At 73.6% G+C, this 57,671-nt stretch carries 40 protein-coding genes and 1 pseudogene (1 of these 41 only partly in view); 18 read left to right on the forward strand and 23 right to left on the reverse strand.

Annotated elements, in window-relative coordinates; translation table 11 throughout:
• The first annotated feature begins 81 nt into the window (after positions 1-81).
• Genes ACYVLT_RS07355 through ACYVLT_RS07370 form a run of 4 tightly spaced genes read left to right on the forward strand, consistent with a single transcriptional unit; the run spans position 82 to position 9,530 of the window.
• On the forward strand, positions 82-2,055 hold the full coding sequence (locus tag ACYVLT_RS07355) for a CHAT domain-containing protein (protein ID WP_461119358.1): 1,974 nt from the start codon (positions 82-84) through the stop codon (positions 2,053-2,055).
• A complete protein-coding gene (locus ACYVLT_RS07360; RefSeq protein ID WP_461119359.1) occupies positions 2,052-7,217 on the forward strand; it encodes an AAA family ATPase in 5,166 nt (1,721 codons plus the stop codon). The genes ACYVLT_RS07355 and ACYVLT_RS07360 overlap by 4 nt, the downstream gene beginning before the upstream one ends.
• A complete protein-coding gene (locus ACYVLT_RS07365) occupies positions 7,214-8,569 on the forward strand; it encodes a M48 family metalloprotease (protein WP_461119360.1) in 1,356 nt (451 codons plus the stop codon). The genes ACYVLT_RS07360 and ACYVLT_RS07365 overlap by 4 nt, the downstream gene beginning before the upstream one ends.
• Entirely contained in the window at positions 8,553-9,530 is a 978-nt protein-coding gene (locus ACYVLT_RS07370; protein ID WP_461119361.1) for a S1 family peptidase, read from the forward strand. Before ACYVLT_RS07365 ends, ACYVLT_RS07370 begins: the two co-directional genes overlap by 17 nt.
• Positions 9,531-9,542: 12 nt before the next feature.
• Here the strand turns inward: ACYVLT_RS07370 and ACYVLT_RS07375 are convergent, their stop codons facing one another.
• The 4 genes from ACYVLT_RS07375 to ACYVLT_RS07390 all read right to left on the reverse strand — a co-directional run bounded on the left by ACYVLT_RS07375 (position 9,543) and on the right by ACYVLT_RS07390 (position 14,311).
• Complete coding sequence (locus ACYVLT_RS07375; RefSeq protein ID WP_461119362.1) at positions 9,543-10,703, reverse strand: hypothetical protein; 1,161 nt, start codon at positions 10,701-10,703, stop codon at positions 9,543-9,545.
• Between the two features lie 99 nt (positions 10,704-10,802).
• The gene (locus ACYVLT_RS07380; protein ID WP_461119363.1) at positions 10,803-11,555 is read right to left on the reverse strand and encodes an SGNH/GDSL hydrolase family protein; all 753 of its coding nucleotides are present in this window, start codon (positions 11,553-11,555) and stop codon (positions 10,803-10,805) included.
• A gap of 66 nt (positions 11,556-11,621) precedes the next feature.
• Complete coding sequence (locus ACYVLT_RS07385; protein ID WP_461119364.1) at positions 11,622-12,839, reverse strand: glycoside hydrolase family 3 N-terminal domain-containing protein; 1,218 nt, start codon at positions 12,837-12,839, stop codon at positions 11,622-11,624.
• Between the two features lie 269 nt (positions 12,840-13,108).
• Positions 13,109-14,311 carry a hypothetical protein gene (locus ACYVLT_RS07390; protein ID WP_461119365.1) on the reverse strand — a complete coding sequence of 401 codons (1,203 nt, stop codon included), beginning with the start codon at positions 14,309-14,311 and terminating at the stop codon, positions 13,109-13,111.
• Positions 14,312-14,428: 117 nt separating this feature from the next.
• Here ACYVLT_RS07390 and ACYVLT_RS07395 point away from each other — a divergent pair, with 117 nt between their 5' ends.
• Complete coding sequence (locus tag ACYVLT_RS07395) at positions 14,429-15,019, forward strand: TetR/AcrR family transcriptional regulator (RefSeq protein ID WP_461119366.1); 591 nt, start codon at positions 14,429-14,431, stop codon at positions 15,017-15,019.
• Between the two features lie 64 nt (positions 15,020-15,083).
• Positions 15,084-15,533, forward strand: coding sequence for an LIC_13387 family protein (locus tag ACYVLT_RS07400; RefSeq protein WP_461119367.1), 450 nt, complete (start codon positions 15,084-15,086; stop codon positions 15,531-15,533).
• Positions 15,534-15,566: 33 nt separating this feature from the next.
• Here ACYVLT_RS07400 and ACYVLT_RS07405 read toward each other — a convergent pair whose 3' ends face one another.
• The 7 genes from ACYVLT_RS07405 to ACYVLT_RS07435 form a co-directional block, all read right to left on the reverse strand.
• Positions 15,567-16,484, reverse strand: a complete 918-nt coding sequence (locus ACYVLT_RS07405) for a tetratricopeptide repeat protein (RefSeq protein WP_461119368.1) — start codon at positions 16,482-16,484, stop codon at positions 15,567-15,569.
• Positions 16,481-18,979 carry an Hsp70 family protein gene (locus ACYVLT_RS07410; RefSeq protein ID WP_461119369.1) on the reverse strand — a complete coding sequence of 833 codons (2,499 nt, stop codon included), beginning with the start codon at positions 18,977-18,979 and terminating at the stop codon, positions 16,481-16,483. The genes ACYVLT_RS07405 and ACYVLT_RS07410 overlap by 4 nt, the downstream gene beginning before the upstream one ends.
• Positions 18,972-19,526 (reverse strand): hypothetical protein, encoded by a 555-nt coding sequence (locus ACYVLT_RS07415; protein WP_461119370.1) that lies wholly within the window; start codon positions 19,524-19,526, stop codon positions 18,972-18,974. Before ACYVLT_RS07415 ends, ACYVLT_RS07410 begins: the two co-directional genes overlap by 8 nt.
• Positions 19,523-20,593 carry a serine/threonine-protein kinase gene (locus ACYVLT_RS07420; RefSeq protein ID WP_461119371.1) on the reverse strand — a complete coding sequence of 357 codons (1,071 nt, stop codon included), beginning with the start codon at positions 20,591-20,593 and terminating at the stop codon, positions 19,523-19,525. Before ACYVLT_RS07420 ends, ACYVLT_RS07415 begins: the two co-directional genes overlap by 4 nt.
• Positions 20,590-21,264 (reverse strand): PP2C family protein-serine/threonine phosphatase, encoded by a 675-nt coding sequence (locus tag ACYVLT_RS07425; RefSeq protein ID WP_461119372.1) that lies wholly within the window; start codon positions 21,262-21,264, stop codon positions 20,590-20,592. The genes ACYVLT_RS07420 and ACYVLT_RS07425 overlap by 4 nt, the downstream gene beginning before the upstream one ends.
• Positions 21,261-22,007, reverse strand: a complete 747-nt coding sequence (locus ACYVLT_RS07430; protein ID WP_461119373.1) for an FHA domain-containing protein — start codon at positions 22,005-22,007, stop codon at positions 21,261-21,263. Before ACYVLT_RS07430 ends, ACYVLT_RS07425 begins: the two co-directional genes overlap by 4 nt.
• Before the next feature lie 94 nt (positions 22,008-22,101).
• Positions 22,102-24,255 (reverse strand): hypothetical protein, encoded by a 2,154-nt coding sequence (locus tag ACYVLT_RS07435; RefSeq protein WP_461119374.1) that lies wholly within the window; start codon positions 24,253-24,255, stop codon positions 22,102-22,104.
• 372 nt (positions 24,256-24,627) lie between these two features.
• Between ACYVLT_RS07435 and ACYVLT_RS07440 the strand changes: the two genes are divergently transcribed.
• Together ACYVLT_RS07440 and ACYVLT_RS07445 are read left to right on the forward strand one after the other, a co-directional pair.
• Positions 24,628-25,749: an NAD(P)/FAD-dependent oxidoreductase gene (locus tag ACYVLT_RS07440; protein WP_461119375.1), complete on the forward strand. Its 1,122-nt coding sequence runs from the start codon at positions 24,628-24,630 to the stop codon at positions 25,747-25,749.
• A 59-nt stretch (positions 25,750-25,808) separates the two neighbouring features.
• On the forward strand, positions 25,809-27,314 hold the full coding sequence (locus ACYVLT_RS07445) for an amino acid permease (protein ID WP_461119376.1): 1,506 nt from the start codon (positions 25,809-25,811) through the stop codon (positions 27,312-27,314).
• Here ACYVLT_RS07445 and ACYVLT_RS07450 read toward each other — a convergent pair.
• The 5 genes from ACYVLT_RS07450 to ACYVLT_RS07470 all read right to left on the reverse strand — a co-directional run bounded on the left by ACYVLT_RS07450 (position 27,296) and on the right by ACYVLT_RS07470 (position 31,746).
• A complete protein-coding gene (locus tag ACYVLT_RS07450; protein WP_461119377.1) occupies positions 27,296-27,844 on the reverse strand; it encodes a carboxymuconolactone decarboxylase family protein in 549 nt (182 codons plus the stop codon). The genes ACYVLT_RS07445 and ACYVLT_RS07450 overlap by 19 nt on opposite strands.
• 122 nt (positions 27,845-27,966) lie before the next feature.
• On the reverse strand, positions 27,967-28,431 hold the full coding sequence (locus tag ACYVLT_RS07455; protein ID WP_461119378.1) for a hypothetical protein: 465 nt from the start codon (positions 28,429-28,431) through the stop codon (positions 27,967-27,969).
• A gap of 13 nt (positions 28,432-28,444) precedes the next feature.
• The gene (locus tag ACYVLT_RS07460) at positions 28,445-29,287 is read right to left on the reverse strand and encodes a hypothetical protein (protein ID WP_461119379.1); all 843 of its coding nucleotides are present in this window, start codon (positions 29,285-29,287) and stop codon (positions 28,445-28,447) included.
• Positions 29,288-29,468: 181 nt separating this feature from the next.
• The gene (locus ACYVLT_RS07465; RefSeq protein WP_461119380.1) at positions 29,469-30,512 is read right to left on the reverse strand and encodes an endo-1,4-beta-xylanase; all 1,044 of its coding nucleotides are present in this window, start codon (positions 30,510-30,512) and stop codon (positions 29,469-29,471) included.
• A 64-nt stretch (positions 30,513-30,576) separates the two neighbouring features.
• The gene (locus tag ACYVLT_RS07470) at positions 30,577-31,746 is read right to left on the reverse strand and encodes a DUF418 domain-containing protein (protein WP_461119381.1); all 1,170 of its coding nucleotides are present in this window, start codon (positions 31,744-31,746) and stop codon (positions 30,577-30,579) included.
• A gap of 79 nt (positions 31,747-31,825) precedes the next feature.
• Here ACYVLT_RS07470 and ACYVLT_RS07475 point away from each other — a divergent pair, with 79 nt between their 5' ends.
• Positions 31,826-32,428, forward strand: a complete 603-nt coding sequence (locus tag ACYVLT_RS07475; RefSeq protein WP_461119382.1) for a TetR/AcrR family transcriptional regulator — start codon at positions 31,826-31,828, stop codon at positions 32,426-32,428.
• A 75-nt stretch (positions 32,429-32,503) separates the two neighbouring features.
• Here the strand turns inward: ACYVLT_RS07475 and ACYVLT_RS07480 are convergent, their stop codons facing one another.
• Entirely contained in the window at positions 32,504-33,685 is a 1,182-nt protein-coding gene (locus ACYVLT_RS07480) for a M20 metallopeptidase family protein (protein ID WP_461119383.1), read from the reverse strand.
• A gap of 100 nt (positions 33,686-33,785) precedes the next feature.
• Here ACYVLT_RS07480 and ACYVLT_RS07485 point away from each other — a divergent pair, with 100 nt between their 5' ends.
• The 6 genes and pseudogenes from ACYVLT_RS07485 to ACYVLT_RS07510 all read left to right on the forward strand — a co-directional run bounded on the left by ACYVLT_RS07485 (position 33,786) and on the right by ACYVLT_RS07510 (position 43,266).
• Positions 33,786-34,802, forward strand: a complete 1,017-nt coding sequence (locus ACYVLT_RS07485; protein ID WP_461119384.1) for an Lrp/AsnC family transcriptional regulator — start codon at positions 33,786-33,788, stop codon at positions 34,800-34,802.
• Positions 34,803-34,847: 45 nt separating this feature from the next.
• Positions 34,848-35,845, forward strand: a pseudogene (locus tag ACYVLT_RS07490) (glycosyltransferase).
• 146 nt (positions 35,846-35,991) lie between these two features.
• A complete protein-coding gene (locus tag ACYVLT_RS07495) occupies positions 35,992-38,205 on the forward strand; it encodes a glycoside hydrolase domain-containing protein (protein WP_461119565.1) in 2,214 nt (737 codons plus the stop codon).
• Positions 38,202-39,470, forward strand: coding sequence for a glycosyltransferase (locus ACYVLT_RS07500; protein ID WP_461119385.1), 1,269 nt, complete (start codon positions 38,202-38,204; stop codon positions 39,468-39,470). Before ACYVLT_RS07495 ends, ACYVLT_RS07500 begins: the two co-directional genes overlap by 4 nt.
• Before the next feature lie 102 nt (positions 39,471-39,572).
• Complete coding sequence (locus tag ACYVLT_RS07505) at positions 39,573-40,082, forward strand: DUF1360 domain-containing protein (protein WP_461119386.1); 510 nt, start codon at positions 39,573-39,575, stop codon at positions 40,080-40,082.
• A gap of 151 nt (positions 40,083-40,233) precedes the next feature.
• Positions 40,234-43,266 (forward strand): ATP-binding protein, encoded by a 3,033-nt coding sequence (locus ACYVLT_RS07510; RefSeq protein ID WP_461119387.1) that lies wholly within the window; start codon positions 40,234-40,236, stop codon positions 43,264-43,266.
• Here the strand turns inward: ACYVLT_RS07510 and ACYVLT_RS07515 are convergent.
• The 5 genes from ACYVLT_RS07515 to ACYVLT_RS07535 all read right to left on the reverse strand — a co-directional run bounded on the left by ACYVLT_RS07515 (position 43,242) and on the right by ACYVLT_RS07535 (position 52,430).
• Positions 43,242-48,347 (reverse strand): CHAT domain-containing protein, encoded by a 5,106-nt coding sequence (locus tag ACYVLT_RS07515; RefSeq protein ID WP_461119388.1) that lies wholly within the window; start codon positions 48,345-48,347, stop codon positions 43,242-43,244. The genes ACYVLT_RS07510 and ACYVLT_RS07515 overlap by 25 nt on opposite strands.
• Before the next feature lie 89 nt (positions 48,348-48,436).
• Entirely contained in the window at positions 48,437-49,834 is a 1,398-nt protein-coding gene (locus ACYVLT_RS07520) for an FAD-dependent oxidoreductase (RefSeq protein WP_461119389.1), read from the reverse strand.
• Between the two features lie 17 nt (positions 49,835-49,851).
• The gene (locus ACYVLT_RS07525; RefSeq protein ID WP_461119390.1) at positions 49,852-51,090 is read right to left on the reverse strand and encodes an MAB_1171c family putative transporter; all 1,239 of its coding nucleotides are present in this window, start codon (positions 51,088-51,090) and stop codon (positions 49,852-49,854) included.
• Entirely contained in the window at positions 51,083-51,637 is a 555-nt protein-coding gene (locus ACYVLT_RS07530) for a hypothetical protein (RefSeq protein ID WP_461119391.1), read from the reverse strand. The genes ACYVLT_RS07525 and ACYVLT_RS07530 overlap by 8 nt, the downstream gene beginning before the upstream one ends.
• 58 nt (positions 51,638-51,695) lie before the next feature.
• Positions 51,696-52,430, reverse strand: coding sequence for a hypothetical protein (locus ACYVLT_RS07535; RefSeq protein ID WP_461119392.1), 735 nt, complete (start codon positions 52,428-52,430; stop codon positions 51,696-51,698).
• Positions 52,431-52,953: 523 nt separating this feature from the next.
• Here ACYVLT_RS07535 and ACYVLT_RS07540 point away from each other — a divergent pair.
• Together ACYVLT_RS07540 and ACYVLT_RS07545 are read left to right on the forward strand one after the other, a co-directional pair.
• The gene (locus tag ACYVLT_RS07540; RefSeq protein WP_461119393.1) at positions 52,954-53,910 is read left to right on the forward strand and encodes a universal stress protein; all 957 of its coding nucleotides are present in this window, start codon (positions 52,954-52,956) and stop codon (positions 53,908-53,910) included.
• Between the two features lie 114 nt (positions 53,911-54,024).
• Positions 54,025-55,347: a M20/M25/M40 family metallo-hydrolase gene (locus tag ACYVLT_RS07545; protein ID WP_461119566.1), complete on the forward strand. Its 1,323-nt coding sequence runs from the start codon at positions 54,025-54,027 to the stop codon at positions 55,345-55,347.
• 45 nt (positions 55,348-55,392) lie between these two features.
• Here the strand turns inward: ACYVLT_RS07545 and ACYVLT_RS07550 are convergent, their stop codons facing one another.
• Complete coding sequence (locus ACYVLT_RS07550; protein ID WP_461119394.1) at positions 55,393-56,424, reverse strand: hypothetical protein; 1,032 nt, start codon at positions 56,422-56,424, stop codon at positions 55,393-55,395.
• Between the two features lie 252 nt (positions 56,425-56,676).
• Between ACYVLT_RS07550 and ACYVLT_RS07555 the strand changes: the two genes are divergently transcribed.
• Positions 56,677-57,671 carry the 5' portion of a S1 family peptidase gene (locus tag ACYVLT_RS07555; RefSeq protein ID WP_461119395.1) on the forward strand. 139 nt of this gene lie beyond the right edge of the window, so only the first 995 of its 1,134 coding nucleotides appear in the window; it begins with the start codon at positions 56,677-56,679; its stop codon lies beyond the right edge, outside the window.

Raw genomic sequence — 57,671 nt, forward strand, 5'->3', positions numbered from 1 at the left:
ACCCCACCTGGCGGGCAGGCGACTTCAGGGATAGACGGCCGGCCGGGAGGTGCCGTGTCCGGAACGAGTGGGTGAACCCATGTGGACGCGTTGATCGAAATCACGCGGAGCGGCCAGGGGGCCGACTACCGGGTCGACCTCTACGTCGGTGACGACGGGGTGTGGCCGCCCGAGCCGACGGCCTCCGACACCGTCGCGGCCGACCTGGGGGCCGGGGCGCTGCCCGCGGCGTTGGCCGGGGCCGCGGTCCCGGAGGCGGTCGTCGGTTTCCTGCACCAGAACCCGGAGTCGCAGACCTTTGCCCAGGTCGGGCTGCACCTCGGCGGGCTGCTGCTGCCGCCGAACGTGCGGGAGCACTGGTCGCGTGCCGGGGTGAAGCGGACGTTCCTGAGCGTGGAACCCGGGTTGCGCCGCCTGCCGTGGGAGGCGGCCAGGGCCGCGCACGCGTTGTTCCTCGACTCCGAGCACCCGTTCACCAGGGTGCACGAGCGCGCGGTGCGCGACGACCCGGTCGCCGACTCGCTGCCGATCCGGGTGCTGGTCGTGCGCGGCGACGACGATGACGACATCGGCGCCCGCGACGAGATCCGGGAGATCAAGAGGGTGGTCGGCGGCGCGCCGGGCCGGATCGAGGCGGAGTTCCTGTCCCGGCCGACCGAAGCGGACCTCAAAGCGGCCTACAAGCGGGTCATGCCGCACGTGCTCCACTTCATCGGGCACGGCACGCGCAAGGCGAGCACCAAGGAACCGGCGCTGCGGATCGTCCCGCCCGGTCGTGAGGCCTGGTTGCTCACCGCGACCTACATCGCGGACCTGCTCAGCCGTCCCGCGCCGCGCCTGGCCATCCTCAACGCCTGCCGCTCCGGTGAGACCGCGGACGCGGTCGCGCTGACCGACGTGTTCCTGCAGAGCGGCGCCGGTGCGGTCGTCGGCATGCAGAGCGACATCCGCGGCACGGCGGCGGCCCTGTTCGGCGGCTCGCTGTACCGGAGCCTGCTGGACAACGAGCCGGTCGACCGCGCCGTCGCGACGGCCCGCGAGGCCGTGTACACGGCCGGCGTGAACGACGGCGCCCGGGACTGGATCCTGCCGAGCCTGACGTTGCGGGTCCGTCCCGACGACGTGCTCCCGGACCTGTCCGCGACCGGTGCGCGGGCGGCCCGCATCGAGCAGCAGTTCGAGAAGGAGGTCGGCGCGTTCGTCAACCGCGTGCACGAGCGCCACACGCTCCTCAAGGGCGTCGACCCGGGCGCGGGCGAGCCGCTCGAACCGCTGCTGCTCGTGGTCGGCGAGTCGCAGGTGGGCAAGACGCGGCTGCTGAACTGGCTGCGGCGGCGGTGCGCGGTGCGCGGGCGGCGGGTGAAGTACGTCAGCTTCGACCGCCCCAACCCGCTGGACGTGCGTGGTCCGGGCGACCGCCCGACCCGGTTCGACTTCCTGGAGGTGCTGTACGCGATCCGGGACGTGGCGGAGGACCTGCCGAACCCGCCGGAGGGCGTGGCCGGCGCGTTCGACCGGTTCAACCACGACGTCGTGCACCTGGCCGAGGGCAGGCTCCCGCCGGACCCGCCCGTGCCGACGCCGGAACCGACGAGGTGGCCGCGGCTGACCGGCGGCACGTCGCACCACGTCGCGGCGACGTTCGAGTCCTTCCGGGCGTGCCTGGGCCGTGCCGCGCAACCCGAGCCGCTGCTGCTGGTCTTCGACCACGTCGGGAACGTGCTGGACTCGGCGTTCCGGCAACAGCTCTACGACCACCTCATCCGGCACGTCGCCGACGGCGAGCTGCCCAACCTGAGCCTCGTGGTCGTGATGACGAACGAGCAGGTCGCCACGCACTGGCCCGAACGCGGCGGCGGCAAGCGCGTCGACCTGGACTGCATCGAGGCCGAGGAGTTCCCCGCGCTGGCCGAGGACGTGGTGCTGGCGGTGGGCCGCGCGATCGGGCAGCGGCACGTGCAGCTGATCGAGGCCATCGGCGAGGGCGTCGCCACCGGCAAGTGGAGCCCGGCCGTCCTCGGCGACCTGGAGAACCTCGTGAGGCGGATGCGATGACCCACCTCGACGCCGAGCTGTTGCGCCGGCTGGCCAAGGGCGACTCGCTGGAGGACGTCCTCGCCGCCCTGCAACCCGCGCCGCAGGCCGACGTGCTGCGGCGGTGCGCCACCGTCCGCGCGTTCGACCGGGAGCTGTACGAGAAGGTGCTCGTCTCCGACGTCGAGGGCGCGCCGTCGTTCGACGAGGTCGTCACCGCGCCGGAGGTCGAGCCGATCCCGGGCGCGCCGGGCGGGTACCGGCTGCGGCCCGGCGCGAAGTCCCGCTACTGGAACGGCTGGTGGCCCGACGGGACCGACCCGCGCGCCGTGCCCGACGACCTGCGTGCGGTGACCACCCGCCTGGCGCGGCACTACCGCGCCGCGCACAAGCACGTGGACCTGCTCGAACAGCTGGTGCTCATCGACCACCGCGCCGCCGCCGAGCTGTTCGTCCGGCTGTACGCGAAGGCCGACCACCGGCACGACCTGTCGCTGTGCCAGGAACTGCTCGACGTGCTCAGCGCCGAGGACCGGGCGCGGCTGATCGGACCCGAGCTGATCGCGTTGCGCCACGACCGGGCCGCCTACCTGCGCACCAGGGGCCTGTGGTCCACCGAGTACCTCCAGTCCGCCACGTTCCTGGAGACGGCCGGCACGAAGGCCACCTACCAGCGGCTGGTCCGGGGCGACGGGCCGCGGATCGTGGTGCTGCACGGCCCGTCGGGGCGCGGCAAGACCACGGAGCTGCGCTGGCTGGTGTCACGGGTGCTGGTGCCGGGCCGCGTCCCGTGCGCGCTGGGCGACTTCGACGTGCTCGACCCGGTCAACGTCGCGCGTTACCCGTGGCTGCTGCTGGTGGAGGCGGCGGCGCAGCTGGACCAGCAGCTGGCCGCCGCGCCGTTCACCGAGTTCCTGGAGCGGTACGCGTGGACCGGCCTGCTGTCGCGCCGCGAGGTCGCCGACCCGAGCCGGGTGGCCGCCGCCAGCAGGCGCCTGGGCGACCGGCACGAGCAACTCGGCGCGAGCGTGACCCGCGACTTCGTGCGGACCCTCGACGAGGCGACCGCGGGCGGCCCCGCCGTGATGGTGCTCGACGCGCTGGACAAGGTGCACGCGAACCGGCCGCGGGAGGAGCTCGACGGCCTGCTGCGGCAGCTGCTCCGGCTGCACCACGACTGCGCGGCGGTGCGGTTCGTGCTGGCCGGGCGCTACCCGGTCGAGATCGGGGCCGGACCGGCCGTGGTGGAACGGCGCCTGGCCCCGTTCAAGCACGCCGACGCCCTCCGCTACCTGGGCGCCCTGCGCGGCATCAAGCGGCTCGACCTGCGACAGGCGATCGTGGACAAGGCGGGCGGTGAGCCGGTGGTGCTGGCCCGCCTGGCCGACCTCGTGCAGCAGCGGCCCGACATCACCCCGGCGGAGATCAGGGAGCACCAGGCCGACCTGACCGCCCTCGTCCTCCAGGTGCTGCGGCCGATCGCCGACCCGGGGCTGCGGTGGCTGCTGCGCTACGGGATGGTGCCGCGGACGCTGAGCCTGGACTTCGTCCACGCCGTGCTCGAACCGCACCTGCGCGCGGCCACGTCCGGTGACGTCGACCTGGACGACCCGAGCGAGGACATGCTGCCCGGCGACGCGTCCGAGCCCCTGTTCCCGACCTGCGTGGACATCGACGTCGACGCGCTGTGGGCGCGGCTGAAGGGGTACGCGGGCACCACGTCGTGGGTCGTGCCGGTGGCGGGCGAACCGGACTCGCTGCGGTTCGGTGGCACGGTGGTCGAGCCGATGCGCCGGCTGATCCGCCGCCACCGCGTGCACGACCTGCTGCACGCGGACGCGGTGGCCTTCTTCGAGCGCAAGGCGGACGCCGACCCCGACCGGTGGGACCGGTGGACGCGGGAGGCGGTCTACCACCGGTTCCGGCTGGTCGGGCCCGCGGCGGTGGACTACTGGCGCGCCGCCCTGGACGAGGTCGAGCTCGGCGAGGCGCACCGGCGTGCGGCGCTGGCCGAGGAGGTGCTGGGGCCGGACTACGTCGACGCCGACGGCGAACCGCGCCGGTGGCACGGGCACACGCCGATCGTCACCCGGGAAACGGTGGTGGAGGCGCGCTACGAGCTGGCCGCAGCGCTCACGCAGATGGCCAGGGTGGGCGACGTCGAGGCGGCGGACCAGCTGTGGAGCCGGGCGGAGGAGAACTTCGCCGCCGTCGTGCAGGACCGGGACGGCCCCGGTGCGGAGGTCGTGCCCGACTGGCGCCTGGCGTACGTGCGCGCCGCGCTCGCGGTGAAGTCCGGTGACACGTCCACCGCCGAGCAGGAGCTGAAGCGGGCGTTGCCGCAGGCCGCGGGCACCAAGGACGACGTCCGGCTGCGCATCCTGCTCGGCGACGTGCTGATGCTCGTGGGCGACCGGCAGGCCCCCGACGAGTACCGCCGTGCGGCGGAGGCGGCCGTGCGGGTGGGCGCGCGCCGGTGGGAGCCGCCGATCCGGCTGCGGATCGTGCGGGCGTACCGGCACTTCGGTCGCCTGCGCGAAGCGGTGCGCGAGTTGACCGCCGCCCGGCGCGGCGCGCCGCTGAACGCCGAGCAGCAGCGCCGGTCCGGTCTGCTCGCGGTCGAGCTGGGCCTGGGCGTCAACCGGCTGGCGTGGGCCGCCTACCACGCACGACGGGTGGCCGCGCACGACGGCGACTGGGAGGGGCAAGCCGCCGGGGCGAGGGTCGCGCTGGCCGCGCGCGAACCGCTGCTCGCGCTCGACCTGGCGCACCGCGCCGAGCGCGCCGCCCGGGGCACGACCGACCCGGCCGCCGCGCCCGGGACCGCGCTGACGCGTGAGCTGGCCGGGCTCGCCGAGGGCATGGTCGCGCACCACGGCAAAGCCCTGCACGCGCTGGAAACCGCGCGGTCCCGGTGGCACCGCGAAGGCGACCGCTCGGCCGTCGCGCGCTGCCACGCGCACTCCGCGCTGCTGCTCATGCGCGAGATCGGCAACCTCACCCTGGCCGAGCACCACCTGGCCGCGGCCGCCGACCTGACCACACCGGGCAGCGACGCGTGGTGCCGGGTCGAGCTGGCCCGCGTGGAGCTGCTCGGCCTGGCCGCACGGCCGCACGAGGCGTGGGACGCGGTCTCCGCCGTGATCGGCGAGCTGCACGGGCGGTCGCGCCCGCCGCACCTGGTGGCGCGGGCCGCGGTGGAGGGGCTCGCGATCGGCCTGCCGGACGGTTTCCGTTGGTTGACAGGCGAACTGGTGGGCCGGCTGGGCGAGATCACCCCGGCGTCCGCGCGGGTGGTGGTGCTGGCCGAGCTCGGCCGGGTGCCCGATCCGCACGACGACGCCGCACGCGACACCTGGCGGCAGGTCCTGCCGCTGGTGGACACGTCGGCGGAACGGATGCGCGCGGCGGACCGGGCCCTGCTTGACCTGACGCTCGCGGAGCTCGACCGGCTGACCGGCAACCCGGTGGCGGCGCGGCGCAAGCTGGCCGCGGCGCACCCCGGCGGCACGTTCCTCTTGAGGGAGTGGGCGCGGGCCGCGGACCGGCTGGGCGTCGGTCACCGTCCCGCCCGGGACGACGTCGAAGCGTTCCTGTCCCGGTTCACGGCGCACCCGATGCTGTGCGCGGCCTTCCTGGTGGAACGCGCGGAGGCGTTCATCGGGCTGGACGACCTGACCGAGGCGGACGCGTCGCTGCGCCGGGCGGCTCCGCTGCTCGACGCCGCGGGGGAGCGGGAGACCCAGTGGCACGCCCGGCTGCACTACGCCGACAGCGTGGTCGCCGAGCGGTCGAGCCGGGAACCGGAACCGGAGCTGGTCCGCGCGGGCGCGGCCTTCGCGGCGCTGGGCGACACCCGGCGCGCGGCCGTCGCCGCCCGGTTCACCAGGGGTCGGACCGGCACCACGTTGAAGCGGTCGCGCGGGCGCATCCGGCTGACCGCCGCGGGCCGTGACCTGGTCGTGCAGACCTCCATCCCACCCGACGGGGAGACGACCGCCCACCACGACGGCGCCCTGGCCGACGCACGGCCCGGCCCCCTCGCCGAGCGGCTGCGGGCCGACTGGCGGGCGACGTGCGCGTGGCTCGGGTCGCTGGTGCTGCCGGCCGACGCGCTCCGGGCGCTGGACTCGCCGCACGCGAGCGCGTTCGACCTCCGGTGCGACGTCGAGGACCGCGCGCTCGGCGCGGTGCCGTGGGAGCTGGCGCTGCGGCCGGACGTGCGGCGACCGGTCGTGCTCGACCCGGCGGTCGCCACGTTCTACCGGGCCGTCTCGCGGGAGGCCGCGTACCGCGACGAGATCAGGTTCGCCCAGGTCGGCCTCAACCGGGTGCTCGGCGCGGACCTGGCGGCCGACGGCGACCTCGGCCCGCACACGCGGGACGCGGTGCTGCGGTACCAGGACGCCCGCGGGCTCACCCGGGACGCCGACCTCGACGTCGACCTGCTGGACCGGTTGCAGCGCGAGCTCGCCGAACCCGCCGCGCCGTTGGTGGTCCTGGCCCAGCCGAGCGGGTCGTTGCAGATCAACTCGACCCGGGGGCACCTCGGCTCGGGGGTCGACCTGGCGCGGATGTACCGCAGGCACGGCTTCGCCGTGGAGTCGGTCGACAACCCGACGCTGGACCGGCTGGCCGGCGCGGTCGACCGTGCGGTCCACAGCGGACGGACACCGGCGGTGGTGCACCTGGCGGGCGGGCTGCGCGAGTCCGGTGGCGGCGTCGCGCTCACCTTCCTCGCCGGTGGCTGGGCGAAGGAGGCCTTCAGCGCCACCCCCACCGCCGAGGAGATCCCGGTGACGGCGCTCAACCGGGTCCTCGCGGCCGTGCCGCGCGAGGAGTTCCGGCCGCTCGTGGTGCTCGACGTGAACCGCCCGTGGGGCGCGGGGGACGCGATCTCCTACCTGCTGCTGCGCAACGCGTTCGCGGGCGACCTGTTCGCCCTGGGCCGCTGCGCCGGCGTGCTGGGCACGGGCCTGGCCGGCGACGACGGGTACGAGCTGTGCGACGCCATGATCGGGTCGATCGCGGCCGGCCGCACGCTCGGCGAGGTGGCCACCGGCCTGCGCTCGCCCGCGCACGGTGCGACCGGACTGGACCGGGTGTTGCCGTCCGCCGGTGTCGCCCTGCACACGCACCTGCCGTGGCTGCGGCTGGTGCCCGGATCGGGAGGACGGCCATGACCAGCGTCGACCGCAAGGTCGCCGAGCTGCGGCACAAGCTCGCGGGCATCGACGCGGACTTCGCCCGCTGGCGCGACGAGACCGAACCGGGCCGGACCCTGCGCAAGCACCGGACGCAGGTCGTCCGGCTCACCGACCGGCTGGGCGGGGTGGTCGAGCGGATCGGCGCGGAGCTGGACGCCGTCGCGAGCGGCGGCGACGACGTGCTGCGGGAGTGCCGCCGGCTCCAGCTGCGGATGCTCGAAGTGCACCGGCTGTGGGACTTCTACCGCTCGAAGCTGAACCTGCGGTACGTGGACTGGTACCGGCCGTTCCTCACCGCCGTGGACGAGTTCGCCTGGCTCTGCTACGCGCCCGCGGCGGCCGGCAGCGACCGGGAGGCGCCGCTGGTGCACCTGAGCGGGGAGTTCAGCCCGTTCACGCACCTGCGGGAGACGCCGTTCGCGGTCGAGGACGTCCCGGACGCCCTGGACACCACCGACTTCCTCGGCGTGGTCACCAGGCTGCCTATCCCGATCATCGGCCTGCCCTGGTACCAGCTCGTGCACCTGCCCGACGCGGCGGTGATCGCGCACGAGGTCGGCCACGCGGTGGAGCGCGACTTCGGGTTGCTCGGGACGGTGCGCGCGCTGACCCGGCCGGCGTTCACCACCATGCCCGAAGCCAGGCGCGACGCCTGGGACACGTGGCTGCCCGAGGTCTTCGCCGACCTGTACGCGGTGCTCGCCGCCGGTCCGGCGTTCGTGTCGGCGCTGGCCGACCTGCTCGTCGTGGAACCGGCGCGGATGGTGGCGGAGGTCGCCGCCGGGGCGCCGGTGCTGGTCCACCCGCCTGCTCCGGTCCGGCTCGCGCTGACCGCGACGGCCCTGGCGGCGACGGGGTTCACCGCGGCGGCGGACGAGGTGCGGCGATCGTGGCCGACGGCCTGCGGGCCGTACGAGGCCGACATCGCACCCATGACGACCGCGCTGCTCGACGGCCGTTACCCGGGTCTTGGGGACCGCCCGCTGCGCGCGGTGATCTCCTTCACCGCCGACCAGCAGGCCAACGCCGTCACCGCCGCCGACGGGCTGGTGGACCACCAGCGGCCGGAGACCAGCGACGTCCGGTCCCTGGTCGCGGCCGCGCGCCTGGCGTTCGACCGGCAACCGGCCCTGTTCGCCCCGCCGCCGCCCGGCGAGGTCAACGCCCAGGACCTGATCCTCGACAAGGTCGCGAAGGCCGTCGGGGACGGCTCACGCGCCGACGAGGGCGGGCGGGCGCCCGCGGTGGACGACCGGGCCGCCGGCGCGGAGCTCTACGACCTGATGGACAAGATGATTTCGGAGGCGCACCATGACCACCACGACTGACCGACCGCAAGACCCCATGGCCGCCGTGGAGAACCTCGCCCGGATGATCGCGGGCGACGACGAACAGCGGTTCGTGCTGGTGTACCACGCTTTCGCCAACCAGGTGGACGGCTTCCTCACCGGTGACGGCGCCGAGAGCTACCGGCTGGCCCGCTCGCTGCTGCGCCGCGGCGTGTCGCCCCTGACGAGGTCGGCCGTCGGCGCGGGCGCGCAGGCGCCGACCGACAGCATCTACACCGACCCGGTGTACCTGGCCAACATGCGCGCCGTGGTCGCCGACCGCGCACGCATCATCGGCGGCGTGCCGACGTCGGACTTCCCGGACTGTGTCGCGGTCGGCAGCTCCGACGGGTGGTGCTGCTCGGGCACGCTCGTCTCGCCGAACGTCGTGGTCACCGCCGGGCACTGCGTGGACGGCGGTTGCGCGTCGCGCGTGTTCACCGGCAAGGACGTGAACTTCCCCCAGGACGGCGAGGTGATCGGCGTGCGGACCGCGTTCGCGCACCCCGACTACCGCCCGCCCCGGCCGACCGGCGACATCGCGGTCCTGGTGCTGGAACGCCCGGTTTCGGTGCCGCCGCGGCCGCTCGCCACCCGGGACCAGCTCGCGGACGCCGCGTTCGTGCGGCTCGCGGGCTACGGCAACACCGACGTGCACGGCACCAGCGGCTACGGGCGCAGGCGCATGGTCGACGTGCCGATCGCGAGCGACGACCCCCGCTACGGCGCGGACGCGGACACCGAGTTCGTGGCCGGTGCGCCGTTCCTCGACCGGGACAGCTGCAACGGCGACAGCGGCGGGCCCGCGTACGTGGGGTCGGGGCAGCAGTGGTTCCTCGCCGGTGCGACGTCCCGGGCCACGGCCTCCTCCCTGCGCCCGTGCGGCGACGGCGGGATCTACACCCGGGTGGCGTCCTACGAGGAGTGGCTGTGGTCCGTGCCCGGAGCCATGCGCCCCTGACCCTCGCCGACGTCAGTACGCGGCGGCGCGCACGGCGAACACCGAACGGCTGCCCGCGTACTCGGTCAGCGACCAGAGCTGCCCCTTGGCGGGCCAGTACGAGAGATCCTCCGGCCCGATCGGCAGCACGTCGTGGTGCATCACCACGGACCCGCCCGGCTTGAACGTGGCCAGGTCCCCGGTGTTGCCGCTGCCGTCGCTGGTGGACAGGTAGAACTTGCCGCCGACCGCGGTGGCGCCCTGCATGCTCTGCACGGACACCTCGTAGGCCTCGCTCGCGCGGGCGTAGCCGTCCGACGACGTGGTGAGCATCCGGGTGGTGTGGTCGATGGGGAAGCGGAACAACCGGCTGCCCGCGCCGGGGTTGGCGTACTCGCCCACGATGACGCTGTCCGGGGTGCTCGTGCGGTCCAGCGACGCGAACGAGAACCGGATGGGCGCGTGCCCGTTGGTGGTCGACTGGTTGTAGGCGAACACCTGCGGTGCCACGTACTTGTAGCCGTAGGCCTGGTAGCTGCCGTCGGACTGGCGGCCGATCGCAGAGCCGTCCGCGGTGCTGGTCTGCCATAGGTGCCGCAGGTCGAAGACCCGGAAGCCACTGCTCGTGGCGGCCACGTACAGCAGGTGGCCGTACCAGAACATGCCGCCCGCGTGCAGGTTGACCGGCCGGAACGACGCGTGGCCCGCGGTCGTGGTGTACGGCTCGACCAGCAGCACGTGGCGGTAGGTGGGGGCGGACGGGGTGGCGTAGTCGACGAACGAGACCCGGATGCCCCGGTCGATCCCGTCGGTGCCGTTGTCGTACCAGCTGACCAGGATCGCGGTCGAACCCTCGTAGGTCGCCTCGCCGTACGCGTCCGCGGTCGTCGTGATCCCCTGCGGCATCCAGTACATGACGTCGTCGTCCCCGCTGTTCCAGCAGAACGCGGCGAGCCGGTTGGCCGCGGCCGGCGAGCAGGAGGTGGCGGCCCGGTTGCCGTCGCCGACGACGTTCGGCACGCTCACGTTCGGCAGCGCCGCGTCCAGGTCGTCGATCAGACCGGAGTAGGCGGTGGCCTTGAGGCGGAAGTTCGACGCCGGCAACGTCGTCGCCGCCTGTGCGGGCAGCGCGGGGGCCACGGCCGCGACGAGCGCCGCGGCGATCCCGACGAGCACCATTCGGTACTTCTTCACCAGACCACCACCATTGTTGGTCGAGTACTGACGAACCGCCATCATGGCGGCACTCGTCGGTCGGGGCAACGGTCGGTGTCCGGTCGGCTACGGTCCGGGTCAGACGCGCGGGTTGGCGGCCACCGGGATCCAGTCGGGGTGCTTGCCGGTCGCGTCGTCACCGGACGAGATGCCGCGCAGGCGGCGGTTCACCCAGGGCAGCACGTGCTCGCGGTAGTAGCGGGCCTCGGCCAGCACGCTGCGGCGGGCGGCGGGGGTCGGGTCGACCGCGTGCGCCTCGGTGGTGTGGCCCAGCGCGTTGAGGACCAGGGACGCGACCCGCTGGTGGCCCGCGGCGTTGAGGTGCAGCCGGTCCGGTGACCAGTACTCGGCCCGGCGGACCTCCACGTCGTTGAACGCGTCGACGAACAGGATGTCGTGCCGCGCGGCCAGCTCGGCGATCGCCGCCGTCAGCACCTCGCCCCGGCGGTGGATCATGCGGCCGAACGGCAGCCGCTGCGCCGGGTTCGCCCCGCTGAGCAGCACCAACCGCACCCCGGCCGCCACGCACCGGCGAACCGCCCGTTCGGTCAGCTCGACCAGCCGCGCCAGGTCGACACCGGGGCGCATCATGTCGTTGCCGCCGCCGTTGAGCGTCACCATGGTGGGCGCGGGCGTCAGGGCGAGCGCCGTGTCGAGCTGGCCGGTCGCGATCGGTTCGAGCAGCCGTCCCCGGACCGCGAGGTTGGCGTAGTGCACGGTCTCACCGAGCCCGACGGCGAGTCCCGCCGCCACCAGGTCGGCCCACCCCCTGGGCGAGCCGTCGGGGAGCTCGTCGCCCACCCCTTCGGTGAAGCTGTCGCCGATGGCCACGTATCGCACTGCAGATGCCTCCCCAGCCGGAACCTCGACCCAGCATATGAGGCGCCGCGACGTGACTCAGCACACCTGCTTCGCGGCCAGCACGCGGTGGGCCGCCTCGTCGACGCGGGCCGCCGGCAGCGCGCCCGAGGCCACCGCGCCTTCGAGGTGGTCGAGCACCTCGCGGACCCGGCCGCCCGAGGACCACAACGCGATGTCGGCGCCCGCGGCCAAGGCCTGCGTGACCGCGTCGGGCAGGCCGACCCGGTCGGTCACCGCGCGCATCGCGCCCAGGTCGTCGGTCATCGCCGGACCGGTGAAGCCGAACTCGCCGCGCAGCAGCGCGTAGGCCGCCGGGCTCAGGGTCGCGGGCACGCCGCCGGTCAGGCCGGGCACGTCGATGTGCCCCAGCATCACCACGACGTCGCCGAACCGGGCCAGGTGCCGGTACGGGACCAGGTCGGCACCCCGCAGCGCGTCGAGCGGGGGAGAGGTCACCGCGCCCAGGTGGGAGTCGCCGGTGGTGTTGCCGTGCCCCGGGAAGTGCTTGACCACCGGCGTGACGCCCGCGTCGTGCAGCCCTTCGGCGAACGCGAGCGCGTAGCCGAGGGCGGTGGCCGGGTCGGCGCTGAACGACCGGTCGCCGATGACCGTGCGGTCGGGCTGGCCGCTGGTGTCGAGCACCGGGGCCAGGTCGGTGGTGACGCCGCGGTCGCGCAGCGCGAGCCCCCGGTCCTGGGCCACGGCGCGGACCTCGTCCGGTGACATGGCGGCCGCCATCTGGCGGGCGCTGGGCAGTGAGCCGGCGAGCGCTTCGAGCCGCTGCACCCGGCCGCCTTCGTCGTCCACGGCGACGGTGAGGGGCAACGCGGCCGCGGCGTGCACGGGCGCCAGCGCGCCGGCGCTGAGCAGGCCGACGTCGTCGCCGCCGATGAAGATGCCGCCCACCTGCTCGCCCTGGACCGCGGTGAGGGCGTCGGCGGGCCCGCGCGGGTCGACGCCCACGACCAGCAGCTGGGCGAGCCTGGCCCGTAGCGGCAGGGCGGCGACGTCGTCCGCGCACGGGTCCGCGGCCGGTGCGGGTGGCTCGGCCGAGGCGGACGAGGGCGGTGCCGACGAGGTCTGCGCGGACGAGGACGGCGCCGGTGACGAGGACCGCAGCGCAGCGGGTTGGGTCGACCGGTCTCCGCCCGGCACCGACGTCACCACGGCGAACGAGGCGGCGACGAGGGCGCCGAGCGCGACGAAGAGCAGCAGCGTCGACGTGCCGGCTCTCCGGCGACCGGTGCGCTTCACTTCCGCCCGGTTCCGTCGTCCGACGCGTGCGCCAGGTGCACTGTGCTCACTCCCACGTCTTCACCCGATCGGCGACGAGTCGCCGTGAGCGGCGGTCACCGCCATCGTGCGGGTGTTCTCCGGCCACCGCAACCGCGGCGCAACCGAGGTCACGTTCACATTTCGCGTCCAGGGCATCGGGGACAGGATATCCGTTCCACGGAACGTGCGTGGACGACCACGTTTTGCGCAGCGTGATTGTCGATCACATTTCCATGATTTCCGCGATTTCACCGGTCGGGGCGCCACCACCGGCGTTTCCGGCGCGCGGTGCCGGTTCGGTGTGCGACGTCACCGGCCACCGGCGCGGCCAGTGCGTCCAGGGTGTCCGGGTGGTCCGCGCCCAGGCGCGCGGTGCGCTCGGACACCACCCGCCGGTGCAGGGCGGCCGCTGCGTCGTCGTGCCCGGTCAGGGCCAGTGCGCGGGCGAAGTTCAGCGCCAGCTCGTCCTCGCGGATGGCCGGCGGGTCGGTCGCGCGGGGCCGGTCGCGGTCGCCCGCCGCCCGCGCCCGGCCGGTCGCTTCGCCGCGTTCCACCAGGTCGAACACCCGTTGGCCGGCGGGCCTGCGGCACAGGTAGCCCGCCCGGAACGCGAGCCACCGGGCGCGGTCCATCGTCGGCAGCAGCGGCCGGATGTCGGCGGCGCATTGCGCGTCCGTCGGTTCGGTGAGCAGGACGATCCTGTTCTCGTGGTCGATCGGCGTGGCGTCGTCCAACATCGTGCCGACGAAGTTCGCCGGTGTCGCGCCGCCGGTCAGGATCGCTTTCGCGTGCGATGAGCCGAGCGTTTTTCCGATTCCGCACGCCAGGAAGAGGTCGGGCCACTTCTCCGGCGTGGCCAGCAGCCTTTCGACGCTGAAGTACTCCGCCGCCGGCGGGCCGTGCCAGAGGTGGTGGAACGCGGCGTGGTCCACGGGGGTGTCCGGTGCCCGGTGGACCGCGGGCGGCGGTTCGCCGGGCGCGGCGGCGGCCAGGCGGCCGACGGTCTCGGCCGAACCGATGAGCACTGGCGAGTTCTCGGGGAAGCGGATGAGCAGCGGGCGCTGCTGAGGTAATCGCAGGAGGCGTTGGGCACGGGGGACGACCGCGCCGTGCTGGTCCACCGTGACGAAGTCCTCGTGTCCCTCGCGGACCAGGTCGTCCAGGCGGACGCAGGCGAACCGCGGTCCGAGCGAGTGGGCCAGGTCCGCGGGCCGGCACCGCTGCCGCAGTCGCGTCGCGTCCGCGTCGGCCGGTCGTCCGGGTGGCTCGCGCCAGTCGACCCGGCCGGCCAGGAGCACCGCGCCGTCGCGGCCGACGAACAGCTCCACCAGCTCGCGGAACATCTCGAACGGGTGAGTGGCGCCGCTGCGCGCGGTGATCTCGACGAGCGAGGCGGGTCCGCCGGACAAGGCCGTTTCGCGCCGGCGCAAGGCGAAACCGGAATCGCTCATCGGGGCATGCTAGCCGGCCGGGCCGACCCGGCCGCGCCGGCTCGACGGTTCGGCTCGACGGTCGGGCGGTCGCCGCGCGAGCCGGTCGGACGTGGCCCGGACACTACTGTTCGGACCATGACGAGAGGACGGGTCACCCGCGAGGACTGGACGATGGCGGCGTTGCGGGCACTGGCCCGCGGCGGCGTGGCGGCCGTGTCCGTGGACGGGCTCGCCGGTGAGCTCGACATCACCCGTGGCAGCTTCTACTGGCACTTCAAGGATCGCGAGGCGTTGCTCGTGGCCGCGGTGGAGTTCTGGGAACAACGCGCCACCGCCGACCTCATCACCCGGCTCACCGCCATCGACGACCCGGTGGACAAGCTGGGCGAGGGGTTCCGGGCGGCGCTCGGCACGGAGGTCGTCGCCGGCCTGGAACCGGCTCTCGTCGCGCACGCCGACTACCCCGCGATCGCCCCGGTGCTGACCCGGGTGATCGAACGGCGCATCGCCTACCTCGCCGAGGTCTACGCCGAACTGGGCCTCACCCCGGCGGTGGCGCGGCGGCAGGCGGTCGTCGCCTACGCCGCCTACCTCGGTTGGGCGGACCTGCGGCGGGTGGCCGCCGGCGTGGTGCCCGAGGTCGCGGCGGACGGCCCGCGCGGGCGGGCGGCGTTGAAGCACCTCATCGAGCAGATGACCGTGGTGCGACAGGCCGCTCGGCATTGACATACACAAGTGTATGGATTGAACATGCGCGTGTGTATGGTCAACTGGGAGGGCGGTCGGAGCCATGTCGCGTCGAGCGTTGACGGCGTTCCGGATCGGCGCGTGGGCGTGGGTCGTCACCGGGGTGGGCCACCTGGCGATCTCGGTGGCGCTCGCGCTGCGGCCGCAGGAACCCGCGGCGGCCCGTGCGCTCGCGGCCATGCGGGAGTACCACACCGAGATCGCGGGCGTCCGGCGCAGCCTGCGCGACCTCGACCAGGGCATGTCGCTGGTCATGGCCGCGGCGCTGATCTTCGGCGGGGCGGTGTGCCTGCTCGTGGCGCGGTCCGCACCCGACCTGGTCACCCGGTCGCGGTCGCTCAGCGGCCTGTGCCTGGCCGCGTCGCTGGTCGTGCTCGGCCTGTCGTCGTTGCTCCTGCCGGCACCGCCCATCGCCCTCTTCGCGGTTGCCGGGGTCACGTTCGGGTGGGCGCTTTGGAACGCTCGCACGGCCCCGGCCGCGCTGTCCGCGTGAGCACCCGACCGGCGACCCACGTCGTGGGTCGGGTCAGCCGGTGGGACGCAGGACCACCGTGACGGTGCGGTTGCGCGGCGCGTCGGCGAACGGGCCGTCCGACTGGTCGGCGGTCGTCAGGGTGAACGCCGTCAGCGGCAGACCGCCGCCTTCGGCGAGCACCTCTGCGGCGACCTGGGCGCGCCACCACGCCACGGTGGAGCCACCGCTGGTGGGCCCGCCCGCGACGGCGACCACGTGCCCCACCACGGTGGTGGCCGCACGGGTGCCCGCGAGCCTGCGGCCCACCTCCGCCAGCAACGGCCACGACCCCGGCGCCAGCTCCGCGTCCGACCGGAAGACCCCCTCCTCGAACACCAGCCGGACGTCCTCGGTCCGGCGCTCCACCAGCACCCCCGGCATCGCGAACGCGGCGGCGATGGCGTCGAGGTCGCGGGACCGCTGGTCGACGGCCTGCTGCCGCGCGCCCGTCGCGGCCGCCAGCTCCTGCTCCAGCCGGCGCACCTCGGCCCCCTGATCGCCGGCCGGCGCGGGCGCGGCCGCGACCGGTGGCGCGGAGGGGCCGTCGCCCGAAGTGGCCCAGACGGCGCCGCCGACCAGGGCCACACCCAGCACCACCGCCACGGCGGCCGTCGCCGCACCCGCGTGGACCAGCGGCCGGGCGCGGTGACCGGCGCGCACGCGGGCGATGGTGTCGCGGCCCGCCGTGGCGCCCTCGTCGTCCGGGACCAGCAGCAGCACCCTGGCCCAGCACCGGTCCGCCTCGGCCAGCTCGCCCCGTTGGGCGTGCACGCGGGCGCGCAGGTCCAGCGAGGTGGGCGTGGCCGCGCCGGCGGCGTCCAGCTCGTCCAGCAGGCGTGCCGCCAGGTCGAGGTCGCCCGCGTGGGCGGCGGTGTGGGCGCGGTCGAGCGTCAGGTGGTGGCTCAGCGCGGAGCGCAGCGATGCCGTCATGCCTTCCTCAATCCGATGACCTTGTCCTGCTCGGCCTGCGGGAGCAGCCTGATCAGCCGCTGGTTCACCGCGTCCAACGTCCGCGAGTCGCGCGCGGCCAGCGCCCGGCTGCCCTCCCGCACCAGCGCGGTGGCCTGGCCGGACGGCGGCACCATGTCCTGGAGGGCGTAGAACAGCTTCACGGGCCAGTCCGGACCGCGCCGTTCCAGCTCGACCAGGAACGTGCCGACCCGTTCGATCTGCGCCCGGACCGCGGCCAGGTCGCGCGAGTCGATCGCGTCGCGCGCCCGGCGGCGCAGCTCCACGACCTCCTGGCGGTCGGCGGGCGTCCCGCTCTGGTCGGCCAGCGCCGACGCCTCTTCGAGCATGGCCTGCAACTGGTGGCTCAGCGTGGGCAGCTCCAACGCGTCCTCGACGTCGTCCAACTCCGCTTGCAGGTGGCGCAGGCGCTCCTCGGCCGCGGCCGCCGCACCGGCGTCCACCTTGGCCGCGTCGACCTGGTCGCGCGCGGTCATGACGGCGCTCTCGTCGTCCAGCCGGTCCAGCTGCTGCTGGGCCTCCGCGGACGACGAGGTCGTCGCCTTCTCGCGCAACGAGTCGAGCCTGCTCTCCATCCCGTCCAGCTGCTCCCGCAGCACCTCCGGCGCCACCGGTCGCAGGTCGCTGAGGTTGATCTCCGCGTCGAACTGCGCCTGCACCAGCGGCACGTCCGCCACCACGGTCACCACGCTGGAGGCGTCCACGTCGAAGGTGACCTCGACGTCGGTGCCGGCGGGCAGGTCGATCCGCACGTCGCGCGGCCGGATCTCCAGCACCCCGACCGCGCGGTTGCGGTCGGCGCGGTTGCGCTCGCCCTGCACGATCGGGATGCGCACGACCGCCTCGGAGTCGCCGCGGTGCAACGCGGCGGTCGTCTGGAACACCTCGCGCACCCGCGTGGGCAGGGTCGCGCCCTTGCGCAGCATCGGCGCGAACGCCCGGTCGGCGAGCTGGATGCCCAGCGAGTGGGCCAGCCGCACGCCGCCGAACTCGACGTCCCGGTGCGTGATCGACAACGTGTCCGGGGTCAGCCTGCGCCGGGTGCCCGTGCCGTCGGTCAGCTCCACGGTGAACCGGGAGGTCTTGTGCGGGTCGATGTCCACGTCGGTGGTGAAGGCGCCGTTGGCGTTCAGCTTGATCTGGGCGGACCGGAACGGCGGGTGCGCGTCCGGGTTGCTCAGCGTCACCGAGTGCTCGGTCCAGTCCACGGTCGCCGAGCTCCTCAGCCGACCGGCCACGGTGGGGGTGGTCGTGGTGACGCTGGGCTCGTAGGCCAGTTCGACCACGAACTCGCCCGGCGCGACCGACGCGATCGTGGTGGTCCGCGGGCGGCGGATCGTGCTGGCGAACAGCGCCGCGCCGCGGGCGACCACCGTGGTCGGGTCGAGGCTGGTGTCGAGCTGGATGCCGATGCCGTCGTCCGGGTCGGCCAGCCGCTCCCGCAGCCCGGGCGCGAGGGTGACACCGCCGACGAGCACCATCCGGTCGATGTCGTCGACGTCGAGCGAGGCCTCCCGCAACGCCGATCGGCACAGGTTGATCGCCCTGGCGTAGAACGGCTCGGCGACCGAGTCGAGCTCGTCGCGGCGCAACTCGTACTCGAAGCCCTCCGTGCCGCCGTCGCCGTCGGGCAGGTCGATGATCAGTTCGGTCGACTCGTGGCGGGACAGCGAGATCTTCGCCTCCTCCGCCCTGGCCTTGAGGATCGCGAACTGGCGCCGCCACTTCGGGTTGTCCCGCCGGAACTCGCGCAGGCCGAGGTCGCGGGCCACCGCCGGGGCCAGCACCCGGTCGACCAGCGCCCAGTCGATGAGCTTGCCGCCCAGGTAGGAGTCCCCGGCGTGGTTGAGCACGCGCAGGTCGCCGTCGCGCTTGCTGACCACGGCCGCGTCGAACGTGCCGCCGCCGAAGTCGAACACCATCCAGTAACCGCGGTCGGCGGCGTCGCGGAAGCCGTAGGCGAACGCCGCCGCGGTCGGTTCCTGCACCAGGGGGCAGGACGGGTCGAACCCCGCGAGCTCGGCGGCCTCGGTGGTCGCCTTGTTCTGGTTCAGGGTGAACGCCGCGGGCACGGTGATCACCGCGAAGTCCGGCGCGGTGCCCCGGTGGTGCGCGGCGTCCTCGCGCAGCGACTTGAGCACCTCGGCGGACAGCTGCGGCGGCGTCAGCTCGCGACCCGCCTTGACGAACCTGCGCCGGGCCTCGGTCGACGCCAACCCCATCTCCAGCTTGAACTCCGCGGCCGTGTTCTCCGGGTCGATCTCGACCCGCTCACGCGCCCGACGCCCCACGTGCACGACGTCCGGCTTGGGCAGCCAGACCGCCGACGGCGTGGTGTCCCACCCGTCGTTGTTCTTGATCGTCACGATGTCGTCGCCCTCGACCACCGAGATGGCGCTGTTGGTCGTGCCGAGGTCGATGCCGTAGTCGATGGTGTCGCTGTCGTTGTCACGCATGGTCGTTGTTCACCTGGTCCCTCGGCTGGATGGACGGGGTCGGGTCGTCGGACGGCGGTCCCGCGACGATCACCTGACCCATCTGGATGCGCCGGTCGTGCAGGTAGACCGTGGGCCGGACGGTCTCCACGACCACCTCCGCGGGCCGTGCCGGGTCGGTCTCGAAGACCAGCACCTCGATCGAGCGGCCGGAGTGGAAGGCGTCGCCGTCGTGGTCCTGGATGAGCACCCCGGCCTCGGTCAACGCGTCGCGGCACGTGGTCAGCAGGCGGGCGGCCTGGCGGTCCCGCGCGGTGGACGGCTCGTCGGCGCGGGCCAGCCTGCGCTGCGCGCGCCACAGGTAGGTGGCGGCGTCGGCGAGCAGCTTGTCGTCCAACTGCCGGGGGCGGGCGTCCTCGACGGGCTCGCGGACCTCGGCGATCAGCCGTGCCACCCGGTCGCGCAGCCCCTCGTCGGCGACCGGTGGCGGGATGCGGAACGCCCGGTGGTGGCGGCGCTGCCGCAACTCCGCGCGCAACTCCGTGCGCAGCTTCGCTAATCGGCTCACATCATCACTCCTCGGCGCCACAGGATGAGCCTGTGCAGGTGCAGTTCACGGATGTGGGACGAGAGGGTGACCGCTTCCTCCAGCAGGTCCGCGGCGCGGTCCAGCTCGCCGGGGACGCGGGCCAGCGCGAGCGCTTCGTCGGCCAGCCGTCGCGCGCGCCCGGTCGCCGGCCGGGCGGGCGCGGTGTCGTGCCGGACCGGCTCGGCTGGCCGGCGGTCCAGCCTGCGGCGGCGTTCCCGCAACGCCTCGCCCAGGACCAGCGCGGTGGCCGGGCGGTTCGCCGGGTCGACCTCCAGCGTGGCCATCACGATCCGGTCCAGCTCGCGGTCGACCGTGTCGTTGTAGCTGGACGGCGGCAGCAGCGGCTTGGTGAACCGGGCCAACGAGTAGGAGGCGAACGGCTGGCCGTCGTCGAACGGGACGTGGTTGGTGAGCAGCAGGTACGCGATCGTGCCGACCGACCACACGTCGCTCGCGCACGAGTAGCCCTTGTTGCGCAGCACCTCCGGCGCCATGAACGCGTACGTGCCCTGCGCGCTGGCCAGGTGCGTGAACGGGTCCGCGCGCTTGGCCAGGCCGAAGTCGCTGACCCGCACCCGCATGCCCGCGCCGTCGTAGCCGACCAGGATGTTGGCCAGGGTCAGGTCGCGGTGCACGATCGGCGGGTCCTGGTCGTGCGCGACGGCCAGGCCCGCGGCGATCTGGGCCATCACCTCCGACACCAGGTCCGTCGGCACGGCGGGCCGGTGCGCGGCGGCGAGCCGTTCGAGGTTGCCGCCGGGCACGTACTCCATGGTGAAGAACCCGCGCAGCCCTTCGGGCGTCTGCACGGTGCTCGCCTCGAAGAACCGGATGATGTTGGGGTGGCCCAGGGTCGACAGGAGCCTGGCCTCGCCGAGCATGGCGCGGGTCTCGGCCTTGGACGCGACCTTCTTGAACAGCTTCATCGCCTGCCAGCCGAGGTACTCGTGCCGCACCCGGTGCACCTCGGCGAACGCGCCCTCGCCGAGCAGGCGGTCGATGACCAGCGTGTCGCTGACCCGGTCACCGGCGTTGAGCAGCGTCATGCCGACCCCCTCGCACCGAACTCGACCGCGATCACCGAGATGTCGTCCACCGCGCCCGAGCCGGTCGCGGTGTCGACCAGTCGCGCACAGGCGGCGTCCAGGCCGACGGCGGACGTGAGCACCGCACCGAGCGCGTGGTCGTCGACGCTGTTGGTGAGACCGTCCGTGCACAGCAGGATCCGGTCGCCGGCGGCGAGCTCGTGCACCGAGACACCGGGGACGACCGCGCCGGGCATGCCGACGAACCGGGTCAGCTGACCGTTGCAGGAGTGGTCCTCGGTGAGCCGCCGGACCCGGCCGGCCCTGGCCAGGTAGACGCGGCTGTCGCCCAGGTGCACGACCAGCGCGAGACCGTCGCGCACCAGCAGCAGCGCGATCGCGGCCCCGGTCGTGCCGGGCCCGGTCCGGGCGGTGTCGCGCACGCGCTCGTTCAGCTCGGCCAACGCCTCGGTCACGTCGCGCACGACGTCCGGGCCGCGCAACGCGGTGACCCGCTCGCGGGCCTCGCGCGGGAAGAGGTCCACCACCACCTGGGCCGTGGCCGCCGCGTCCGCCAACCCGCCCATGCCGTCGACCACCATGAACGTGCCGCGCTCCGGGTGCGCGACCAGGCGGTCCTGGTTCTCGTCGTGCATCCGGCCGGTCCGCGTCCGCGCGGCGCACGTGATCACGACGAGTCCCCGGCGTCGACGTTGAGCCGGTACCCGATGCCGGTGATGGTCTCCAGGATGCGCGGGTTGGACGGGTCGACCTCGATGCAGCGGCGCACGGCGCGCACGACACCGGCGATGTCCATCCGGTTGTACGAGCGGTGCGGCGCCCACTCCTCGCGCGAGCCCCACAGCGCGGTGATCAGCTCGGCGTGCTCGCACGCCACGGCCGCGCCGTCGGTGCTGCGCCCGGCCATGTAGCGCAGCAGCTGGTGCCCCTGCGGGCGCAGGCCGCTGATCGGGGTCTCGACGCCGTTCTCCCGCCGGTACGCCCGTGCGGCGACCCAGTCGTAGCGCAGGGCGGGCCCGGTGTGGCGGACGTCCGCGGCGGACCCGAACGGCGCCGGGCGCGTGGTGTGCGGGTCGAGGAAGGTCAGCTCCCAGTAGAGCGGGCTGCCGTCCCCGGCCATGTCGCCCAGGATCAGCAGGGTGTCGCCGTGCTGGATCCGCTTGCGCCCCTGGAGGCGTTCGGTGACCTCGCCGTGCCGCAGCAGGGTGCCGTTGACGCTGGCGTTGTCGGTCACCGACCACATGCCGTCGGCGAAGTCCAGCGTGCAGTGCAGCCGACCGACCCACCGCTGCGGGTCGGGCCCGAGGGCCACGTCCGGGGCGTGGTCGGGCGCGGCGCGCCCGATGGTGACCGGACCGCCGTCGAGTTCGACACCGCTGCGCTCGCCGTCCGGCGAGCTGATCCGCAGTGTCATCGCCCGAACCATCACGACTCCTCTCCTCGACCCGACTGTGCCCGGCTCGTGCGCGGCCGGACCATGGCAACGGGTTGGAAACCGGATGGGAACCTCATCGCAGGCTCCCTTGCAACGGGTTGCCGTCGGCCCTGCTCGCGGCGCACGCCGCGTACTTCGGCTTGTCCGGCGTGTCGGTCCACCAGCTCCCACCCGGCCACGTGGTGTGGTAGTGGTACGCGGCGTCCAGCCCCCGGTCGACGGCCAGCTGCTTGCAGGCCGCGTCGGCCGCCGCGAAGACCGCGCCGTCGCCCGGCCACCCGACGTCGGGTTGGTAGAGCACCGGGTAGCCGAGGACCTCGCCCCAGTGCGGCCGGTCGCACTGGGCGAACGCGACCTGGTGCGGGTCGTCGTCCAGGCTCTTCTGGGTCGCGATGCAAGCCCCCGCCGGCGGGTTCGACGCGATGTCCAGGCCGTACATGTCCCGGACGAGGGTGAGGTCGTCGGGCACCTTGCGGTCGGCGTCGACCAGGTTGTGCGGGGGCAACGGCTTGTCGTCGATCCGGTGCACCACGCACGTGGCGTAGTTCTCGACGTTCTTCCCGCCGTCGTTCCAGGAGTCCTTGCCGCGGTAGGCGGAGGTCGTGGTGTAGGTGTCGAAGGGCAGGTTCTGCCGGGCCTGCCGCCACGCGCACTCGTAGCGGGCGTGCTGCGCGACCACCTCGTCACCGGGGTGCGGCGACGGGTTCCCGCCGACCGGGACGAAGGCCAGGAGCTCACCCCAGTGCTCGTGGTCGCAGGGCACGGACGGCACCCGGTGCTTGTCGGCCCGCCAGCCGTCCGCGGTGGTGATGCACGTGCCCACCGGTGCGTTCGCCGAGGCGGTGTCGGAGAAGGTCCGGACCAGGCCGGGGTCGGGTTCCTCGTCGTCGGCGAAGACCCAGCGGACACCGGCCAGCACGAGCACCGTCAGCAGCAGCAACGCGACCACCCGCCACAAGCCGACGAAGAGCCGTTTCACGTCCTCCCAGCCGTAGCGGTACGTCGGCGCGGTCCCGTACTGCGGCTGCGGCTGCCTCGGCGCGGGCACGTGCACGCCGAGGTCGCGGAGCATCTGGTCGATCTCCTCGGCGCCCGCCATGCCGGCGGCCCGCGCACGCATCGACCGCAGCATCCTCCGGGCCACGTCCCGGCGGCCCAGGGCGACGAGCTCCTGGACCTGCCGGCGGATCGTCGCCATGGCGGCGGCCAGCTCGGCGATCGCGGCCTGGTTGCGCTCGATCAACGAGACCGTGTGCGGGTCGCTCGCCAGTTCCGCGGCGGACCGCAGCCACCGGAGGGCCTCCTCCTCGGCCTGCGACCCCTCGTTGTCGACCAGCTTGGTCGCGCAGTTGTTGAGGGCCACGGCGGTGTCGTCGCGGATACTGGCGGTGCGCCGGTGAAAGTCGGGCGGCACCAGGTCGTCCAACCGGTCCAGCACGTCGAGCACGTCGTCGTACACGATCGTCGCGGCGTCCACAGGGTAGCCGTTCGCCAGCTTGTCCGCGGCCTTCTTGAGACCGGCGCGGACCTCCTCGTAGGCGGGTTCGGCGGCCTGCTCCAGCAGGTCGTTGACCGTGCCGGCCGGCGCGGGCCAGTCGCGGGCCCGGTCGGCCAGCCAACCCGGATCGGACGCGGACGCCGTGGCCAGCTGGACCAACGGCTTGACCAGCGCCACCGGCACCTCGTCGCGGAGCAGGTCGACCACGGACTCGTCCAGCTGCCGGTCGTCCAGCACGGCGACGCGGTGCCGGACGTGGTCCCAGAACGCGGCCCGGCGCAGGGAGCGGCCCCACAGCTGCCCGGCCTGCGTCCACAGCTCGTCGAGCTCGTCGAGCTCCGCGTCGGTCAGCTCCTGGTCGCGGGCCTCGTAGTCGAGCGCCCGGCTGTGCGCCCGCACGGCGGCGTCGTGGTCGCGGTGCACCGACTCGGCGCACCCGCAGGTCGCGGTCGGGGTGTCCCACAGCCAGAACAGCTCGTCCACCAGGCGCCGCCGCGGGTCGCCGAGGATCAGGTCGAACGCCCGGGCCACGTCCGACGGGTCGACCGGGAGGTCGTGCCCCAGGTCGACGTCCGCGCCCACCTCCAGCGCGGTGTTCACCTTGTGCCTGCGCCGCCGCACCGCCGGCCGGTCCGCGTCGGTCGGCAGCCCGGTGATCCGGAACGCGTTGCGCCGGTAAAGCTGTGGGGTCGAGGCGTCATCGAGCCCGGACCTGGTCGAGTCGCTCACCACACCCCCTGCGGGCGCGTCACCAGTTCCACCATCGCCATCCCATCGAAGTCGAGCCGAGTCGCACGAGCAGTTTCGGTGGCCGAGGCGGTCGGACTCCATGAGAGCCGGTTGGAAACGGGATGGTCGCCGGAAAGGACGACGTTCACTCGATCAGTGCAGCAGCGCCGCGGATCCGGCATTGCCGCAGAATTGCGGTTTCCCCTGCTGTCAGGGCGTTCGGCGCGATCCGGTTCACGCCACGGCGACGTGACGGGATTCGATTGGCTGCGAGAACACGTGGGCGATCCGGCCTTCTTCGCATATCTTCGCGGGCAAAGGATTCGACGTGCCGCAACGGGAACGGGTTCCCCTGATCGGAGGCGGATCGGCATGGTGGCGCACGTCGTCGTCATCGGCGCGGGCGTCTACGGCGCGGCGGTGGCCGCCTCGCTGACCCGCCGCGGCGCACGGGTGACCGTGGTGGACGCCGGCGCACCCGGCGGCGGCACGTCCGGTGCGACGTTCTCGTGGACCAACTCGTGCGGCAAGCAACCGCGGTCCTACCACGACCTGAGCGTCCAGGGCATGCAAGCACACCGGCGACTGGCGGCCGACGTGCCGCACGGCGACTGGTACCACGAGACCGGCAACCTGGAGTGGGCCGGTACCGACGCCGAGGGCGACGAGCTGCGCGCGAAGGTCGCGGGCGTGCTCGACTACGGGTACGAGGCGCGGTGGCTCAGCCGGGCGGAGGCGTTGGCCCTCGAACCCGACCTGGACCCCGCGGTCCTGCCCGACGAGGGGATCGCCTACTTCCCCCGCGAGGGCTGGGTGGAGCCGATCCGGCTGATCGGCCACCTGCTGGTGACGGCGGTCGCCGGTGGCGCGGAGGTGGTCGGCGACGACGCGGTGACCGCCCTGGAGGTGACCGCCGGTGCCGTGCGCGCGGTCCGGCTCGCCTCGGGCAGGCGGCTCGTCGTGGACGCGGTGGTCGACTGCGCGGGGCCGCAGGCGGCGCGGGTCGCCGGGCTGGCGGGCCTCGCGCTGCCGATGCGCAACACCCGGGGCGTGCTCGTCCGCACCTCGCCGGTCGCGGTGGCGGTGTCCCGGGTCGTCCACGCCCCGCACGTCCACCTGCGCCCGGACGGCGCGGGACGGCTGTTGCTGCACACGCCGGAGATCGACCACGCGGCCACCGTGTCCGACACCGGTGACATCGGCGTGGACCCGTCGGCGGTGGACGAGGTGGTCGCGGCGAGCCGTGCGCTCTACCCGGGCATCCGCGCCGCGACCGCGGCGAGCGTCCGGGTCGGTGAACGGCCCATCCCCGGCGACGGGCTGCCGGTGCTGGGGCGGGTGGTGGACCTGCCGAACTTCCACTTCGCCGTCTCGCACAGCGGCGCGACGTTGAGCCTGCACGCGGGCGACCTCGTGGCGGCGGAGGCGCTGGGGGAGGACCGGAGCGACGCCCTGGCCCCGTTCCGGTACGAGCGGCTGGACGGCGTCCACTGAGGACCGGGCACTTCGGCCGGCCGTAGCGGCGGCGTCCGAGGTGATGGCGCGATCCGGGCGTGCCTGGCACTGTCGCGCTGCCCGCGCACGGATCGACCTCGGAGGACGCCTTGGCGGAGGACGCGAACGGTGGGCTGCGCCGGCAGTTGACCAGCCGTCAGATCGGCATGATCTCGCTCGGCGGCACGATCGGCACCGGGCTGTTCCTCGGCTCCAGCCTCGCGATCTCCATGGCCGGGCCGGCCGTGGTGGTGGCCTACCTGGTCGGGGCGCTGGCGGCGGTGGCGGTGGCCTACGCGGTGGCCGAGATGGTCGTCGTGCACCCGGAGGCGGGTGGTTTCGGCGCGGTCGCGGCGCGGTACGCCGGGCCGTTGGCCGGGTACGTCCAGCGCTGGTGCTACTGGGCGACCCAGGTGATCACCGTCGGCGGCGAGGTGGTCGCGGCCGGCCTCTACGTGCGGTACTGGTGGCCGCAGGTGCCGCTGTGGGCGGCGGTGTGCGTGTTCTCGGTGGCAATCCTGGCGGTCAACTTCGCGGCCGTGCGGCTGTTCGGCGAGGTCGAGTACTGGTTCGCGATGATCAAGGTGACCGCGCTGGTCGTGTTCCTGGTGCTCGGCGCGTTCTACATCGTGCTCGGGCCGCCGGGGCAGGACGCGGCGGGGCTGTCGGCGTGGACCGCCCACGGCGGGTTCGCGCCCCACGGCCTGGTCGGCGTGCTCCTGGCGATCACCGTGGCGACCTTCAGCTACGGCGGCGTGGAGTCGGTGGCGATGACCGCCGCCGAGTCGCGCAGCCCGGCCCGGGACATCCCGCGCGCGGCCCGGCGGGTGGTGGTGCGCCTGACCCTGTTCTACGTGCCGGCCACCGCGATCATCGTGGCGATCGTGCCGTGGACGCAGGCCGCCGCGGTCGACGGCGTGGCGGAGAGCCCGTTCGTGACGCTGTTCACCTCGATCGGCATCCCGGCGGCCGCGGGCGTGATGAACCTCGTCATCCTCACCGCCGCGCTGTCCGCCGCGAACACCACGCTGTACCTGGCGTCCCGCACGATGCACTCACTGGCCCTGGACCGCTACGCCCCGCCCGCGCTGGCTGCCGTGACCCGGCACGGCAGCCCGGTGAACGCGGTGCTCGCGTCGACCGCGGGCCTGGCCGCGGCGGCGGTGGCCGCCGCCGTCTCACCGGACGCGGCGTTCCCGGTGCTGCTGGGCATCGCGTTGTTCAGCGGCATGACGGCCTGGCTGCTGATCTTCATCAGCCACCTGGCGTTCCGGCGGGCCCGCCGGCACCTGCCGCCGTCGCCGGTCCGGCTGCGAGGTGGGGCGGTGACCGCCGTGCTGAGCCTGCTGTACGTCGTGCTGGTGTTGGTGGCGACGGCGTTCACCGAGGCGTTCGGGCCGGCGTGGCAGGTCGGTGTGCCGTTCGTGGCGCTGGTGCTGCTGTCCTACCCGCTGGTGCGCCGCCGCCGGTCGGCCCGGGCACGGTTGGCAGAGGAGCGGTCGGCAGAGGAGCGGTCGGCCGACCAGCGGGTGGAGGCGGCCGAGGCTCAGACCGAGCTCAGGTAGCCCTGCTCGACGATGCGCTTGGCGGACTCGTCGTACGCCGCCGGGTCCGTCGGCGCGAACGTGCCGAGGCCGTCGACGTACCGGTTGTACATGCAGAACGCCGCCGCGATCAGCACGGTGTCGTGGATCTCGACGTCGGTGGCGCCCTCGGCCCGCGCCCGGTCCACCAGTTCGGTGGTGACCTTGCGGCCGGAGTCCTGCACGGCGGCGGCGATCCGCAGCAGCGCGCGCAGCTTCTCCGACACCGGTGCGGTGTCGAGGTCCGCCTTCACCTGCTGCACCAGGGTCATGCCCTCGTCCAGCTGGGCGGCGGCGAACGCCGAGTGGGAGTTGTGGCAGAACGTGCACTCGTTGAGAGCGGACACGTAGGACGCGATGAGCTCGCGTTCGCCGGGCGGCATGGAGTGCGGTGCGCGGAGGAGGACTTCGGCCAGTTCGTTGAGCGGCTTGGCCGTCTCCGGCCGGTACCGCATCGGGCCGGTGATGCCGGGGTGGATGGTCTCGTCCAAGCCGAGATCGATGTGCGCCATGCCGGTCACGCTAACCGTCACCGGCCACTCGGGGGGTGGCCGGTGACGGCCCGGACTGCGTGAATCCGCAGTGCGGTGCGCGGTCCCGCCGCGAGGGGCGCGGCGGGACCGGTGCGGTGGCGTTACTTGGCGTGGCCGCGCAGCGCGAGCAGCACGGCGCCGGTGGTGATGCCGTAGGCGACGACGTGGCCGAACAGGCTGACCCACTGGGGGCCGCCGACCACGAACACCATGTCGCTCATCATCGGGTCGGCGGTCACGCTCAACCACAGCGGCATGATGATCAGCGCGCCGAGCACCCACAGGACCGCGCCGTAGACCATGCTCGCGGCGTAGACGGGCGGCACCATGCCGAGGTTGCGGGTCAGGAAGCCGAACAGGGCGCCCCCGATGGCCGAGATGATCATGTGGACGATGAAGCCGACGAGGGCGTTGTCCACGCCGATCAGCATGCCGACCATGGGCAGCATGTCGACCCCGGCCATCAGCAGCCCGAACACGAGGCCGCCGGCGAGGCCGGCCATCGCCCCGTTCCGGATGGGCGAATCCGACCTCGTCGACGTCGAGGCAGCGAGTGTCGCGGTCACGTTCAGCTCCTTGTCAGTTGTAGGGCATGGTCGGGAACCAGCCGAACCCGAAGATCGACGGGACGCGCACGTCCCAGTACACGAGCAGGAAGACACCGAGCGCGATCAGCAGCGAGGCGCTGACCAGGGTCGAGCGGCGCGAGTGGCTGCTGAACCACCGCAGGAACCGGCCCTTGGTGCCCAGGGCCAGCGCCGCGAACACGATCACGACGAGCAGGACGTTGCCGATGGACTGGAGCACGAAGGTGCCCGCGCCGAAGAGCGGGTTCCCGGACTCCACCGCGGAGCGGAACAACTTGATGAACATCGGGTAGGGCCGACCGATCAGGAACGCACCGACCAGCGCGCCGAGCACGACCACGCGGGCCACCGGCCGGCCGCGGAAGACGTCGGGCACGACACCGAGGGCGGCCAAGCCGAGGTAGGCCATGGCCAGGCCGACGATGCCGAACACGATGGCCGACTGCACCAGGCGCACCGGCATGGTGCCGACCATCGCGCTGGACAACTGCGGCAGGCTCGGACCGATCAGCACGCCGATCGCGCCGTAGACCGCCGAGACGCCCACCATGCCCGCCGTGAAGTAGCCGAGGGGGCGCAACAGGGATCTCATGGTGCCCTGCGCGGTCCCGCCGGCTTCGCTCATCGGGCCGATCGAGGCGGCCATCGCGATGTTGCACGCGGTGAACGTGCCCGCGAGCCCGGAGACGAAGGCGAACGCCAGACCGGCGGCGGTGCCGGCGATCGAAGCGGTAGCGGCTTCCTCGCCGAGCAGCGCGTTGGCGACGTTCGCGCCGATCACGTGATCGACGAACTCGTAGGACCACAGCACGGACAGCAGTACTCCGGCGATCACGCTGCCGAAGATCAGTCGTCCTGATCCTGTGGTGCGATCGGTCCCGATGTCGGGCCGGGCATGGACCACGGGCGTCCACCTCGCTTCGGTCGGGTGTGGAGTTCGGTCGACTCAATGTCCTGGGCGGCGCGCCGTTCCGACAACTTCCATGCTGCTGTCCTCGCCGCAGGACGCGGCGGGTTCAGCGCGCCGCGCCGCACCGGGCGCTGTTCAAGGTGTCGAGGACGGCCGTGTACGCGGGCTTCTTGGCGCCGGCGGAGGTGAACAGCAGGGGGGTGGCGGAGGCCCGCCAGGAGTCGCTGTCGCGGATGCCCCACACCGTGATGCCGGTGCAGCGGTCGACCGCCAGGCAGGCCCGCACGACGCGCCGGTAGCTCTCGGCCTGGGCCGTGCCGGACCCCTCGACGTCCAACTCGGTCAGCTGCACGTCCACGCCGAGGTCGGCGAAGTTGCGCAGGGTGGTGACGAAGTCGGCCGGCACCGGGTGGTTGGCGCTGAAGTGCGACTGGAGGCCGACGCAGTCGATGGGCACGCCGCGGGACCGGAAGTCGCGCACCATCCGGTACACGGCCTGGGTCTTGGCGTGCGACCAGTTCTCGATGTTGTAGTCGTTGTAGCAGAGCTTCGCGCCGGGGTCGGCCGCCCGGGCCGCGTGGAACGCCGCCTCGATCCAGTCGTCGCCGGTGCGCTGGAAGTTGGAGTCGCGCCGCGTGCCGGTCGGGCTGTCGGAGAACGCCTCGTTGACCACGTCCCAGGCGAGGATGCGGCCGCGGTAGTAGGCCATCACCTGCGTGACGTGGTTGAGCATCGCCTGCCGCAGCGCCGCGCCCGACAGGTTCGTGAGCCAGCCGGGCTGCCCGGCGTGCCAGAGCAGGGTGTGCCCGCGCACCCTCTTGCCCTGCTGCGCCGCGTGGTTCACGATCCGGTCGGCCGCGGTGAAGGTGAACTTGCCCTGGCTCGGCTCGGTCGCGTCGAGCTTCATCTCGTTCTCCGGCGTGATCACGCCGAACTCGCGGTCGAGGATGCCGGTGTAGGTCGGGTCGGACAGCTTGTAGGCCGTGACGCCCGCCCCGAAGTACCGGCCGGTGCGTTGCGCGGCCTCCGCGAGCGTGGCGGCGGGTGGTGCGTCGGCGGCCGCGGCGGCGGGCACGACCGGGAGCAGCACGCCCGCCGCGGTGAGGGCAGCGGTGGTCAAGGCCAAGGACGCGGATAAGAGTTTTCGCACTTCGAAGCCCCTTTCGGCACGGAGGTGCCACACGATCGTGGGGCCCGAGCGCGTCGGGCAATGGTTATCGAGAGTTTTCGAAACCACGGCGGCCGTAGGTGAGTCGCCGCAGCAGCCATTCGGCCGGACCACCGCGGTCCACGCGGCGCAGCACGTCGGCCAGGACGACGGTGGCCGGCCAGGTGAGGACCGCGATCCCGGACGCGGCCGCCGTGCCCGACTCGGTGCCGAGCCCGCCCGCGTAGGGCACGAAGACCGCCACGAACACCACGGACTGCAACAGGTAGCAGGTGAGGGATCGCCGTCCGCACGCGGCCAGGGCGGTCAGCACCCGACCCGGCCGGGTGACGCGGGCCGCGACCAGCCCCACGAGCGCCGCGCAACCCACGCCTCCGGCCGGCCCGGTGACGCCGTGCAGCACGTACGCGAGCACCGACAAGGCGACCGGCGCCTGCGTCCACACCCCCGCGTCCAGCAACGCCAACGGGACCCCGCCGAGCACGGCCAGGCCGATCCCGACGAGAGCGGTCAAGCGCAGGACCGGGACGTGCTGGTGCGGCTCGTCCAGCAGGCGACGGCGGGCGGCCCACACGCCGAGCACGAACGGGATCACCAGTTCCACCACCAGCATCGGCGTCAGCGCACCCCACAACGCCACGCGCTCGCCGAGGGCGGTCACCGGGTCGGTCGCGGCGACCATGCCCGAAGGGCCGCCGAACTCGGCGATCCGCATCCCGTTGACCAGCGCCGCGCCGGCGTGCACGAGCAGCCACGCGCCGGCGAGCACGAGCAGCGCGCGGTCACGCCACCGCAGCACACCGACCATCAGCAGCCCGGCCAACCCGTAGGCGGCGAGGATGTCGCCGAAGAACAGCAGCAGGGCGTGGCCGCACCCGAACACCAGCAACCACCGGCTCCGCCTGCGCAACAACTTGCGCGTGGCACGCCAGTCATCGGTCTGCTTGCCGGCGAGCTGCACGAACCCGTAGCCGAACAGCGCGGCGAACATCGGCATGGCCCGGCCGTCGACCAGCGCCACCTGGAGCCCGGTGACGACGCGGTCGAGCGTGCCACCGTCGAGCGCGTATGCCCGGAAACCGGTCGGGTGGCCGGACAGGTACATGTGCGCGTGGGCCAGCGCGATCATCAGCAGCATCGCGCCGCGGGCCAGGTCGGGCGCCAGGGCACGTCCGCCGGTGAGCGGCCGGGGGAGCGTGGCGGAAGATGTGGACAACGGAACACCCCAATTGGATACGGCATCGTAGCTTATCGAGAGGATAAGCTACGGCACCGTGTCTTGAGATGGAAGTGACATGGAGAAAGCGGTCGCCAGGGCGCCGGAGCGGCGGCGCGGCGAGGCACTGGTGCGCGCCATCCACGAAGCCGCGCTCGCCGAACTCGCCGAGGTCGGGCTGGGTCAGCTCGGCATGGAGGGCATCGCCCGCCGGGCGTCCACCGCCAAGACCGTCCTCTACCGGCGTTGGGCCAGCCCGCACGAGCTGCTGGTCGACGCGGTGGCCCAGGCCCACCCGGTGGAGGTGCCCACCGCGGCCGCGGATGACCTGCGCACCGACCTGATCGCGGCGCTCACCGTGCTGACCGACTGGATGCGGACCCCGGCGGCGACCGCCGTGCTGGCGATCATGTCCGAGCGCCACCGCTACCCGGAGCTGGCGGAAGCCCTCTACACCGAGGTCTTCGACCCCAGGGGCGGCACGTTCACCAGCACGGTCCTGCGCCACTACGCCGCCAACGGCGGCCTGGACCCCCGCCGGCTGACCCCCATCACCACCCAGATCGGCGAGGCGATGGTCTTCAAGCTCTCCCTCGACCTGGCCCGCATCCCGACCCCGGACGAAGTGGCCGCGATCGTGGACGAGGCACTCCTCCCGGCCCTTGGCTTCCCACCCAACTGACGGACTCGCCGACCCCGGTCGACGGATCGCGGGCCGGGGTCGTTGTCGGACCGGGCCGACCCTCGGCGCGCGGGCTCACCGGTCCGTCCCGTCGCGGCCCCGGCGCAGGGCCAGTTCGGCCAGGACGGTGGCGCCGTCGGGCAGCACCGCGTCGTCGAACCGGGCGAGCGGGGAGTGGTTGTCGGTGGTGCCGTCGCCCGCGCCGAGCGGGATGAAGGTGCCGGGGACCTCGCGCAGGACGCGGGAGAAGTCCTCACCCCCGGGCATGGGGTTGGCCAGCGGCCGGTAGCGGTGGCCGAAGAGCTCGGTGATCGTGTCCGCGACGAACGCGGTCTCCCGGGGGTTGTTCACCGTCATGGGGTACCCGTCCACATAGGTCACGTCGGCGCGCAGGCCGTGCGCCCGCGCGATCGACCGGGCCAGCTCGACCGACGCGTCCTTGATCCGGGCCTTGGCCGCGGCGGAGAACGTGCGCACGGTCGCCTCGAACCGCGCGGTGTCGGGGATGACGTTGCGCTTGGTCCCCGCGTGGAACGACCCCACGGTGACGACCACCGGGTCGAAGATGTCGGACTGGCGGGTGACCAGGGCCTGCAACGCCGTGACGATCTCGCACGCCACCGGGATGGGGTCCTGCGCGCGGTGCGGCCGGGCGCCGTGCCCGCCCGAACCCACGACGGTCACCTCCAGCCCGTCCGACGCCGCCATCGTGGTGCCCGGCCGGGCCGAGAACACGCCGTGCGGCACACCGGCGCTGAACACGTGCAACGCGTAGGCGGCCGCCGCCCGGCGGCCCGCCGCGTCCAGCACGCCCTCGGCGATCATCGCGGCCGAGCCGTCCCACCCCTCCTCACCGGGCTGGAACATGAAGACCACGTCCCCGGCCAACTCGTGCCGCCGGGCGGCCAGCAGGTGCGCGGCGCCGACCAGCATCGCGGTGTGCATGTCGTGGCCGCACGCGTGCATCGCACCGTCCACACGGGACGCGAAGTCCAGCCCCGTGCGCTCCCGCACCGGCAGCGCGTCCATGTCGGCGCGCAGGAGCACCACCGGTCCCGGGCGGGCGCCGCGCAGCACACCCGTCACGGACGTCAGCGCGTCTCCCGACGACAACTCCAGGGGCAGCCCGTCGAGCGCCGCGAGCACCTTCTCCTGCGTGCGCGGTAAGTCCAGGCCGATCTCGGGGTCGGCGTGCAGTCGTCGGCGCAAGCGCACCATCTCGTCCAGCAGGGCGACGGCGTCCTCGTGCACGGTCATGGAGCTCTCCTCGGCTTCGGGGCGGGTACTTGCCCGAGGATCACGTCGGGTGTCACGCTCGACGCCACAATTGCCGAGATCGCTCAGGGGATGGCCACCAGTGCAGGATTCGTTCGCACCCGACGAGACGGACCTGAGGCTCGTCCACGCCCTCCAGGCCGCGCCGAGGGCCACCTGGCACGACGTCGGCCGGTCGCTCGGCATCGACCCGGTCACCGCGGCACGGCGGTGGCAGGAGTTGGTCGGTGCGGGTGCCGCGCGGGTCACCGCCTACCCCGACGTGCGGCTGTGGGCCAAGGACCACTGCAACGCGTTCATCGAGATCGACCTGGAGCCGACCGCCCGGCCGCACGCGGTCGAGGTGCTGTCGCGGGTACCGCAGATCGCCTCGATCTCGATCATCAGCAGTGGTCGGGACCTGTTCCTGACCGTGCTGACCCCCGACCTCACCACGTTGTCGCACGTCGTGCTGCACCAACTGCACGGGCTGCCTGGGCTGCGCCGGACCAGGACGCACACCGTGACCACCGTCTACGGCGAGGGCAACCGCTGGCGGCTCGGCGCGCTCGAACCGCGGCGGCGCGCGCAGCCCGCCCACCCGGTCCAGCCGACCGGTGGCCGTGCGGTCTGGAAACCCCACCACCGGGAGGTGCTGCGCGCGTTGGACGACGGGCGCATGCCCGCGGCCGAGATCGCGGCCCGCACCGGCAAGAGCGGGTCCACCGTGCGCCGGTGGCTCAACGAGATGGTCGACGGCAGGCTGCTGTCGCTGCGGTGCGAGGTCGCCCAACCGGTCACGGGGTGGCCGATCGCCGCGACGTTCTGGGCCAGGGTGCCGCCGGACGAGCTGGACCGGACCGCGACCGCGTTGACCGAACTGCCCGAGGTGCGCCTGTGCGCGGCCGTCACCGGCGCCGACAACCTCGTCATGACGCTGTGGCTGCGCTCCCTCGGCGACATCCAACGCCTGGAGGCCGAACTCGCCAGGCGACTGCCCGCGCTCACCCTCACCGATCGCGCGGTGACCTTGCGCGCGGTCAAGCGGATGGGCTGCCTGCTCGACGAAACGGGCCGGATCACCGACGTGGTGCCGATCGACCCCTGGGCGCGTTCGTGACGAAACGGGGTAGCCGCGGCACCCGGACGGCGTAGTTTCGGCGCCATGCGCGTACTGTTCGCCGCCCTCGCGTCGGTCGGTCACACCTATCCGCTGATCCCGCTCGCGATCGCGGCCCGGGAGGCCGGGCACGAGGTGCACTTCGCCGTCGGCGAGGAGGTGCACGCGCCGTTGGCCGCCAACGGGCTGCGTCCGTTCCGCCCCGCGGACACGTTCTACGAGATGTACCCGAGGACCTGGAGCCCGACCTCGCGCGCTTGCGGCCCGACCTCGTGGTGCACGGGTGGGGAGTGCCGGGGGCCGCGGTCGCCGCCCGCCGTTCGGGCATCCCCGGGCTCTGGCACGGCTTCGGCCGCCTGTTCCCCGACGGGATCGGCCTCGAACTGCCGACGACCAACGCCGAGGCGCCCGGCCTGCCGCACGTCGACATCTGCCCGCCGTCGTTGCAGGACAGGGACTTCGTGGCCACCCAGCACCGGATCGAGCTGCGCCCGGTCGGGTACGCCGACCCCGGCGCGCTGCCCGCGTGGGACGGTCGGCGCGCCTCGCAACCCCTGGTCTACCTGACCCTCGGCACGGCGTTCGGCACCGCGGAGCTGCTGGCCACGGCGGTCAAGGGGTTGGCGGCGCTGGACGCGCGGGTGGTGGTCGCCACCGGCCGGGTGCGGCCCGACCAGCTCGGCGACGTGCCGGACAACGTCACCGTGCACGCGTGGCTGCCGCAGGCGGAGTTGTTGCCGCACGTGGACGTGGTCGTGCACCACGGCGGCAGCGGCACCACGCTCGGCGCGCTCGCCGCGGGCGTGCCGCAGCTGATGCTGCCCCAGGGCGCCGACCAGTTCGCCAACGCCGACGCGGTCAGCGCCGCCGGAGCCGGGCTGCGCCTGCTCCCGGGCGAACTGGGCTCGGACGCCATCGCCGACCACGTGCGGACCCTGGCGCGCGACGGTGAGCACGCCGCCGCCGCCCGCGCCATCGCCGAGGAGATCGCCCGGATGCCGTCGCCCGCCGACGTCGCCCGCCGACTGCCGGACCACGCATGACGGGGACCGGTCCCGGCCGTCCCGGATCGTCCCGCCCCCCGACCGGGTGATCGACACGGCGTTCCCGCCGAGTTCACGTCGCGGAAACCATCGGCGGTCTCGCGCCGATTTAGAGTCTCGTCATCCTCGACGAGATCGATCCCTTCATCGGAACGGCGGCGACCTCCCTGCCCGCGGCGCAGGGTCTCGCCGCTACTTGGTGGTGGCCGAAAGCGCAGATCGGCAACACCCACCCGGGTGCGACCTCCCCGCTCGGGATGGTCTCCGCCTGCGCTTACTCCGGCGCCTACCCGACGGGCTACGGGCGGTACACGAAGAACACCGAGGGCCTGCCGGAGGAGATGTTCGACCGGCCGCAGGCCTCCGGGTTCACCCACTTCCAGCAGTCCGGAACCGGAGCGATCCGCAAGTACTACAACTACGTCCGGGTGACCCCGATGGTGCAGCAGCTGGACACGCTCGGTCAGGCTTGGCCGCTGCACGACGAGGTCGCCGAAGCCGGGTACTACGCGGCCACGCTCGACACCGGCGTCCGCTGCGAGATCACCGTCGGCGCCAAGGTCGCGGTCCACCGGTACACGTTCCCCGAGCACCGGGCCGCCCGGATCGTGGTCGACCTGTCGTGCGGCGGGCTGGCCATCGACCACGGCCGCACGGTGCCGCTGCGGGCGCACGTGGAGAGCCTCGGGCACGGCCGCGCGCAGGGCACGGTCGTCGTGGAGGGCGTGCCGCTCTCGGTGCACATCGAGGTCGACTCGCCGGGGTGGCGCCAGATGCTCTGGCACGACCGCCGGCTGATCGAGGGCGGCACCCGGCTGGACTTCGACCGCATCCGGCAGACCACGCTGCGGCCGTTCGGGCTGCTGTTCATCGGCCCGACCAACGCCGGGCAGAGCGTCGAGGTGCGCATCGGCTTCTCGCTGCGCGGCTGCGAGCAGGCCGAGCGCAACCTGCACCGCGAGTGCGGCGAGAGCCCTCCCGCGTTCGACGTCATCCGGGCGGGGACCAGGGAGCGGTGGCGCGACCACGTGGGCCGCGTCGAGGTCGAGGGCGGGTCGCCGGCCCGGCGGCAGGTGTTCGCCACCGCCCTGTACCACTCGCTGGTCAAACCGTGCTTCGCCGACGACGAGAGCCCGTTCTGGCCGACGTCCGGGCCGTTCGCCTTCGACGTCTGCACGATGTGGGACATCTACAAGACCCAGGTGCCGCTGCTCGCCGCGATCGTGCCGGACCGGGCGGTCGACCTGCTGGAGTCGCTGATCCGGGTGTGCGAGGAGGAGGGCAACTTCCCGATCGGGTACCGGATGGCGCGCGGCGCGGACCGGTTCTTCCGCCAGGCCAGCGCCCTGGTGCACACCGCGTTGGCCGACGCGCACGCGCTGGGCCTCGGCGACCTGGACTGGAACTGGGCGCTGGTGCACATGGAAGCCGACCTGCGCCGGTTGTACGGCGAGGACTTCTACGAGCACGGCGTCGTGCACCCGATCTCGCACACCCTCGACCTCGCCTACGCCTACCACTGCACCGCGGGCGTCGCGCGGGCCCTGAACGACGGCCGGCTCGCCGACGACCTCGCCGCGCGCAGCCTGCTGTGGACCAACGCGTTCGACCCGGCCACCGGCCTGCTGCGCGACTCGTCGTTCTACGAGGGCGGCAAGTGGAACTACTCGTTCCGGCTCATGCACGACATGGCCGGCAGGATCGCGATGGCCGGTGGTGACGACGCGTTCGTCACCATGCTGGACGCGTTCTTCGGCTACGGCGCGGCGCCGGTGACCCAGCCGGGCAGGCTGCCCGACCCGGCGGAGATGGCGGTCGGCTACGCGTTGAACCGGTTCGAGGGCCTCAACAACGAACCGGACATGGAAGCGCCCTGGTCCTACCACTACGCGGGCCGCCCGGACCGCACGGCCGAGGTCGTGCACGCCGCGTTGACCTGGCAGTTCGGCACCGGCCCCGGCGGGCTGCCGGGCAACGACGACTCCGGCGGGCTGAGCTCCTGGTACGTGTGGGCCTCGCTCGGGCTGTTCCCGATCGCCGGCCAGAACCTGTTCCTGGTCAACGCGCCCGCGTTCGCGCGCGCCACCGTCCACGTCGGCGACCGCGACTTCGTGGTCGAGACCAGGGGTCACCGGGAGACACCGGTCAGCTCCGACGGGCTGGAACGGGTGCCACCACCGCAGTACGTGCAGTCCGCCCGGCTCAACGGCAGACCGCTGGACGTCGCGCACCTGCGTGCCACCGACATCCACGCGGGCGGGCGGCTGCAACTCGAACTCGGCCCCGAGCCGTCGGCGTGGGGCCGCGAAGTCCGACCACCGTCACTGTCCGACTCACCCGCGACGGGAGCCAGCACATGAGCAGGCCGAACCGCCGCCTCGTCATCGTGGTGCGGGCCGATCCGGTGATCTGCGGTCACTCCGGTGAGGCCCGCAACCTGGCCGAGGCCGCCCTGACCCGAGGCTTCGACGACGTGCGGCTGCTGACGTGGCCCATACCCGCCCTCCAGGCGGCGGGGCTGCCGCTCAAGCCGCTCGACCGGATCATGCCCTACAGCGCGGGCATCACGGTGGAGCGGCCCGAGCCGGTGGGCGACTACCGGGTGCCCGACGGCCGGTACGTGGCCGGGCTCACCGGCCGCCTGGTCGAGCTGCTCGCCGAACCGGTGCCGACCACGTGCCTGTCGATGTACCTCGCGCCGCACACGGCGGTCGTGGGCGAGGCCGTGGCGGCGGCGCGCGCGGCCGGGTTCGCGCCCGACGTCCGCACCATCGCGAAGGCGGTGGGTTCGGACGTCACCAACGTGATCCGCTCGTGCCTGCGCGAGAACCGGTTCGGCGCGGCGGTGGCGCTGTTCACCACGTTCCTGGCCAACGACCAGGTGATCGCGGTGTCGGAGTACACCCGGCAGGAGATCATCGCCTCCGCCGAGGCCGTCGACGCGCACTGCGGCACCCGCCTCGCCGACGAGTGCCGCGCCCGGGTCTCGGTCAGCTACCCGCCGATCGACACCTCGGCCTACCTCGACCTCGACCCGGCGCGGGTCGACGCCGCCCTCGCGCGACGCGGCCTCGAACGCGACGGCTACGTGCTGTTCCTGTCCCGGGTGGCGCGGGCGAAGGGCGTCCACGACCTGGTGACGGCGTTCACCCGGTCGCGGGCCCGTGACCGGGTGAAGCTGGTCGTGGCCGGGAACGGTCCGGCCCTGGACGACATCCGGGCGCTCACGCGCGACGACGAGCGGGTGGTGCTGCTGTCGGACGTGGACGACGACGAGAAGCCGTTGCTGATGCGCGGCTGCGCCGCCTACGCGTTGCCGACCAAGCCCGAGCCGGACTTCGTGGAGACGTTCGGCATCGCGTTGGCCGAGAAGATGCTCGCGGGCGGCGGGCCGGTGATCACGACCACCACCGGCGGCACCGGTGAGGCGGTCGGCGGCACGGCGATCATCGTGGAGGCCGGCGACGTCGCGGGCATCGCCGCCGCGATCGACCGGGCGGTGCTGGAGATGTCACCGGAACAGCGGCGGTTCATGGAGGACCAGGCCAGGGCGCACGCCATGTCGTTCGACCGCGCCCGGGTGTTCGACGACCTGTTCGCGACCTCCCAGGCCACTCCGATCTGATCGACGAGCCTTGTCGGAGGGATCGCGCGCCCGGCGACCCACCTCTGCCGCATGCCCCGTCCGCACGAGTTTGAACCGGCTGATCCCGGCTACACCTCGGCCATGGCGATGACCGACGTCTTCCGGCGGATCAGCTCCGCCTACTCCGCCGGCGAGCAGCGTCCACTGCGGGGATACCTGGCGACCCTCTGCTCGTACGGCGCGCTCGTCGCCGGGGCCACCGTCGCCGGCCGCCGGGCCGGTGTGCGCCTGCCCGAACGGGTCGCCGTCAGCGACGTGGCCCTCCTGTCGCTGGCCACCCACAAGGCCAGCCGCCTGCTGACGAAGGCCGCGGTGACGAGCGTGCTGCGCGCGCCGTTCGCCCGGTTCGACGGACCGGCCGGGCCCGCGGAGGTCAACGAGTCGGTCCGCGGCGACGGGGTCCGGCACGCGGCCGGCGAGCTGGTGACCTGCCCGTTCTGCTCGGGCGTGTGGATCGCCACGGCGCTCACGGCCGGTCTGGTGTTCGCGCCGCGAGCGACCCGGCTCGCCGCGACCGCGTTGTCCGCCGTGGCGGTGTCGGACTGGCTGCACTTCGCGGACAGCAGGCTCAAGCAGGCCGCCCACGACTGAGCGCACGAACACCGCGCGGACACCGATCGACCGTGCCCGCAAACGTGCGGGGTCGACTCGCGGCGGCAGGGGCAGGCTCGCAAGGCATTCGGGTATCTTCGAATGACGCGGCAGGCACACTGCTCCGATCCCGTCGGGCGAGGTGGCGTGGATGGTGCGCATCGAATCCGCGGTCCACCGGACGATCCTGGTCGTCGACGTCGAGATGTTCGGCGACCCCGACCGGACCGATCGCAACCAGGTGGCCGTGCGCGCGGGCGTGTACCGGGCCCTGCGGCGGGCGTTCGGCAAGGCCGGGATCCCGTGGCGGCGGTGCGATCGCGAGGACCGGGGCGACGGCGTGTTCGTCCTCGCACCACCGGACGTGCCCAAGGCCCGTTTCGTCGAACGGCTGCCGGAGGAGTTGGCCCGTGCGCTGCGCGAGCACAACGCCGCCCACGCGCCGGAGGAGCGGATCCGGCTGCGGATGGCGTTGCACGCGGGCGAGATCCGCTACGACGACCACGGGGTGACGGCGGCGGCGATCAACCTCGCGTTCCGGCTGCTCGACTCGGACCCGGTGAGGTCCGCGCTGGCGGGCTCGTCCGGTGTGCTCGCGGTGATCGTGTCGTCGTGGTTCTACGACGAGGTGGTCCGGCACAGCGCCGTGGGCGCGCGGTCCTTCGAACCGGTGAGCGTGGAGCTCAAGGAAACCTCGGCGGTCGGCTGGATCACCCTGCCCGACGACCCGCGTCCCGTCACCGCCGCCGCGCCACCGAGGACGGCACCACCGAGGACGGCACCACCGCGCGACGAGCCGAAGGCGGACGCACGGCCGGGCGTGCGGCGGACGCTCCCACGGGACACCACCGCGTTCACCGGCCGCACGGACGAGGTGGCGTGGCTGCTGGCCGCCGCGCGGGATCGGGACCAGCCCGCGGTGCTCGCGCTCGACGGCATGGCCGGCGTCGGCAAGACCGCGCTCGCCGTCCACGCGGCCCACCGGATGGCCGGCCTCTTCCCCGACGGCCGGCTGTTCCTGCCCCTGCACGCGCACACCGACGGACGCGAGCCCCGTGATCCGTCGGAGGCGCTCGCGTCGCTGCTCAGCGGCGTCGGGTTCGACGCCAAGCACGTGCCGACCAACCTGGACGACCGGGCGGCGCTGTGGCGCGACCACCTGTCCGGGAGGCGCGTGCTGCTCGTGCTGGACGACGTGGCGAGCGCGGAACAGGTCGAGCACCTGCTGCCGCCCACCGGCGGGTGCCTGGCGCTGATCACCAGCCGCCGCCGGTTGACCTCGCTGGACAACGCCGCGACGTTGACGCTGGGCACCCTCCCGCCGCACGACGGCGCCGCGCTGTTCGCCCGCCTGTCCGGCCGCAAGGACATCGCGGCCGTCGCCGACGGGGGTGACGCGGCGGCGTCGGTCGGGGAACTGGTGCGGCTGGCGGGCCACCTGCCGCTGGCGATCTCGCTGCTCGCGGGCCGGCTGCGGCACCACCCGTCGTGGACGGTCGAAGACCTGGTGGACGACGTGCGCACGGCGCGCGACCGGCTCGGCGAGACCCGCGCCGAGAACGTCGCCGTGGCCACCGCGCTCGACCTGTCCTACCGCAACCTCTCCGCCGACGGCCGCCTGCTGTTCCGCCGCCTCGGCCTGCACCCCGGCGTCGAGCTGGACGCGCACAGCGCCGCCGCGCTGGCCGACATCACGCTGTTCGACGCCCGCGCGCTGCTGCGCGCCCTGTACGACGACCACCTGGTCGAGGAGCCGTCCCGGGACCGCTACCGGATGCACGACCTGGTCCGCGAGCACTCGCGCGCCCTGGGCCGCGACGACGGCGAGGCCGAGAACCGCCGGGCCCTGGACCGACTGCTCACCTACTACCACCGCACCGCCGCCGTCGCCGACTACCTGATCAGCGACGACGGCGGGTCGACCCCCCAGCGGATCCCGCCTCCCCGGCCGCTGGGCGCCGGCGACTCGCACCTGACCACCACGGCCGAGGCGTGGGCGTGGATCCGGGCCGAGCACTCGAACCTGATCGCCTGCCTGCTCGACCCGGCGAACCGGGCCGAGCACCGCCACGTGGTGGACCTGGCGGGCGTGATGATCGCGATCCTGGACACGGTCGGGCCGTGGGACAAGGCGGTGCAGGTCCAGGAGATCGCGGTCCGGGCGGCGCGGCGGCTCGGCGACGACGCCCGCACCGCGACCGGGCTGGTGCACCTGGGTCACTTCCGGCAGCGGGCCGGCGACTACCGCGCGGCGATCGACACGCTGGGGGAGGGCCTGCGGCTCCAGCGCGAACTCGGCCACCTGCCGGGACAGGTCGTCGCCCTGATCGGCCTGGGTATCGCACGGCGTCAACTGGACGACTACGCGGGCGCGGCCGAATCGCACGCACAGGCGCTGGAACTGGCCCGCGTCCTGGGCAGCCGCGCGGACGAGGCCTTGGCGTTGAACCAACTCGGCATCGTGCGGCAGGCACAGGGCGAGCTCGCCGCCGCGGCCGAGGCGCACACCAGGGCGCTGGAGCTCTACGAAGCGCTGGGCCACCGCCACGGCCAGGCCGACGCGCTCGCCGAACTCGGTCTGGTGCGGCGAGCCACCGGCGACCACGCCGCCGCGCTGGACCTGCTGTCCCGGGCCGCCGCCGACTTCCGCGAGCTGGGCGACACCTTCAACGAGGTGTTCTCGCTGAACAACCTCGGCGCGCTGTGGCGGCTGACCGGCGATCCCGGCAAGGCGATCGAGACCCACCTGTCCGCCCTGCGCGCCAGCGCCGCGCTGGGCGACCGGCTCGGCCAGGCCGTCGGCCTCAACGGACTGGGTGCGGCCTACCGCGTCGCCGGTGACCTCCCGGCCGCCGCCCGGGCGCTCCAGCACGCCCTGGACGTCTACCGGGCGATCGGCCACCGCGCCGGCGTGGCCGAGACCCTGAACCAGCAGGGCGTCCTCCTGCTCGCCACGGCCGCGCCGCACGAGGCACGCGACCGGCACGCGCTCGCGTTGGACATAGCCCGTGAGATCCGCGTGCCGATCGAACAGGCCCGGGCGCTCGACGGACTCGGCCACTGCGCCACGGCGCTGTCCGACCCCGACACCGCCGCCGACTGCTTCCGCCAGGCCTTGGCGATCTTCGAGCGGATCGGCGCCGCGGAGGCGGTCGTGCTTCAGTCCACTCCGGACGGTGGTTGACGCGGTGGGGTGACGATGTTGTCCAGGCCGTACCGGCCGTCGACGTCGCGGAGGTTGAGAGTGACGCCCACGCTGCGCGGCTCGGCCAGGATCGGCTCGAAGCCGTCGAAGTCGACCTGCACCCACGGCGAGCCCTCGTCGTCGACGATCGGTTCGGTCAGGTCGTAGGTCTCGCCCGTCTCCGGGTCGGTCCACTCGGACGGCAGCTCGGCGGCGAACCTGGCGGGCACGTCGAGGCCCATCTCCCGGTGCACGTCGAGGTTCCACACCCGGAGCACCCCGTCGCGGTCGCCCGCCAGCACGGTCGGGTGGCCGTCCAACTCGCCGAGCGCCACCGCGGTGATGCCCATGGCGACCCGGCCCTCGGTCAGCGCCGGGCCGACCTGCTCACGGGTCCGCAGGTCCCACAGCCGGACCGCCTCGTCGTCGCCACCGCTGATCGCGACCGGCCTGCCGTGCAGCACGCCGAACGCGACCGCGTCCACCGGGTCCTCGTGGCCGTCGAAGTAGTCGCCCAGCTCGCGGTGCTCCCGCAGGTCCCACACCTGCATGGTGTCGTCGCGGCTGCCGCTGATCGCGATGGGCGTGCCGTCCAGCTCTCCCGCGGTGACCGCCTCCACGTGGTCGTCGTGGCCCAGCAGCACGCCGACCTGCTCGTGCCGGGCCACGTCCCAGACCCGGACCGTGGTGTCCTCGCTGCCGCTCACCGCGACCAGGCGCCCGTCCACGGCGCCGAACGCGATCGCGCGGACGACCGCCTCGTGGCCGGTGAGCGGCGCGCCGACCTGCTCACGGCGGTCCAGGTCCCACAGGCGCACGGTGGAGTCGTAGGACCCGGTCACGGCCAACGCCCGCCCGTTCCACACCGTGCACGCCACGGCGGAGATCGCGGCACGGACCCGCCACCGGTACGGCGCCACCACCTCGACGAGGTGCCCACCGGTGGTCAGGTCCCACAGGTCGAGGCCGGGCCCGTGGCTGGTCACCGCGACCGGCCGCCCGTCCAGTACGGTCACCGCCGCCGCCCACAGCCGGTGGCCGGGGCGGGTGAGCGGCTCACCGACCTGCCGGTGCGTGCGCAGGTCCCAGGTCCGCACGGCCTGCTCGTCCGCGGTGACGGCGACCGGTCGCCCGTCCAGCTCCACGAAGTCGGTGAAGTGGATGCCGCCGCGGTGATCGCCCATGGCGGGCACGACCTGCGCGCCGAACAGCCGCGGCTCGCCGGGCGGTTGGGTGGCCCGGGAACGCCGCCGGTCGTCGCGGTGGCGCAGGGCGCGGACCGCGGTGAAGATCTCCAGGCTCGCCTCGTCCAGCTCGCCGACCAGGTCCGGGTCGAGCTCACCGTCCTCGGCCTGCCGGATGGCGGCCTGGAGCAGGTCGCGCTGCTCGCGGTGGTCGACCAGGGCCTCCGCGCCGATCCGCAGGTTCTCCCGGGGCACGGAGACGACCTCGTCGAACAGCTCGGCACGCTCGTCGTCGTCCGGGACCAGGGCGCCGAGCACGACGCCCAGCCGCACGCCCGGCATCCGCTCGACGGTGTCCACCATCTCGTCCAGCGTGCGGGGGAACAGGTCCGGGCCGTGCTCCAGCAGGTCGGACAGCTGCACGACGGTGGTGCCGCGGGCGGCGTGGGACGTGGCGGCGCGCAGCACGGAAGCCGCCGCCCGGTGCGCCGCGCACACCCGCGCGGGCCCTCCGGTGGCGGCCAGGCAAGTGGCCACCAGGTCGTGCCCCTGGGCCAGGACGGCCGGGCCGGGGTTGACGTAGGAGTACCGCAACGCGGCCTGCGCCATGGTGAGCGCGTCGTCGGGTCGGCCCAGCGCGTCGCGCACCTTGGCCCGCAGCCGGAACACCTCGCCGAGCAGCACGGTGTCCTCGGCGTCCTCGAACACGGCCTGGCTGTGCCGCAGCACGTCCTCGGCCTCGGCGACGCGGCCGAGCGCCAGCAGCACCACGGCCGTGTTGAGCCGCAACCGGGCCCGTTCGTGGTCGGTCGCGCCGCGCCGCACGTGCAGCGCGTCGATCCGTTCGCACAGCCGCAACGCCACGTCCCAGTCGCCGAAGTGCGTGACGGCTGCCAACGCGGTGCTGAGGACCACCCCGCGGGTGCTGACCGGCGTGACGCGTTCGGGCTCGCCGCCGTCGTCGTCCAGCCCGTCCACCACGTCGACCAGTTCGACGGCCCGCGACGCCGCCTCGTGGTGCTGCCCCATCCTCGTCAGCACGGACAGCTCCACGCAGGCGTCGGCGACCCGCGTCCACGGGCCGTACCCGGCCAGGTCGCTGAACGCCGGCAGCGCGCGGGCCAGGTCGAGCGCGCCTTCGAGGTCGCCGTGGTCGATGAGGATCTCCACGCACTCCGACGCGGCCACCGACGCGATGTCGAACCGCCCGGTGTCCACGCCGACCCGCATCAGGTCGGTGAACATCCCGGCCGCCGCCTGCGGATCGCTGCGGGACAGCAGTTTGGCGTACAGGGCGGTCACGGCGGGGTGCTCGACGTCGTCCTGGTCGCGGGCGATCATCCGGCGCAGGTAGCTCATCGCCCGGTTGGTGGTCTCCGGTGCCAGGTCCCGGTCGGTCGCGGTGGCCAGCACGTCGACCGCCTGCGCGCGCCGCCCGGTGCGCAGCAGGTACGGCGTCGCGGCCAGGCCCGCCCACACGATCGCCTCACCGGACCGGCCCTCCCGCTCCTCGGTGTGCGCGTGCTCGTACACCGCCGCCAGGCACTCGACCGCCTTGTCGGCGACCAGCGCGCCGAACGCCGGGTCGGTGCCCGCGCGGATCGCCTCGCCCACGCCGGGGTGCAGCCGGAACACCTGCTCCGCCGCGTCGTCGCCCGCGACCTCCACCATCACCGCGGCCACCAGCGGCTCCAGCGCCGACGCCAGCGGTGGTGCGTCGCGGCCGTGCAGCTCCCGCCAGACCAGCTGCCACACCACCCGGACCACCCACGGCCGCCGCTCGTCCTCCTCCAGGTGCGCCAGCAGTTCCACCAGCACGCGGGAGGGCGCGGGTAACGCGGCCAACGCCGAGCCGGTCCACGCGGACAGCAGCCGGATGAACTGGCCGCCGTCGAGCGCGCTGGCCCCGGTGGTGAAGAACGCGGTGACCGGCGCGTCGCGACCGGCCGCCTCGGCGGCGGCCAACGCGTCGGCGAGCCGGCCCGGTTCGGCCGCCGCGAGGTCGGCCAGTTCGAGCAGCTTCGGGTGTCCCTGCGCCATGTTGAGCACGCGGCGGACCAGCCCGAGGTCGTCGGCTGCCTCGTCGGCGGCGCGTTCGGCGGTGGGCTCGTCGCGCAGCAGCGGGCCCAGGTGCGGCAGCTCGCGGGCCAGCAGCACCGACTCGGCGATCGACAACGCGTGCGTCGACAGCACCACCACGCGGTCCCGGTCGAGGTCCACGGGCACCACCCGGCTGGTCAGCACGACCCGCGACAGACCGCCGTGGCCGAGCAGGGCGTCGACGAGCAGGCCCCACAACGGATCGCGCCACGTCGCGTCGTCCGACAGCAACGTGTCGACGTTGTCCAGGACCAGGAGCACGGCCTCCTCGCGCAGCACCGCGGCCAACCGGGGCAGGAACCGGCGCAGCTCCGCCTCGCTGCCGACCGCGTCGAGCACCGGGAGGTCCAGCTGGGTCTCCAGCGCGGTGGCCAGGCCGACCAGCGCCTGGCCGAACTCGTCGGGCTGGTCCGGCGCCCGCCACCACGCCAGCGCGCCGAACCGGCCGCGGTGCTGGTGCGCCAGTTCCAACGCGCACGCGGACTTGCCCGCGCCGACCATGCCGACGAACAGCACGCCCGTGCGGCCGCTTTCCGGCGCCAACGCGGTGCTCGCCTCCACCAACGCCGTGGTGCGGCCGACGAAGCGCTCGGGTTCGGGTGGGAACCACGCCATCCGCTCCGCGTAGGGGTCGAGGACCGCGCGTCCCGGCGGCGGCGCCACCCGCAGGCCCACCGTGCCCGCGCCGACCAGCATCGGCGTGCCGATGGACGCGGCGGGCACGGCGGCGGTCGGCCGTTCGCCCACCGCACCGGGCAAGGCGAGCGCGACCGCCCGGTCGACCGGCTGACCCGCGCCGAACAGCCTCGGGTACAGCTCACCGGCCAGCGCGACGGCGAAACCGTCGGCGACCGGGTAGCGCATCGCCAACGCGGTGATGCCCAGCTCCCGCACCAGACCCCGGGCCAGGCCCACCTGGTCGGCCGCGCCGCCGTCGTCCGGCGCGACCTGCTCGGCCAGGTCGTCCAACCCCAACGTGTGCAGCGTGGTCGCCGCCTCCGCCGCGCCGGACTGGCACGCCGACAGCACGGCCAGCTTCAACCGGTGGCGCGCGGGTCCGAGCAGCTCGACCAGCTCCTCGGTGGAGATCACGTCGGGTTCGCCGTTGGCCTGCTCCAGCACCAGCGCGCCGACCCCGCCGTGCCCGGACACGTGCAGCACGTCCCACCCGGGGTACTCCTCGACGGCCTCGGCCAGGCGTTCCCGCGTCACCCCGTACTGCAACACCCGCAGCTCGATCGCCTTGCGCGACTTCGCCGCGATCGTCCGCACCGTCCGGGCCAGCTCGTAGCGCTCCCGCCGCAGCGCGAGCACCGACGAGCGCGCGGGCATGGAGAACAACGCCAGCACGCGGACGCTGCCGACCACGTCGTCCTTGTCGACGGGCGGGTCGAGGTCGGCGGGTTCGTAGATCAGGCTGATCTGCTTGCGCGCCAACGCGACTCCGTTGATCCGCGCCAGTTCCAGCGGCCGGGACAACAGGAATTCCGCGCCGCGGGGCACGACGACCCGCACCGATCCGGACAACCGGGACAGCAGGGTCGCGCCGAACACGCACTCGCTGATCCACGCGGCGACCCGGTCGACGGCCGCCGCCTCCGACCCGACCGGGTCGTGCGGCAGCCGGTGCCGGTCGAGGTGCCCGACCAGGTCGCAGAACGCCTCGTACTCGGCGGTGTCGACGTCGAGGTCGACCTGGTGATCGGCCAGCACCCGCCCTGACCCGGCGCTGAGCACCCAGCGCCACCGGTGGGGACCGGCGACCTCGACCGCGTTGAGCGTCTGCGCCACGTTCATCCCTCCGCCGAGGAAAACGAGAGCGGGCCACACGTTTTGCAGGCTCGCCAAGGGATCCTAGCGACGCGGCGCACGGCCGGGGCGAGGCGTCAGCGCGGATCCCGGACGCGGGTCGCCAGCCGGGACTCGGCCTCGGTGAACGGCGCGTCGGTCGACGGTGGCCGGCCCGGCCCGAGCAGGGCGCCGAGGACGACACGCGGTGACAGCAGGAGATTCCGCAGTGGCGTGGACAGGGTGTAGGCGTCGATCTGGGCCCGGGTGACGGACGGCCGGCCGGTGGCCGTCAGGACGAGCCGGTCGAGGTACCGCTCCCGCAGCCGGGCGAGCTGGCCGCGCGTCGCCCCGGTCGTGCCGGGGTAGCGGAGGTCCTGGGCGACGGCCATGTCCCACGCGTCGTCCATGACGCGCGCGAATTCCCGTTGCAGGCGCTTGGCCGCACGGCCGTCGAGCCCGTGCCGCGCCAGGCCGTCCCGCAGCGCCACCGCCTGCCGCGCCGCGACGGTCATCCCGTGCCCGTACACCGGGTTGAAGGTGCAGGCGGCGTCCCCGATCACGACGAACCCGCCCGGCCAGGGGGAGAGGCGTTCGAAGCGGCGACGGCGGTTGACGGTGCCGTGGAACCCGAACGGCCGGGTGAGCGGCTCGGCCGCGCCGATGAGGTCGGCGATGGCGGGGTGGCGCAGATTGCGGGCGAAGGCGAGGAACCCCTCCGGGCTCACGTCCGGCTCGCCGCCGCGCGTGCCGCCGAGGCTGAGGATCCACCGGCGGTCCTCGATCGGCACCAGCGCGCCGCCCTGGCCGAACGGCGACGACCGCGGATCGCCCTGGATGCTGATGCCGGGGTAGTCCTCGCCCGCGTCGGCGGGCACCCGGTACACGCAGGTGGCGTAGACCATGCCGGAGTCGACGCGGTCCTCGCGCACCGGCGGCAGGCCGAGCTCGGTGAGCCAGCGGTCGACTTTCGACCCGCGACCGGTCGCGTCGACCACGAAGTCGGCGTGGACCTCGCGCCGCACGCCGGTGTCGCGGTCGCGCAGCCGCGCTCCGGTGATCCTCGTGCGGTCGCCGAGCAGGCCGACCACGTCGGCGCCCTCGACCACGTCGACCCGGCCGGCGGCCAGGACCCGGTGCCGCACCACCCGGTCGAGCAGCGCCCGACCGCACCCGATCACGAACTGCACCTCGTCCAGCCGGGGCAGCCAGCCGGACTGGGTGAACACCAGCAACCGGTTCGGCAGCCCCAGGTGTTGCGCGCCCGCGTCGAGCAGGCTCGCGGTGAGGCCGGGCAGCAGTTCGTCCAGCGCACGGCTGCCGCCCGCCATCAGCACGTGCGCGTGCCGGGCGTGTGGCACGCCCTTGCGGTCGCCGTCGCCGCCGAAGCGGTCCCGGTCGACCACCGTGACGCGGTCCACGTGCGCGGAGAGGGCGGACGCGGCGAGCATCCCCGCCAGGCTGCCGCCCAGGACCAGTGCGTGCGTGCTCGGCACGGGGTCTCCTTCCCGGATCACCGACGGGTCGTGGTCCCGGTCGTGCGACCGGCGTCGGACAGGGCCGCGGCCACCAGCGGGCCGCTGAACGCGTCGGCCACCAGCACGAGCCGGGTGCGTTCACTGGCGAACGCGTGCCTGGCCTGGAGGGAGCCGTCCTGGTCGGCGGGTCCGTCGTCGTCGGGCGCCACCCCGCGGGCCCTGCCCACCAGCGCGGCCTTGATCCGCGCGGCCTCGGCCACCGCCGAGACCTCCTCCTCGGTGAGGCGCAGCGGTGCGGCGCGCCGTCCGACCGCGTCCGCGACGGCCGGGTCGTGGCCCGGTCGCAGCCGGTGCAACCAGTCGTTGATCTCGATGACCCGCCAGAACAACCGGTGCTCGGGGTCGAACCGCTCCCGCAGCGTCGCGGGCACGTGCCGCATGGCGGGGTCGACCGCCCGCAGCTCACGCCACAGCGGACGCAGCCGCACGTGGTCCTCGATCGCGTCCCTGGCCCGGCTGAGCCGCTCGCGCCAGTGCGTCAGGCGCGGACCCCACGCGGCGATGCTCGCGCCGACGACGACCACCGGCACGGCGAGGGTGAGCGACCTTGGCGCCGCGATGCTCCAGGCGTCCAGCTCCGCGCCGAACCAGCTGCCGATGACGGCGACGAGCACGATGGCCGCGTAGGCCGACCCGATCAGCACGCCGACGGCGTTGATGCGCAGCCCGCGCCGCAGCCACGGCCGGTCCGCCGGCGTCTCGTCGGCCCACAGCCAGCACAGGCGGACCACGTTGAGCAGCCCGAGCAGGTACGTGACGTGGTAGAGCACCAGCAGCTCGGCGAGGTGCGGTGTCCGCGCGAACGCCGCCGGGAAGTCGCCGTGGTGCTCCTCGGCCGGCGCGCCCAGCGCGAACAGCACCACCATCGTGGCCAGGACCAGCGCGGAGGCGGCCAGCACCCGCCGGGTCGTCCGCCAGGCCCGCGCGGGCGGGTGCCGCCAGTACAGCAGCATGGCCTGGTTCGCGGCGACGAACGCCACGCCGAAGCCGTACACCAGCAGCACCGACAGGTTGGGGACGCCGGTGAGCCGGTCGAAGGTCACCCCGACCACCGGCGCCAGGAACAGGAACGCGGGCACGGCCGTCACGCACGCCAGGCAGATCGGCAGCACCGCGGGCCTGCGCTCGGGCGGCGCCTGCCGGAACGCCCGGTACTTGTGCGCCAGCAACACCAGCACGCCGCACGCGCTGAGCAGGTACTGGACGTCAGCCACGGGCACCCCGCTCGGGCGAGTACCCGAACGAGTACCAGGCCCGCGTCGCCAGGTCGTCGCCGTCGGGCGGCGACGGCTCGGGGTGCTGCCGGCCCGCCCACTCGATCAACGCCCGGGTGAGCACGCCGGCCACCCGGTCGGCCTCGCGTTCCTCCTTGCGGGACATGTCGGTCCGGCCCGCCAGGATCCGCAGCATCGACGGCGACAGGTCCGGGTAGAGCAGCCGGCGACCCTCCTCGGCGTCGAGCTGCGGCGGCTGGTGGCCGCACAGCATGTGCGCGATCTCGTGCAGCAGGATGAGCAACCGGTGGACCCAGCTGCGGGCCGTGGTGACGATGACGACGTGCACCTCGTCCTCGGTGACCGCCCACAGCCCGCTCGTGCCGCCCGCGCCGAGGTCGTCGAACCGCAGGATGATCTCCCGCTGGAGCCGCCGGGCCATCACCTCGCACAGCCGCGCGCACACCGCCTGGGTGGTCGCGGAGTCGTCGAGGTCGAGCTCGCGGATCAACCCGTCGCTGAGCTCGCGCAGGGTTTTGGCCCTCATCCGGTCACCACCCGGGCACGTCCGGCGATCGTCGCGGCCGGGTCGTCAGCGGGTCCCGTCATCGGAGCTCGTCATCGGCGGCCACCGCCGAACCGTCCGGTTCCAGCGCGCGCCTGATGGCGTCCTCGGCCGGGACACCGGGGTGCAGCGCGCGGACCAGCGCGAGCAGGATCTTGTTGCGCACGCCCGGCGGCGGGGGTTGCTCCGCGGTGCGCAGGATGACGGTGTTCACGCCGAGCTTGTCCATGGCCAGCCTGGTCTCCAACTGCTCGTCGACGCGGGCGGCCAGCTCGTCGTCGAAGAAGTAGGCGGGCGCCGCGCCGAACGCCTCGGCCAGCCCGAGGATGTGCTTGAGCCTGGGGTTGTCGCTGGTGCCGGCCACGAGCTCGCGGACGTAGTTGGCCGAGATGGTCCCGTACGGGCCGTAGCTGATCCGGGCGGCGACCTCCTCCGGCGAGAACGGCCCCCGGTTGGCCGGGTACACGGTGTCGAACAGGTGCTTCACCGCGCCCCGCCGCCACCCCGGGCGCTCGCCCTCGCGCAGCCGCGCGCGACCGCCGACGAAGCACGCCGGGTGCACGCCCAGGGCGGTGGCCAGGCCTTCGATCGTGCGGCACGTGGGGTTGTCCTTGTCACCCCGGCGCAACTGCGAGATGTAGGTGTGCGTGATCTCGCCGCCGTCGAGGCGAATCCGCTCGGCCAGTTCCACATTCGTGTAGCGCGGCCGGTCGCCGGGACACAGGCACAACTCATCGAGAACGTCGGCGAATAGACGCGAGCCGCCCGCGGTCATGGTCACCCCTCGTACGCACGACTGCTTCATCCCGCAAGCACTTCCACTGCGGGTGGCAGGTCAAAGCTACTCCGCAACCGCAGTTGATTCCATGGTGGCCCCCCAGTAGCCTGATCGCGGCGGTTCCACTGGTGTTGGGGGCGAGGTGCCACGGCATCTCAGGAGTGGAACGGAAGGGCTGGCTGCGCGGTACAGCGAGATCCCGGGTGACGACGCCGGCCGTCACCAGGCCCTGCGGTTGTGCCGTCGCCTCCGCCACGGCGGCACACGTTGAGGGGTGCGCAGGGCCGCGGGACCTCGTGGTCCGCCGGCGCTCTCGCGCCCGGACCGAAATGAATTCACGTTCGCGCCATCGCCTGCCGCTCGCGAATTCGGCGGCGAGTGCGCCGCCGGGGTGGTCGTTGCCGTTTCACGCGATTGGTACGAGGCGCGGTGCGGTACCGGAAACGGCCGTTCGAGTGTCACCCTCGACTTTCCGGATATCCCCGTGGGGTCGGGTGCACGCCGAGAGCGGAGGTGGGCGATGGCCGGTTCGCACACCCTGGGAGCCGCGGACAGCGCGACCGGGCGCGGCGCGGTGGTCGTCGGGTTCGACGGCTCCGAGCGGTCGCGGCAGGCCGCGCACTGGGCGGCGCGCGAGGCGGCGAGCCGAGGGGTGCGCCTGCTGGTCGTGACCGTCCTGCGCGGGCCGTTCCCCGAGGTGGTGGTGACGCCGGTGTCGATGCCGCTGCCCCAGCTGGTCGGTGAGGAGGCGGTCCGCGCGTACACCGATGACCACCTCGCCGAACTCGCCGCGCAGTGCGAGGAGCTCGCGCCGGGGGTCGAGGTGGGCACCGAGGCCTTGGAAGGACACCCGGCTGCCGTGCTGGCCGAGGTCGCGCGGGAGGCGGTGGTCCTGGTCGTGGGCTCGTCCGGCGCGACGGGCCTGGCCAGGGTGTTCGCCGGCTCGGTCACGGCCGACCTGGCGCAGCACTTCGCCGGGCCGGTCGTGGTGGTCCGCGACGCGGGCGCCGACGACGGGCGGGTGGTGGTCGGGGTGGACGGTTCCGAGCCGGGCGGCCGCGCGATCGACTTCGCGGTGGACCACGTGTCCAGGCACGGGGGAGTGCTGGTCGGCGTGCACGCCACCACCGGGCTGCCGGTGGACGCGATGGCGCCGGGCGGCGCCTGGGGGCAGGGGCTGGGGCTCGGCCTGGACTTCGACCAGCTCCGGACCTCCGCGGACGCCCTGGTCGCCAAGTGCCTCGCCGGTCCGCTCGCCCGGCACCCCGAGGTGCGGGCGGAACGGGCGGTGTCGCTCGCGCGGCCCGCCCAAGCCCTGGTCGAGCAGGCCGAGGGCGCCGCGCTGCTGGTCGTGGGCACTCACGGGCACGGGGCGCTGCGGCGCGCGCTGCTCGGTTCGGTCAGCCACGCCATGCTGCACCACGCGCCCTGCCCGTTGGCCCTCGTGCGGGCGTCCGGGCACCCGGACGCCGGGTGACGACGCCGTCCACACCGGACTGCGGACACCCCCGACGGCCCTCTTCCCGCTTGGCGCGGAACACACCCCGCCACGACACCGCGTGAACGGTGGTAGGAAGACCGGGTGAGCAACTTGGATGTCGGGGACGGGCTGCGGCTCGCGCAGGACGAGGTCGTGTCGCTGGCCAGCGACTTGATCAGGATCGACACGACCAACACCGGGGACGCGGCCACCCTCGTCGGGGAACGCGCGGCGGCCGAGTGGGTCGCGGAGAAGCTGGCCGAGGTCGGCTACGAGACCACCTACGTCGAGTCCGGGGCCAAGGGCCGCGGCAACGTGATCGCCCGCCTGGCCGGCGCCGACCCGTCGCGGGGCGCGCTGCTGGTGCACGGCCACCTGGACGTGGTGCCCGCCGACGCCTCCGAGTGGTCCGTGCACCCGTTCTCCGGCGCGGTCCAGGACGGCTACGTGTGGGGCCGCGGCGCGGTGGACATGAAGGACATGGTCGCGATGACGCTCGCCGTCGCGCGCCGGTTCAAGCGGGACGGCGTGGTGCCGCCGCGCGACATCGTGTTCGCGTTCCTGGCCGACGAGGAGGCGGGCGGCCTGTTCGGCGCCAAGTGGCTGGTCGACAACCGGCCCGAGCTGTTCGAGGGCGTCACCGAGGCGATCAGCGAGGTCGGCGGGTTCTCCATCACGCTGAAGGACGACGTCCGCGCCTACCTGGTGGAGACCGCCGAGAAGGGCATCCGGTGGCTCAAGCTGCGCGTCCGCGGCACCGCCGGCCACGGCTCGATGATCCACAACGACAACGCGGTGGCCAAGCTCGCGGCCGCGGTCACCAAGCTGGGGCAGCACCGGTTCCCGCTGGTGCTCTCGCCGTCCGTGCGGGAGTTCCTGGCCGGGGTGTCGGAGATCACCGGGCTGGAGTTCCCCGAGGACGACCTCGAAGGCTCGGTCGGCAAGCTCGGCGCGCTGTCGCGGATGATCGGGGCGACGCTGCGCGACACGGCCAACCCGACCATGCTGTCGGCCGGGTACAAGGCCAACGTCATCCCGTCGTTCGCCGAGGCCACCGTGGACTGCCGCATCCTGCCGGGCCGCGAGGAGGCGTTCGACCGCGAGCTGGCCGAGCTGCTCGGCCCGGACGTGGAGCGCGAGTGGCTCGGCCTGCCGCCGGTCGAGACGACGTTCGACGGCGCGCTGGTCGACGCGATGACGGCCTCGATCACCGCCGAGGACCCCGGCGCGAGGGTGCTGCCGTACATGCTGTCCGGCGGCACGGACGCCAAGTCGTTCCAGCAACTGGGCATCCGCAACTTCGGCTTCGCCCCGTTGAAGCTGCCGGCCGATCTGGACTTCTCCGGCCTGTTCCACGGTGTGGACGAGCGGGTGCCGATCGACGCGCTGCGATTCGGCGTCCGCGTGCTGGACCGGTTCCTGCGCAACTCCTGAGGTCACCGGGTGCCGTCCGCGTCGGGCGGACGGCACCCGCCGGGATCAGCTGACGACCCACCGGATGGCGCGGCTCGGGCCGCCCCAGCCGCCGGCCGTGCCGACGATCACGTCCGCCCGGTTGATGGCCCACGCGTCCCCGCTGGAGACGTTCGCGGGCAGACCGAGGTCGAGGACGGCGCCGCTCGTGCTCCACCGCACCGGCCGGTACGCGCCGGTGGTGTCCTGCGCCGCGCCGACCGCGACGCCGTTGTCGTTGATGGCCCGCGCGGTGCTGTTGTACGGGGTCGCGGCGCCGAGGTCGTAGATCGACAAACCGTCGCGGCTCCACCGCACCGCGTGCTGGGTGCCGTTCCTGTTGAACGCGTAGCCGACCGACTGGCCGTACCGGTTCACCCCGTTCGCCCTCGCGTCGCCACCGCTGGGCAGCGTGGGCAGCACGGTGACGGTGCCGTCCCGGTTCCACCGCACGGCCAGTTCGCGCAGGCCGCTGCCGAACACGCTGCCGGCCGCGATGCCGTTGGGCGCGATACCGCCCAGCAGGCTGTTGACGTACCCGGGCGGCAGGGGATAGGCGGTCAGCACGCCGTTGGCATCCCACCTCACCGCGCGGCGGCCGGCCCCGAACCGGTCCCAACCCTCGCCGGCGACCCCGTCCGCGTCGTCGATGCCCAGGCCGAAGGTGTCGCTGTAGCCGGGCACCAGGCCCAGGTCGGTGCGGGTGCCGTCGAGGTTGAACCGGACCGCGCGAGTCGTCCCGCCGGCCACCTCCGAGTGGCCCGAGATCACCCCGGCGCCGTTGATCCCGTTCGCGGTGCTGTACCGCCCGCCGGGCAGCGTGCCCAGGTCGGTGATGCCGCCACGCGCGCCCCACCTCACCGCGTGCTGCCAGTCGTCGCCGCCGGACCGGCCGACCACCACGCCCGTGTGGCTCACCGCCGTGGCATAGGCCAAGGTCGCGCTCGGCAGCAAGCCCAGGTCGGTCCTCGTGGTGGCGGCTTGCGCGGTGCCGGTCAGGACCGCGGTGGCCGTCAGGGCCGCCGTCAGGGCGACGCCGAGTCTTCGGTGCTGGTGCATGAGTCCTTACCCCCCTTTGATTCGTGCCTGCGTTTCGGGTTCGAGCCCGGTAAGGGTATGTGGCGGTCGAGCCGTCCTGGGTGGATTTGCGCCGATCACCCGCGACCGACCACGAGCACCGGGGGATTGACGGCACGGGACGACGTTGGCATGGTCTGTACCAGTGTGAGAGCGCTCTCAAGGACTTGCTCCGGCGCGTTGTCGGCCTGCACCGACCACGCGCCCCCTGTGGACAAGGAGGACCGCGTGCGCATGACAACGTTGACAAGGGTCGGGATGGCCGCCGCGCTGGTGGTCGGCGGCCTGGTGGTCGCACCCGCCGCCCACGCCGGGCCGGCGGAACGGCTGTCACCGGGACTGGTGTCCGCGATGCGGACCGCGTTCGGGCTGACCGAAGGGCAGGCCCTGACCAGGATCGCCCAGGAGGCCGAGGCCACCGAACGGGCGCCGTCCGCGCGGGCCGCGGCCGGGTCGTCGTTCGGCGGCAGCTGGTTCGACCAGGACGAGGGTGTGCTCGTGGTCGGCGTGACCGACGCCGGCGCGGCCGAGCGGGTCCGGGCGACCGGCGTCGAGGCGCGCCTGGTCGGGCGGACCGCCGCGGCGCTCGACCGGGTCAAGGACCGGGTGGACGCGCTGTCCGCGGCGGGCGGGGTGCCCGCCGCGGTGACCAGTTGGCACCCGGACCCGCGCACCGGCGCGGTGGTGGTCGACGTCCAACCCGGCGTGCAGACCGATGAGGTCGCGCGGTTCCTGGCACAGGCACGGGGGTTCGGCCCGATCGAGGTGAACACCGAGGGCGTCACCGCGCCCGTGCCGTTCGCCGCGGGCACCGTCGGCGGCGACCCGTACTACACCGGCAACGTCCGCTGCTCCATCGGCTTCTCCGTGCACGGCGGGTACGTGACGGCCGGGCACTGCGGCCGCACCGGCGCGCAGGTGTACGGCTGGGACCGGTCCTGGCAGGGCCAGTTCGCCGGGTCCTCGTTCCCCGGCAACGACCACGCGTGGGTCCGCACCGGCGGCGGTTGGTGGAACGTGCCCGTCGTGCTCGGCTGGGGCACGGTGCCCGACGCGCTGGTGCGGGGCTCCTGGGAGGCGCCGGTCGGCACGTCGGTCTGCCGCTCCGGCTCCACGACCCGCTGGCACTGCGGCGTCATCCAGTCCCGCAACGAGACCATCCACTACGCGCAGGGTGACGTGCACCAGATGGCGGGCACCAGCGTGTGCGCCGAGGGCGGCGACTCCGG

It is taken from the genome of Saccharothrix stipae (assembly GCF_054781895.1).

Bases quoted from the DNA above. Each gene is read 5' to 3' on its own strand.
- ACYVLT_RS07360 (WP_461119359.1), top strand. From the start codon at position 2,052: ATGACCCACCTCGACGCCGAGCTGTTGCGCCGGCTGGCCAAGGGCGAC.
- ACYVLT_RS07365 (WP_461119360.1), top strand. From the start codon at position 7,214: ATGACCAGCGTCGACCGCAAGGTCGCCGAGCTGCGGCACAAGCTCGCG.
- ACYVLT_RS07370 (WP_461119361.1), top strand. From the start codon at position 8,553: ATGACCACCACGACTGACCGACCGCAAGACCCCATGGCCGCCGTGGAG.
- ACYVLT_RS07390 (WP_461119365.1), bottom strand. From the start codon at position 14,311: ATGAGCGATTCCGGTTTCGCCTTGCGCCGGCGCGAAACGGCCTTGTCC.
- ACYVLT_RS07395 (WP_461119366.1), top strand. From the start codon at position 14,429: ATGACGAGAGGACGGGTCACCCGCGAGGACTGGACGATGGCGGCGTTG.
- ACYVLT_RS07400 (WP_461119367.1), top strand. From the start codon at position 15,084: ATGTCGCGTCGAGCGTTGACGGCGTTCCGGATCGGCGCGTGGGCGTGG.
- ACYVLT_RS07405 (WP_461119368.1), bottom strand. From the start codon at position 16,484: ATGACGGCATCGCTGCGCTCCGCGCTGAGCCACCACCTGACGCTCGAC.
- ACYVLT_RS07410 (WP_461119369.1), bottom strand. From the start codon at position 18,979: ATGCGTGACAACGACAGCGACACCATCGACTACGGCATCGACCTCGGC.
- ACYVLT_RS07420 (WP_461119371.1), bottom strand. From the start codon at position 20,593: ATGACGCTGCTCAACGCCGGTGACCGGGTCAGCGACACGCTGGTCATC.
- ACYVLT_RS07430 (WP_461119373.1), bottom strand. From the start codon at position 22,007: ATGACACTGCGGATCAGCTCGCCGGACGGCGAGCGCAGCGGTGTCGAA.
- ACYVLT_RS07440 (WP_461119375.1), top strand. From the start codon at position 24,628: ATGGTGGCGCACGTCGTCGTCATCGGCGCGGGCGTCTACGGCGCGGCG.
- ACYVLT_RS07450 (WP_461119377.1), bottom strand. From the start codon at position 27,844: ATGGCGCACATCGATCTCGGCTTGGACGAGACCATCCACCCCGGCATC.
- ACYVLT_RS07475 (WP_461119382.1), top strand. From the start codon at position 31,826: ATGGAGAAAGCGGTCGCCAGGGCGCCGGAGCGGCGGCGCGGCGAGGCA.
- ACYVLT_RS07480 (WP_461119383.1), bottom strand. From the start codon at position 33,685: ATGACCGTGCACGAGGACGCCGTCGCCCTGCTGGACGAGATGGTGCGC.
- ACYVLT_RS07500 (WP_461119385.1), top strand. From the start codon at position 38,202: ATGAGCAGGCCGAACCGCCGCCTCGTCATCGTGGTGCGGGCCGATCCG.
- ACYVLT_RS07505 (WP_461119386.1), top strand. From the start codon at position 39,573: ATGGCGATGACCGACGTCTTCCGGCGGATCAGCTCCGCCTACTCCGCC.
- ACYVLT_RS07510 (WP_461119387.1), top strand. From the start codon at position 40,234: ATGGTGCGCATCGAATCCGCGGTCCACCGGACGATCCTGGTCGTCGAC.
- ACYVLT_RS07515 (WP_461119388.1), bottom strand. From the start codon at position 48,347: ATGAACGTGGCGCAGACGCTCAACGCGGTCGAGGTCGCCGGTCCCCAC.
- ACYVLT_RS07530 (WP_461119391.1), bottom strand. From the start codon at position 51,637: ATGAGGGCCAAAACCCTGCGCGAGCTCAGCGACGGGTTGATCCGCGAG.
- ACYVLT_RS07535 (WP_461119392.1), bottom strand. From the start codon at position 52,430: ATGACCGCGGGCGGCTCGCGTCTATTCGCCGACGTTCTCGATGAGTTG.
- ACYVLT_RS07540 (WP_461119393.1), top strand. From the start codon at position 52,954: ATGGCCGGTTCGCACACCCTGGGAGCCGCGGACAGCGCGACCGGGCGC.
- ACYVLT_RS07550 (WP_461119394.1), bottom strand. From the start codon at position 56,424: ATGCACCAGCACCGAAGACTCGGCGTCGCCCTGACGGCGGCCCTGACG.